The organism is Bifidobacterium amazonense (assembly GCF_018555435.2).
GTDB lineage: Bacteria > Actinomycetota > Actinomycetes > Actinomycetales > Bifidobacteriaceae > Bifidobacterium > Bifidobacterium amazonense.
Map to the genome: position 1 here is coordinate 1 of NZ_JAFEJT020000003.1, position 57671 is coordinate 57671.

Genomic DNA, 57671 nt, shown 5'->3' on the forward strand with positions numbered 1-57671 from the left:
CGCGTCGACGCCGGCACGTCACGCAACGCGGGCTCCGACAAGCAGACCTACTACAAGCTCACCCTGTCCGGCGGCGACCCCGACTCCGTGCGCGACATGGCCGAAACGCTGTTCTCCGGCGGCGCGGTCGACGGCGACGTGGCGCTCGCCGAGGCGGCCTGCTCCACGCAGGCGTTCCTGCACCTGTGCGAGCTCGGCGTGCCGTTCCCGCGCAACCGCTACGGCGAATACATCGGCTACAAGACCGACCACGACCCGCGCCGCCGCGCCACGTCCGTCGGCCCGTACACGTCCAAGTCGATGGTCGAGCATCTGCAGAAGGCCGTCGAGGCGAAGGGCATCGAAACGTTCGAATTCTGCCGCGTCGTCGACGTGCTCGTCCACGACGGCCAGGTGATCGGACTGCTCGTGCTCAACCGCCGCGCCGAGCCGGGCACCGACCAGCCGCGCTTCACCGTGTTCCGCACGCCGAACATCGTCTACGCGACCGGCGGCCCGGCGGGCATGTACGCGAACAGCGTGTACCCGAACGGCCAGTGGGGCGCTTCGGGCGCGCCGCTGCGCGCCGGCGCGAAGGGCAAGAACCTGACCGAATGGCAGTTCGGCCTCGCCTCGCTCACCCCGCGCTGGAACGTGTCCGGCACGTACATGCAGGTGCTGCCGCGCTTCGTGTCCACGAACCCGGACGGCTCGGACGAGCGCGAGTTCCTGTCCGAAGCGATCCCGGACTACGGCCGTCAGCTTTCGCTCGTGTTCCTCAAGGGCTACCAGTGGCCGTTCGACATCCGCAAGGCGCGCGACGGCTCGTCGCTCATCGACCTGCTCGTCTACCGCGAGACCGTGCTGCGCGGCCGTTACGTGTACCTCGACTTCCGCACCAACCCGATGCGCGCCGAGCTTGACGCCGACGCGCTCGACCCGGAGGCGCGCGACTACCTCGACAAGGCCGGCGCGCTGTTCGGCACGCCGATCGAACGCCTGCGCCACATGAACGAGCCCGCCTACCAGTTCTATCTCGACAAGAACCCGGGCGTCGACCTCGAGAAGGAGATGCTGCGCGTCGACGTGTGCGCCCAGCACAACAACGGCGGCCTCACGATCGACCGTTGGTGGCGGTCCAACATCGAAGGCCTGTTCCCGTGCGGCGAGGTCGACGGCGGCCACGGCGTGTACCGTCCGGGCGGCTCGGCGCTCAACGAGGGCCAGGTCGCGGCGTTGCGCGCGGCGACGTGGATCTCCGCGCATCGCGCGTCCCTGCCGCTGACCGACGACGCCGAGTTCGCCGAGTTCGCCGCCCCTGTGGTCGGTCATGCGTTCGACCTGCTGGCCGGCGCGTGTGATCGTGCGGCGGAGTCCGGTGCGGAGAACGTCGGCGACTATCTCGACGACGTGCGCCAGCTGATGAGCGCCAAGGCCGGTCCCGTGCGCAACGTCGACGACGTGCGCGCCGCGCGCGACACGGTCGGCGGCTGGCTCGACGAATACGATCGCACGGTGAGCGCCTCGGCCAAGTCGCGGCGCAGCATCGACCGCGTGTTCCTCGTGCGCGACATCCTCACCAGCGCGTACACGTACCTCGGCGCGATGGCCGAATACGCCGAGCACGCGAACAACACGTCGCGCGGATCCGTGCTGTGGACCGACCCGAACGGCAAGCTGCCGGTCAAGGGCTTCGGCCAGGACGCGGACACGCCGATCGACCTCGACGACCGGTTCAAGTTCACGCTCGACGGCGGCAGGCTGGACGGCGAGACGCAGGAGACGACGTTCGTGTCGGCCGCGGCCGGTGCGGCTGACGGTGCTGGCGCTGCTGGTGCCGACGATGCCGGACGTGCGGGCGAGGGCGGTTCGATCGCGTGCGCATGGCGTCTGGTGCGGCCGATCCCGGAGGACGACGACTTCTTCGAGAACGTGTGGCGCGACTACCGCGAGACCGGCAACGTCGACTGACCCGTTACCTATACCTATTGCAAAGGAGCCTATTATGACTAATCCGATTCTGTCGATGAACCAGGCGACCATCAAGTACGCCGACCTGCGCCAGACGCTCGACACGCTTACAGCCGCCGGCTACCAGAGCGTCGGCCTGTGGCGTGAACCCGTCGAGGCCGTGGGCGTCGAGGAGGCCGTGAAGATGGTCGCCGATTCCGGCCTGCGCGTGTCCACCATGTGCCGCGGCGGCTTCTTCACCATGCCGGAAGGCGACTCGCGCCGCGCCTCCATCGACGACAACCGTCGTCTGATCGAGGAGACCGCCGCGTTCGGCTGCAAGGTGCTCGTGCTCGTCGTCGGAGGCCTGCCGGAAGGATCCAAGGATCTCATCGGCGCCCGCGCCCGCATCTCGGACGCACTCGCCGAACTCGAGTCGGACGCGCTCGCCGCGGGCGTGACGCTCGCGATCGAACCGCTGCACCCGATGTACTGCACCGACCGCGCGTGCGTCTCGACGCTCGGCCAGGCGCTCGACATCGCCGCCCCGTTCGATCCGAAGGCCGTGGGCGTGACCGTGGATACGTTCCACATCTTCTGGGATCCGCAGGTGCTCGACTCGATCGCGCGCGCCGGCCATGAGGGCCGCATCGCCACCTATCAGGTGTGCGACTATCGCACCCCGTTCGAGAAGGACGTGCTGCTGAGCCGCCACTACATGGGCGAGGGCGTGATCGACTTCAAGTCCCTGACCGAGGCCGTGGCCGCCACTGGCTGGCGCGGCGACATCGAATGCGAGATCTTCAACCAGGCCGTCTGGGACACCCCGTTCGACCAGGTCGCCGCCCGCGTCTCCGACGCCTTCGACAAGGAGGTCGCGCCTTACTGGCCCCAGGCGTGACGATTCCCGCTCGGGCAAGCTGCACCGTACGAAGCCGTCGCATCACACCCCGTAATGCGACGGCTTCGTCGTATGCGACTGAATATCTGTCTTACAATGGGACTATTGCGAGATGAATGGTCCAAGGAGGCTGGGATGGGTGCGTCTGACGATGGGATGGCTGTTGCCGGTGTTGCGGGTACGGCGGATGCCGGTGCAATCGCGCCCGCCGCGGCGTCGATTCCCGAACAGCTGGACCGCTTCTTCGAGGAGCTGCGCCGCATCGATGTGGCGTTCGCCGACTACGGCCGCCGGCTGGGGCTGTCCGACAGCGTGATGTGCGTGCTCGACTATCTCAACGATCATGACGGCGCCTCGCAGAAGGCGATCTGCGAATACACGATGCTGCCGCGGCAGACGGTCAACAATGTCGTTTCCTCGTTTGTCGAGCAAGGCTATGTGCGGCTCGGCGAGGCGGGCGCCGGGGGAGCGGGCGACCGGCGCGTCAAGGCGGTCTGGCTCACCGAGGCCGGGAGGCGCTATTGCAACGGGATCATCGCGCCCGAACGTGCGGTCGAATACCGCGCGATGAGCGAGCTCGACCCATCCGCCCGCGACGCGTTGGTCCGCGGTATGGAGATCTTCGGCGAGGCCTTCCGCCGCCAACTCCGCGAAGTCCGCGTCTGACGGCATCCCCTTCCAAAAGTGGGGATAGTGCGACGCAAAACAGTCGGCCATGCCCGTCAATCATGCCTCAAGACATGTCAACCATCCGCTCGGATTTGGGCAGCCATGGCCCAGCATCCCATCATCGTTCGTCGACTTGTAGCTCGCGGAACTCGCCGTAATTGACATTTGTCCCATAATGGGACAATATGGGGTGGTGTGCTCGCGACGAGGACGCTTGCGGGCTCACGACAACGGAAACGAATAAGACCCAGGGCGGGCCGGCGCACCGGATGCGACCGTCCCCGCCGGGCAACGACATAGGGAACATATAAGGGAGTTGGATATCCATGCGGCTGGTCGCACGCTTCATGAGACCGTACTGGGGGCTGTTCGCGCTGACGTTGGTGCTGCTGTTCTTCGACGTGATCGGCGCGCTCGTCATCCCCACGTTCGTGGCCGAGCTGCTCAACGAAAGCGCGTCCGGCGCCACCCTCGACGCGATGATCTCGACCGGCGTGAAGATGGGCCTCGCCGCGCTCATCTCCGGCACGGCGGCCGTGGCCGGCGGCTGGTGCTGCTCGCAGCTGACCAGCAAGGTCGGCAAGGACATGCGCATGGCCCTGTACCGGAAGTCGCTCGACCTGTCGATCTACGACTTCCGCAACTTCGGCACCGCGTCCATCACCACACGCACCATCAACGACATCGTCAACATCCAGCTGGCCATGACCAACGTCATGGGCATGCTGCTGCCCGTGCCGATCATCTTCGTCATGGCGCTCACGCTGTCGTTCCGCCTCGACGTGGGCATGTCGCTCGGCCTGCTCGCCGTGATCGCATTCGTGTGCGTCGTCGCGTTCTTCATCATGCGCTCCGCGTCCCCGCTGTTCCGCCGTCTGCAGAAGCTGCTCGACCGCATCGGCGCCGTGCTGCTCGAAAACCTCACCGGAGTGCGCGTCATCCGCGCGTTCGGCAAGGAGCGGCATGAACGCAACCGCATGGACGAGACGTTCACCGACTACGCGGTCACGTCCATCAAGGCGAACCGCCTGTTCGCCAACCTCGACGGCCTCTCGTACTTCGGCATCAACGTGTTCGTCGTCATCGTCTACTTCATGGCCGGCCCGCGCATCGACGCCGGCGGCTTCCAGATCGGCGACATCACGGCCATCGTCGAATACTCGGTCATGGCGCTCTTCTACCTGATGATGGGCCAGATGGTCATCATCACCCTGCCGCGCGCCCTCGAATGCTGCGAACGCGTGCGTCTCGTACTCGACCACAGTCCGCAGATCGTCGACCCGGAGCCGGCCAAGACCATCGACATGGCCGGCCGCAAGCCGCTCGACGACGGCGAGGTGCTCGCGTTCCGCGACGTGACGTTCCGTTTCGCCGACGCGCAGGAGGACGCGCTGAGCCACGTCAGCTTCACCTGCCGGCGCGGCCAGACCACGGCGATCATCGGCGGCACCGGTTCGGGCAAGTCGACGATCGCGATGCTCGCGCTGCGCTTCCACGACGCGACGTGGGGCAAGGTCACGCTCGACGGCGTGGACGTGCGCGACATGCGCCAGCACGACCTGCGCACGCGCGTCTCGTACGTGCAGCAGCAGGCATGGCTGTTCTCCGGCACGATCGCCGACAACCTGCGTTACGGCGACCGCGACGCGAGCCGCGAACGGCTCGATCATGCGATCGACGTCGCGCAGGCGCGCGAATTCGTCGACTCGCTGCCCGACGGCCTTGACTCGCGCGTCGCACAGGGCGGCACGAACTTCTCCGGCGGCCAGAAGCAGCGACTGTCGATCGCCCGCGCGCTCGTCGGCGACAGCCAACTGGTCATCTTCGACGACAGTTTCTCCGCGCTCGACTTCCGCACGGACGCGGCATTGCGGCACGCGCTCGCCGAGGAGACCGACGACCGTGCGGTGCTCATCATCGCGCAGCGCGTGAGCACGATCCAGCATGCGGATCAGATCGTCGTGCTCTCGGACGGCGAGGTCGCGGGCATCGGCCGGCACGACGAGCTGATGCGAACGTGCGCGGTCTACCGCGAGATCGTCGAATCGCAGACGAAGGAGGCATCCGAGACGCAGGATGCGGCCGGTCCGGCGACGGCCGACGACGTGGCCGAACTCGCGCGGCGCATCGCACGGCCGGATGCAGCGGACGGTACGACCGCGACGGATGACACTGCGTGCACGACGGACAATACGAACGATACGACGCCGGGAAAGGAGGCGTGACATGAGCAACGACAACTACGAACCGATCGACGGCATGGACGAGGCCGTCATCACCGCGTCCTCAAGCGACGACATCGAACTGGAGGCCCCGAAGAACGCCTCCGCCACGGCCAAACGACTGTTCGCGCAGCTTAAGGAGCAGCGTGTGCGCCTGGCGGTAGTGGCCGCGTCGATCCTGCTGTTCACGTTCTTCCACATCGCGGCGCCGATGTACAGCGCGGTCGTGGTCGACGCGATCTGGACGGCCGTGCAGGAGGCGTGGAAGGCCGGCACGCCGTACGCGATCGAATGGAGCGCGGGCGGCATCGGCTGGCCGATCCTGATCCTGGCGGTCCTGTACCTCGGCGAGGCCGCGTTCTACTACCTGCAGTCGTACCTGATGGCGTCGGTGGCCGAAAACCTCAACCTGAGCCTGCGCAAGCAGATCAGCGCGAAGATCCAACGGCTGCCGCTGCGCTTCTTCGACCGCAACAAGCCGGGCGAAGTGCTCAGCAAGGTCACCAACGACCTCGACCGCATCAGCGAGGTCATGCAGACCGGCCTGCTGCGCCTGATCACCGCGATCACGACGATCACCGGCTCGCTGGTGATCATGATCTGCTATTCGTGGCTGCTCACGCTCGTGTTCCTGTGCTTCATGGCGTTCAGCCTGTGGGTCACCAAGCTCGTGGCGAAGAAGAACCTCGAGGTCGCCTCCCTCAGGCAGGAGACCGTCGGCGAGCTGACGGGCCTTGCGGAGGAATACTACAAGGGCCGCAACATCATCAAGGCGTACAACCGCGAGGCCGACAGCATCGCCGCGATGGAGGACGCCGCCGAACGCACCCGCCGCGCCGCGCAGACCGCCGACTTCATCACCATGTCCGTCAACCCGCTCATCCGCATGATCTCGCGCTTCTCGCAGATGTTCGTGATGGTGCTCGCCGGATGGATGGTGATCGGCGGACGCATGAGCGTGGGCGTGGCGCAGGCGTTCTTCCAGTACGTGATCCAGGTGAGCGAGCCGATGACCGAGGCGAGCTACATGATCAACTCGCTGCAGTCGGCGCTCGCCTCCGCGGAGCGTACGTTCGAACTGCTCGACGAGGACGAGGAACGGCCCGACCCGACGCCGGACGTTGCGGCGCATGCCGTCGAGCCGGTGCGCGGCCGCGTAGTCTTCGACCACGTGCGCTTCGGATACGACCCGGACAAGCCGCTGATGAAGGACGTGAGCTTCGTCGCCGAACCCGGACGCAAGATCGCGATCGTCGGCACGACGGGCGCGGGCAAGACCACGCTGATCAACCTGCTCATGCGCTTCTACGAGATCGACGGCGGACGGATCACGCTCGACGGGGTGTCCACCGCGGATATGACGCGCGGCGAACTGCGCCGCGAATTCGGCATGGTATTGCAGGACACGTGGCTGTTCGGCGGCACCGTGGCCGAAAACCTCGCCTACGGTCGGCCGGACGCGACGCGCGACGAGATCGTGGAGGCCGCGAAGGCCGCGCGTGCGGACTATTTCATCCGCACGCTGCCGCACGGCTACGACACGATGCTCGACAACGAGGCCGGCAACCTGTCCGTCGGGCAGCGCCAGCTGCTCACCATCGCGCGCGTGTTCCTCGCCGACCCGCCGATCCTGATTCTGGACGAGGCGACCAGTTCGGTCGACACACGCACCGAGGCGGAGATCGGCAAGGCGATGGCCCGGCTCATGGCCGGTCGCACGAGCTTCGTGATCGCGCACCGTCTGTCCACCATCCGCGACGCCGACCTGATCCTGTACATGGAGCACGGCGACATCGTCGAAATGGGCGACCACCACAGCCTCCTCGACGCCGGAGGCCGCTACGCCGCCCTCTACAACTCCCAGTTCGCGTAACTGCCGGCGGAGCCTCGGCCGTCCTGCAATTATGGACGGGCTTCGCCCGCGTTGTGTTGGCTCGCCTGTCGGCTCGCACATCGCCTACAAGCAGCTCTGCTGTTTGCTTCACGGCGATGTCCTCACTGAGGGGGCTCCCGACGAAGTCGGGTGGGGAGCTCGCGGTCGCAGGCCGCCAACAACACGGCATCGCGTGCAGCGCGATTCCGAAGATGTCCATATAGCGTAGGGCGGGATATGGGGGAGTGGCTTGCGGCGTATGCTCGCTGAGGTTGCGCCGTCGGGCGGCGCTCGGATGCGAAGGAGGATGTGCGCATGATCGCTGGGTTTTCGGTGCTGACGCTGTTCCTGATCCTGCTGGCCGGCATCGGCGCGGGATTCGTCGGATACGCGGTGGGCGCGTCGTCGCTCGTCTCGTATCCGGCGCTGCTCGCGCTCGGCATTCCGCCCGTGCTCGCCAACGCGAGCAACACGGTCGGCGTGGTCGGCACCGGCATTGGCGGATTGATGGGTGCGCGCAAGGAACTGGCCGGACAGACGCTGCGCTCCGCTGTCTATATCGCGATCGGCGCGGTCGGCGGCATCTTCGGCGCGCTCCTGCTGCTCGGACTCGACCCGAGCGTGTTCGAATTCCTCGCGCCCGCGCTCATCCTGTTCAGCGCGCTGATGATCGCATTCAACCCGCGCGGCCGCATGCAGGCCAAGCAGGCCGCGCGCGACGCGCAGGCCCAGCTCGCCGCAATGCAGGATGCCGGGCAGGATGCCGGGCAGGATGCGGCCGAGGCAGGTGCGCCGAGCCTGACGACCGGTACCGTTGCCGCGACCACGAAGACGGGCTCATCCGGTACATCATCCGCAGCAAAGGCGACCAATCCGGAGGACCAACCCGTGCAGCCCATGCGACAGGACTCGTGGGGGGTGTGGCTCGGCGTGGTCGCCGTGGCCGTATACAGCGGCTACTTCGGCGCGGGTGCAGGCACGGTGGCGCTCGCCGTGCTCGACGCGGCCAACATCGGCCCGTTCCATAAGATCAACGCGCTCAAGACGCTCATCGGCACGGGCGCGAACATCACCGCATCCGTCGTGTTCATCGTCAAGGGTGTGGTCAACTGGCCCGCCGCGATCATGCTGTGCATCGGATGCTTCATCGGCGGCTACATCGCCCCGCCGATCACCCGCAAGATCCCCGCCAACGTGATGCGCGCCGCCGCCGTCATCGCCGGCATCGTGCTCACGCTCGACCTCGCCGTCAAAACCTATCTGTGACGTCGGCGTTAGGGGATTGCGCCAGCCAACGGTCTTCTGCATTTAGTTCCCTGCATTTCCCATGACCGGGTTCATTGCCAAGGATGTCTGTCCCTGCCGAGGAATCGCGCTGCGTGCGATGCCAAAACCGTGAGAACATGCCATCAGCGCAGCGGAATGGTCGAAGCGTCGGCGGGGTGTTGCGATGATCCGCGTCAATACAATCGGCGTCAATGTAGGAACCACTTCAAAATGTATGGTTTATACCCACAATGATCACGCGGAAGGGACGTGGGAGATGGCTGAGATTTGGTGTTGTGGGCATAAACGGGATCCTTGCGAACGCCGTTGACGACATGGGGACTGAAAATACCGGATAATGTGCCGGATCGTGGGCATAAACGGGATACGACGTTCATCGGATTGTGGGTGATTTCGGACATCGTGGGCATAGACCAGCCACGTAGAGGGTCTGCGAGGCCTCTTCATGGTAGGTCCATGCCCACAATCCCATGACGTGGGGCTTTTATGCCCACGATCGGCTGTTCGGTTATGCGCCGGTCAGCACTTGGCAGCCGTCAACCATGCCTAAGACATGCCTAAGAGGGGCACTGACCATCCACTTGGACCAGGCAAGAGGCTGTCATCAGAGGCTGTCATCAGCCTCGGCGTCTTGCAATTGCGGATGAGCTTCGCCCGCGTTGTATTAGCTCGCCTGCCGGCTTGTACCTCGCCGACAAATAGCACTGCTGTAGCGTCCCATAAGCAACGCGTATAGCCACGCCGTGGTATGCGCGTGAGACGGCCGGTATAGTCATAGCCAGTTGCGCGGAAACAGTCGGGAAACGGTTCCTGAAGCCATCCGGAAGCCATCCGGGAGGGGCACCCATCCGAACGACATTCCGCGCGGCCGCCGGCGAACGCCGGAAGACAGCCGGCGAAACCCGTCGGCAGACGAACGACACGCAGACATCCCAAGGAGGTGCGCCATGACGAGGTTCAACACTCAGCTGGTCCACGGACTGCCGGTGAACGACAACAACACCGGTGCCGTGAACCCGCCCATCTACAACTCATCCACGTATGCTTTCGAATCGGTCGAGGCGATGCCCCGCTGGGACTATTCACGCAGCGGCAACCCGACCCGCGAGTTCCTCGAGCGGCAGATCGCCCAGCTCGAGCACGGCACGCGCGGCTTCGCGTTCGCGTCCGGCCTCGCCGCGATCCACGCGGTCCTGAGCATCTTCAAGCCGGGCGACCGCATCGTCGTCGGCAAGAACATCTACGGCGGCACGTACTCGCTGTTCAACGAATACTTCGCCGAGCGCGGCATCACGTTCGAACCGGTGGACACCGCCGACTACGAGGCGCTCGACGACGCGGTCTCCGGCCGTGCCCGCGTCACGTTCGACGGCCGCGAACTCAAGGCGACCAGCCCGGCCAAGGCCGTGTATTTCGAGGTCCTCACCAATCCGCTCCTGCAGGTCAACAACGTGAACCGCATCGCCGCCGTCGCGCACCGTCACGGCGCGATCGCGATCGTCGACAACACGTTCGTCACGCCGTACCTGCAGCAGCCGCTCGACCTGGGCGCCGACGTGGTCGTCCATTCGGCCACCAAGTATCTGGCCGGCCATTCCGAGGTGACCGCGGGACTGGTCGTCGTGCTCGACGACGAGATCGGCCGCAAGATCTACTTCGCACAGAACCGTTTCGGCGGCGTGCTGCAGCCGGCCGAATGCAACGACGTGCGCCGCGGCATCCAGACGCTCGCGCTGCGCATGGACCGCCAGCAGGCCAACGCGCAGGCCATCGCCGAATACCTGCTCGCGCATCCGCTGGTCAAGACCGTGCACTATCCGGGCGTGCAGCGCGACCACAACAAGGTGCTCGCCGAGAACGGACTGCGCGGCTTCGGCGGCGTGCTCTCGTTCGAGGTCGTGCCGGGCGTCGACCCGGGCGTGGTGCTCAACAACCTGCACATCTTCCGCCTGGCGGTAAGCCTTGGCGCTGTCGAAAGCCTCGCCGAATTCCCGGCGCGCATGACCCATTTCGAACTGCCCCGGGAGGAGCGGCTCAAGGTCGGCATCACCGACGAGCTGATCCGTCTGGCGGTCGGCATCGAGGATGCGACCGATCTGATCGAGGATCTCGGCCAAGCGCTCGACAAGGCGTACGAAGCGTACGTGCGCGACCACGCGGGCGCCGAATCGTTCAGCCAGCTCGCCTCCGGCGTGTTCGCCTAGGGTGCGGACGGTCGCGTCCGGCATGGTTGGGGGACCGTGCCGGACGCGACCGCATCACTCATCGGAATCACTCATCAAAATGAATCTCATGCGGGCTCGTGCCGCCCTGAATGATCGTCCACGCGTCGTCGAGCGCCTCGAAGACCATGTTGTGCACGGCGATGTCGGTGAAGAAGCCGACGTGCGGCGAGATGATCACGTTCGGCATGTCCTGCAGATGCTGGTAGCGCAGGTCGGGGATGCGGCCGTCGTAGGTCTTGTTGTACAGCGTCGCCTCGCCTTCGACCACGTCCAGCGCGGCCCCGCGGATCACGCCCGCGTCCAGCGCGTCGATGAGCGCGTCCGTGTCGACCACCGGCCCGCGCGAGGCGTTCACCAGATACGCGGTCGGCTTCATGCGGCGCAGCGTGTCCGCATTGATCAGGTGCCGCGTATGCTCGTCGAGCCACGTGTGCATGGTGACCACGTCGGCGCGGGCGAACAGCTCGTCCTTGGAGACGAACGTGAGGATGTCGTCGAATTCGTGGTTTTCGTGGATGTCGTTGCCGATCACCGTGGCGCCGAGCGCGTGGAAGATGCGCGCGACCTGCGAGCCGATGCGGCCCACGCCGATGATGCCGATCGTCAGTTCGGACAGTTCCGGCGACATGAGTCCGGAGACGATGTAGTCGTTGTGCGCGGCGCGGTCGGCGAACAGGTTGAGCTGGCGCACGAGCGTCATGACGTGCGTGAGCACGAGTTCGGCGACGGCCGGCGGCGAGTACGACGGCACGTTCGTGACCTTCATGCCGAGCGCGTGCGCGCGGCGGATGTCCACCGTGTCGAGTCCGGCCGAGCGCAGGCCGATGTGGCCCACGCCGTATTCGGCCAGCCTGTCGTACAGGCTGCCGTCCGCGCTGATGGGCACGCGCTGGCGGTAGCAGACGGCCTTGTGGCCCTTCGCGGTTTCGACCGTGGAGTCCAGCAGGTCGAAGTTGTAGCAGTCCACGTCGATGCCGCGTTCGCGCGACCATGCGTCGGCGGCCACGCGCTCCTCGTCCAGCGGATAGTAGAACGCTATCGATGCCATGTTCGGTTCCTTTCTGTTCACAGGTCTGTTCACAGGTCTGTTCACGGGTCCGTATGCGAATCCGGCCGGGTGCGTCAGCCGCGCGCCCACTCGCCGATCCTGCGCGCCGCCTCGCGCAGTTGGTCTTCGCCGGCCGCGTAGCTGAAGCGGATGTAGCGGCTGGGGGAGTCCTCGAACGCGTCGCCCGGCACGCACGCCACGAGCGCCTCGTGGGCCATGGCGGTCGCGTACTGCGTGCTGGAGCCGTGGTAGGAATCCGGCACGCGCACATACAGGTAGAACGCGCCGGACGGTGCCACGTAGTCGAAGCCGGCCTGCGCGAGCAGTCCGGAGAACAGGTCGCGCCGTGCATGGTAGGCGGCCCGCATGCGGTCGATGTCCGCGTCGCCGTTGCGGTACGCCTCCTCGGCCGCGTCCATGACGAACATGGAGGCCGATCCGACGGCCAGCTGATGCGATTTCGCGAGTTCGGCGACGGCCGGTTCCGGCGCGGCGATGTAGCCGAGACGCCAGCCGGTCATCGCGTACGTCTTCGACGTGCTGTCGATGACGATCGTGCGGTCGGGCAGATACCTTGCGATGGACTCGTGCGGCTCACCGTACGTGAGCTGCGCGTAGACCTCGTCGCTGACGACGATCGTGCGGTGACGTTCGACGACCTGCGCGATCCGACGCACCAGTTCGGCCGGGTACGCCGCACCGGTCGGATTGCACGGGTCGTTGATCAGCAGCACGGTCCTGCGGTCCGCGTACCGGGCCAGCTGTTCGTCGAGCCGTTCGGGCGAGAGCATGAACCCGGTGTCCGACGTGTCGATCGCGACGAACCGCGCGCCGTTGGCCACGGCGAGGTTGCGGTACAGGCCGAAGTACGGGGAGGGGACGAGCAGCACGCTGTCGCGGTCGAGCAGCGCGCGCATCGTGCTGCCGAGCGCCTCGTACGCGCCTTCGGTGACGATCACCTGGCCGGGCTCGTACGTAAGCCCCATGCGCCGGTCCAGGAAGCCGGCGATCGCCTCGCGCAGCCCGGGCGTGCCGGGGCTTGGCGCGTAGTGCGTGCGATGGTCGCGCAGCGAGCGTTCCGCGGCCTCGCGCACATGATCGGGCGTGGCGAAGTCCGGTTCGCCCAACGTCAGTTTGAGGATCCCCGGAATCCCGGAGATGCTTGCATTGAACGCGCGGATCGGAGACTCCTTCGCCTGCCGCAGGTCCGCGTTGAACGCGTCCGCCCAGTCCCGGCCCGGCAGGGATTGCGGCGTTTCGTCCGTGGTCTCCGTAGGGTCCTGTGCTTCCGTGATGTCCGTCATGCCGTGCCGCTCCTGTCGTTCGCTGTGCCGTGTTTGCCGTTGTCCGTTCGTGTGTCCGTTCGATTATGCGCCGTTTCGCGCGTTCCGTGGTCCGCTGTTCCACGGACGGTCCAGATTCAGCCGTTCGGCGATGCCTCGCAGCTCGTCCAGCGTCGACTCGCTCACCGTGATGCCGTTCGCGTCCGTCTCCCGCAAGGCGTCGCGCTCCTTGTCGCCCGGCACGCGCACGGGCTGGCCGTCGTAGGACGGCAGGGCGCGGATGCGGCGCTGCATGTCGTCGATACGTTCGTTGATCGGCGCGACGTCGCCGAAGATGGCCGGGTCGACCGCGATGAGGATGTGGGAGATGTCGTCGCTGTGCAGGTCGGCCGACGGCGGCGCGCCGGCGATCGCGGACGTGAGGATCTCGACCAGCAGGCCCAGTCCGTAGCCCTTGTACCCGGCGTTGGTCTCGCCGGCACCGCCGATGGGCGTGAGCGAGACGCTGCCGTGGTCGGCCCGCCAGTCGTGCACCGCCTCCCGGGCGTCGACGATCGCGGTGCCGTCCGGACGCAGGGCCAGCGTGCCCTCGATCGGACGGCCGGCGCGGGCGAGCACCTCGATCTTGCCGAGCGAGGCGGCCGTGGTGGCGCCGTCGAGCAGGAACTCGTCGTGTTCCGTGCGGATGCCGACCGACAGCGGGTTGCTGCCGAGGAACGCCCGCGCGCTGTGGGTGGGGGCCATGAGCGGATTGCTGTTGGTGGCCGCGACGCCCCACATCCCGCGGTCCATGGCGAGCCGGCTGTAGTAGCCGGCCGCGCCGAAATGGTTGGAATGACGCACGTTGACGATGCCGATGCCGTTCGCCTCGGCCTTGGCGACGGCGATGTCCATCGCGTTCGACGCGACGATCTGGCCCATGCCGTGCCTCCCGTCGTAGAGCGCGGACACCGGCGTCTCGAAGACGGTCTCGCCCTGCTCGCCGACGACGATCTTGCCGGCGCGGATGCGCTCGTCGTACATGCGCATCCGCTGGATGCCGTGCGACGATATGCCGTGCCGGTCGGCGTCCACCAGCGAGTCGGCGATGCGCGCCGCGTCGCGGGCCTCGAATCCGTACGCCTCGAACACGCGCGTGCAGAATGCCTGCGCCTCGTCCGCTTCGATCTGTGGCATGGCCGTCTCCTTCGTTGCTTGCGAATCCTGGTGGAATGGAATCCCCGTGGAATGGGGTGCGCGTACGGCGGATGCGTGCGCGCAACGTGTGTATGACGTGCGTATGACGACGGCGAGCGGCCGGTTCGCGGGGGAACCGGCCGCTCGGGCCGTGGTCGGGTCGGGTGCCGGTCGTCGCCGGCCGGCAGCGCCGTCTCAGTACTGGTGGACCGGGGTCTTCTCGCCGGCGTAGATCGGGATCGGCAGCTTGTTCTCGAGCGGGGCGAACGGGCAGGTGCAGTACGTGGTGAACGCGCACGGCAGGTTCCACGCGCGGTTGAAGTCCACGTAGGAGACCTGCTGCGGGTCGTGGATGTTGAACGTGAGCGCGCGGGCGCCGCCGTACGTCTCCTTGCCGGAGGTCGCGTCCTTGAACAGCAGGAACGCGATGTCGTCGGTGTCGGTGCGGTTGTCGAGATAGACGTCGTTGCCGTTCTCGTCCTTGCCGATCAGGCCGGACGTGTCGTTGTGGCCCTGGAAGACGGTGAGCGGGAACTCGAGGCCGGCGATGGTCACGTACAGCGTGCCGATCGCGGTCTCGTCGTGCGAGATGTCGCCGAGCACCGCGCTCACGACGCTCGACTTCCACTCCTTGTTCGGCACGTAGCGGGCCGGGAACACCCACTTCTGGTCCGGCTCGTAGTGCGGCACGCCCTCGAAGTTCTCGATGGCGGGGGAGTGCGGGTCGCGCACGCGCACCGCGTACGTGCGGGTGTCGCTGATGCGCTTGATCAGCTGCGCGCGGATCTCGCCGTAGTCGAAGTCCTCCACGTTCACGTCGGCGACCTGCTCGACGGTGATCGTCTTCGGCTCGGTGACGACCTCGCCGTGGTTGACGACCTCCTTGCCCGGTTCGGGCGTGTAGATCACACTGTTGCCCTCCTGGCGGAAGCTGCCCGGGAAGCCCTCGATCGTCTTCTCCTTGCCGTCTTCCAGCCAGTCGATGCTGCGCAGCGACAGCCAGCCGTGGTCGGCGGACAGACGCGCCTCGCGGCCCTTGTGCCATTCCTCCCACTCATCGGCGAATTCCTTGGCGGACTGCGCGGTGATCTGCTGGTAGGTGGTGATGCGTTCGACGTTCCACATGGTTGGGGGTTCCTTTCGGTTGGGGGGGATGAAGTGGATTGGATGGGAAGTTTTCAGTTCAGGTACGCCGCAGCGTCCAGCGCGGACAGCGGCAGGATCGGCTCCACCGGCGCGTCCGGCGCGGTGAGCTTCTTCTGCATGAGCAGCTTGTCGTACCACGTGCCGAACTTGTATCCGCTGCCGACCTCGCGGCCGATCACGCTGAAGCCGAGCTTGTGATGGAAGCGCGGGCTGGTGCGCGGCAGATGCGGGTCCGGACGGTAGTCCTGCGAGCCGTCGCCCGTCCCGGCCTGCGGGGCCAGTCCGTCGGCGCCCCATACGAGCCGTCCGGCCGCCGCGTCCGGCGACGTGATGTCGGCCAGGTCGTCGTCGGCGGTGACGGTGATGATCGCGTACAGGTTCACGTAATGCTGCGCGGTCAGGATCGACTCGAGCCGCGCGTACAGCGCGCTGCCGATGCCGCGGCCGCGGACCTGCGGGTCGAGGTAGATCGAGCTTTTCACCGACCACGCGTACGCGCCGCGCGGCGAGACCGGTTCGGCGAACAGGTAGCCGAGGATGCGCTCGCCGTCCTCGGAGCCGTCCGGCGCGGGTTCGACCGCGACGAGCCATGGCAGGTCGGGCAGGATCTCGCCGATGCGACGGCGAAATTCCGCCGCGTCCGGTACCTCGTACTCGAAGTTGATGGACGTGTGCTCCACGTAGTAGCGGTAGAAGCCGGCGATCTGCGCCGCGTCGGCCGCGGTCGCGAGCCGGATGCGCCAGCCGGCGGCCGGATCGGCCGTCGCGACGGTGTCGTCGATGTCGTTGGAATGCTGGGAAACGTTGGTCATGATGGTCTTTCCGTACTGAAACTGACTGTACCGAACCGACTCGTGCCGTCTACTCGTGCGTCGTGCTCGCGATGATGAGCTTGCCGGTCGTCTCGACGATGTAGATGAATACGAGATAGACCAGGATCACCGCGACGGACGCGTCGAACATGTACCGCTGGAAGCCGTAGCGGATCGCGAAGTCGCCCAGTCCGCCGCCGCCGACCACGCCGATCACGGCCGTGAGCGCGAGCAGGTGGATCACGGTGATCGACGTGACCTTCGCGATCTGCGGGATCGACTCGCGCAGGTAGACGGCCCACACGATCTGCGGCTTGGACAGGCCCATCGAGACGGACGCCTCGACCACGCCCGGGTCGACGTTCATGAACGCGGATTCGATCTGCCGGGTGAAGAACGGCGTGATGCCGACGATCAGCGGCACCACCGCGCCGCGCAGGCCGATCGCCGTGCCCACCAGGAAGCGGGTGAGCGGGATCATCGTGGTGGCCAGGATGATGAACGGGATCGAACGGAAGAAGTTCGTCAGCTTGTCGACGATCTGGAACACCACCGCGTTGGGCGACAGCCCGCCGGGCTTCGAGGTCGTCAGCAGCAGGGCCAGCGCGAGGCTGAGCACGAACGAGACGACGCTGACGATCAGGATCATCCAGATCGTCTGCAGCGTGGCGTCGTAGAACTCGTCCATGCGCACGGACACGTTCGGGAACAGGTCGGTCAGCAGGCTCATCGCAGCACCTCCACAAGGATTCCGTCCTGACGGAAATAATCGAGCACGGCGTCGCGCTGTCGCTTGTCGCCGCGGATCGTGATGACGATGCCGCCGATCGCGGATTCGCGCAGTCGCGACACGTCGGCGAACAGGATGTTGATGTCGACGCCGAACCGGCGCGAGGCGAGCGAGACGAGCGGTTCGGACACGCTGCGGGCCACGTACTTGCATACGGCGAGGATCTCGTCGTCGTGCAGCGTGAAGCCGGAGTCGCGTCCCTGCAGGATGTCGTCGACCTTGCTCAGGTTCGAGGCGGCCGTGACCAGCTGCTTGGTGATGTCCGCCTGCGGGTTCATGAAGATGCCCTCCACGGACTGCTGTTCGACGACCTCGCCGTTCGACATGACCGCCACGCGCGTGCATGTGTCCTGGATGACGGTGAGCTGGTGCGCGATGATCACAACGGTGATGCCGAGCGTCTCGTTGAGCTTCTTGAGCAGCGCGAGGATCGAACGGGTGGTCAGCGGGTCGAGCGCGCTCGTGCCCTCGTCGGACAGGAGGATGCGCGGCCTGTTGGCCAGCGCGCGGGCGATTGCGACGCGCTGCTGCTGGCCGCCGGACAGTTCGGACGGATACTGGTCGGCCTTGTCGGACAGTTCGACCAGCTCGAGCAGCTCCCTGACACGCGCCTTGCGTTCGTCGCGCGACAGCTTGGAGTTGATGAGCGCGAGCTCGACGTTGCCGGCGACCGTGCGCGAATGCATGAGATTGAATGACTGGAAGATCATGCCGATGTGCGTGCGCAGTTCGCGCAGCGCGCCGGAGGACAGCGACGCGATGTCGTTGCCGTCGACGACGACGCTGCCGCTCGTCGGCCGTTCGATGCCGTTGATGCAGCGCACCAGCGTGGACTTGCCCGCGCCGCTCAGGCCGATGATGCCGAACATCTCGCCCTCGTTGATCTCGAGGTCGATGTGCCTGAGCGCCTCGTGGCCCTCGCCGTTGTCGTCCACATAGGTCTTGCAGACGTCGGCGAACCGAATGATCGGCGAGGTGTCCGTCATGGCCGTGTCCTTTCCGTGGAATCAAGTTCGTATGTTGACTCGCTGAAAGCTATCACGGCTGCGGGGCGCGACGGGCGGCGGAAAGATAGATTGAGGTTATAGCGGGTTCCCAAGGTCTTGCAATCGGCGAAATCCGGCCGCATATAGGCTTTTCTTATACGCTGGCCGCGCCAGAGGCGATAACGGGAGGCGTGTGTCGCGCCCGTACGTTGTCCATAATCGTGTCCATCGGGCGGCCGGCGGGATCGTCGCGCCCATTCGCAGCCGATCGCGCAGGCCATACGGAGCGTACGGATCAGAGATCGTTATCGTTACGGATCGCGCGGATCGCATACCGGAACATCGCATATCGCGACATAAACAAACGCGACATAACAAGAGGGAAGGCACGCACATGTCAGCATCCAACGCATCCGGCAAGAAGGCCGGGAACAAGAACGTCCGATCGCTGATCGGGCTCGTCGTCGTCGCCATCATCGTCGTCGCCGCGCTATTGGCCGGCCGATTCGCGTTCGGCAAGCAGGACGAGACCGCCAAGACCGTCGTCAAGGTCGGCATCGTCACCGAGGCCGACAACCAGGTCTGGGACAAGGTCAACGAGATCCTCGACAAGGAAGGCAAGAACATCAAGGTCGAAACCGTCACGTTCCAGGGCGGCTCCGGCCTGGCCAACCAGGCCGTCGACGACGGCGAGATCGACCTGAACGCCTTCCAGAACAAGAACTTCTTCGCCACGCAGGTCAAGACGAACGGGTACAAGCTGTCCGCCATAGGCGACCTGTACATCTCCCGCCTCAACCTGTACTCCGACAAGTACACGAGCCCCGACCAGATCCCGGACGGTGCCAAGATCGCCATCCCGAACAACCCGGCGAACGGCGGCCACGCGCTCGAGGTGCTCCAGCAGGCCGGCCTGCTCACCGTCACCAAGCCGAGCGACTCGCAGTACCCGACCAAGAACGACATCACGGACAACCCGAAGAACCTGGTCATCGACGAGGTGGACGTCAACCAGATCCCGAACCTGCTCAAGGACTACGACGCCGGCGTGATCAACGTGTACGCGGTGCTCGACCACGACATGGACCCGACCAAGGACGCGATCTTCAACCCGGACCTCGACTACAAGGGCAAGGACTCCCAGTGGGTGAACGTGCTCGTGGCCCGCACCGCCGACAAGGACAAGCAGGAATACAAGGACGTGCTCGCCGCCTACCAGACCAAGGAGGTCGCCGAGGTGCTCAACTCCCAGTTCAAGAACGGCTACGTGCCCGCGTTCGAATACTGATCGCTCCTCGCCCGGAGTAAGAGCCCGTCATAAGAAAAGGTTGTATCGTTCAACCCGTGTCGAGGCGTACGATTCTCTAGACTGAACCACAGTTTGTCGTTTTGCCGTCGGCGAAACCCATCCGGGCGTCCCCGCCCGGGAGTCCCGCCGATCCGAAGAAAGGGAGCAATCCATGTCGTCCCAAGCCGCGAGCCAACGCTTCGCCACCCAGGCCATCCATGCCGGCTACAGCCGCCGGAACAATGCGGACGCGGTGAGCGTGCCGATCTACGCCTCCGCCGCGTTCGATCTGGAGGACGCCGCCCGTGGCCGCGCGCTCGCCGCCGGAGACCTCCCCGGCTTCGAATACTCGCGTGTCGCCAACCCGACCGTCGACGCCCTCGAACGGCGTCTGGCCGCCCTCGAAGGCGGCGTCGGCGCGGTTGCGCTGTCCAGCGGCATGGCGGCCGTCTCGTACGCGCTCATGTGCGTGGGCGAGGGCGGCGGCCGCATCATCGCCCCGACGAACCTGTACGGCGCATCCGTCGACGCGCTCGGCGACTTCCTGCCGCAGTTCAACATCCACGCCGACTTCGCGCACAATATCAACGATCTGGCCGAAGTCGAGTCGCTCATCGGACCGGACACGCGCGCGATCTACGCGGAGACCGTCGCCAACCCGTCCACCGAGATCACCGACATCGAACCGCTCGCCGAACTCGCGCACCGCCACGGCATCGCGCTCATCGTCGACAACACGGTCCCCACGCCGTACCTGCTGCGCCCGATCGAATTCGGCGCGGACATCGTCGTGCATTCGACCACCAAGGGCATCACCGGACACGGCAACGCGATCGGCGGCGTGATCGTCGACGCGGGCCGTTTCGACTGGACGAACGGCCGCTTCCCGCAGTTCACGCGCGAGGAGCAGGTCATCGCCGACGGCGACGGCACGCTGCGCAGCTTCGCCGGCAAGTTCGGCAGTGAGGCGTTCATCAAGCGCATCCGCGTCAAGTACCTGCGCACGTTCGGCGCGGTGCAGAGCCCGTTCAACGCGTACCTGCAGCTGATCGGACTCGAGACGCTGCCCGAGCGCGTCAGCCGCCAGGTCGCCTCCGCCACGGCCATCGCCGAGCACCTGACCCGCACGCCGCACGTCGTCAAGGTCAACTATTCCGGACTCGGCAACACGCCGCAGTTCGAGCTGGCCGCCAAGTACTTCCCGAACGGCGTCGGCCAGATCCTCTCGTTCAGCGTGGACGGCGACGTGAACAACGTGCGCCGCATCCTCGACGGGACGAAGATCTTCTCCTACGTGCCGAACATCGGCGACGCGCGCTCGCTGATCGTCGACCCGGCGAACATCACGCACCGCGAGGTGCCGACCGCATGGCGCGTGGCCGCGGGCGTCAACGACAACCTGCTGCGTCTGTCGATCGGCCTCGAGGATGTGCACGATCTGATCGACGATCTCGACCAGGCCATCGCCGGCGCGTACTGATCGGTTTGTCTCGGCATGGCCGAGACCGCTGCCGATTCGCCGCCATTCACCGTTCAAACGGCCGTAACTCAACAGGATCGTGGTTCTACTGTTGAGTTACGGCCGTTTGGCGGGGTTGGGAAGACCGTAACTCAACAAGACTCAGTTGCGCCCCCCCTGTTCGTGCGGAGAGAGCAATGAGATGACAGCCGGCCCGGATTTGGTGGCTGTCGCGTATGTGGATGCGCCGCGGAAGATTCATGGCGGTTTCCGTTTTGTTCAAGCCAAAAACTGACACGTGTAAGGTTCTGTCGGGGGTGCGGTCTTATAGTGGTGGCCAGAGAATAGGACAATTTCGATCAACAGCGATCAGGAAGAAACGAAGTATGGGTTTTCGTCGTAACCATAACGACCGGCACGCGCGTTGGACCAAGGCCACTGCGCTCATCACCGCCATCCTTCTGGGACCCCTCTACGCCGGCGTCGCCGTCGCCGACGACTCCGCCACAACGCTGACCCACCCCCCTCAGCGCTGATCAGGTAACTTCCGACACCTCCTCGGAATCCTCAGAACAGACTACTGACCAGTCTTCCGACCAAACTACCGACCAGTCTGCCGACGAAACAGACGAAGCTCCGGCAGTGCGGGCCGCCGAAGCCGGCTGCGATGCCGTGACCGATTACGACACGTTGAAGTCGTGCGTGGAGGCCGGAGAATATGCCGTGGGCATCGCCGGCATGATCGATGTCGGCACGCACGACGCCATCAACGTAACGGCGCAGAATGGAACGACGCTTTACGTGGCCGATGGTGCGGTCGGTGCAGGCATCACCGGCGGCAACTCGGGGAATCCCGTGTTTGCCATCGCTTCGCCGGGCACCCTGCATATCGATTGGCAGGACGGAGCTGGCGACTTCACATACACGGGCAACCGTCGTTTCGCCAATGTGAAGTCCGGCGCGAATCTGGACATTTACGGCGGTACGTTCCAGAACATCACCGCCGACAAAGGCGCTGTGGCGCTTAATGACGGCGGCACGATCGCCGTCCACAACGGTACGTTCCAGAATATCAAGACCACGGCTGACTATGGCGGCGTCTTTCATACGGCCGGCGGAAAGCTGACCATTGAGAATGGCACGTTTAAGAGCAATGCGGCCGAACGCGGCTCGGTGATCGCCAGCGAGCAAAGCGATACCGCGGCAACCATCACCATCAACGGCGGTACGTTTGACGGCAATTCCACAACTATGGCCGGCGGTGTGTTCATGCAGAACAGCACCAATGCCACTGTCACCATTACCAACGGTACTTTCACTAACAACAAATCCGGGTCCAATGGCGGCGTGATTCACAACAAAGGCAAGCTGACTGTTTCCGGCGGTATATTTGGCGGTGCCGTTGACGGCAAGGATGCCGGCAATACCGCCGTCAGAGGCGGCGTGATTTCGCAGGATACGAGCGTTGCCGTTACGGTAATCTCCGGCGGAACATTCTCGAAAAACACTTCGACCGGTGAAGATTCAGCCAGTGACGGCGGTGGCATGTTCTTCCAATCTTCTGGTGCTTTGACCATCAACGACGGATCGTTCACTGAAAACCATGCGGCACGAGGCGGTCTGGTGCGCAGCAATGGCGGTGACATCACTGTGCACAATGGCAAGTTCACTGATAATTCCTCGTCCATGGCCGCAGGCGTGTTCATGCAGAACAGCGATACGGCCACTATGACCGTCACCGGCGGAGAGTTCAAGAACAATACAGCCGGTTCCAAAGGTGGCGTGATCCACAACAACGGTACGCTCAAAATTTCCAGTGGCAACTTTATTGCCAATACGGCAAATGACACGGGTGGCGCGATTTCACAGGATAAAGGCACGACCCTTATCACGGGTGGCACGTTCTCTGAGAATAAGGTTTACGGCGCCGGCGGAGGCGCGATAGCGCAAGCCGGGGGCACCAGTCTGACCATCGTTCCTGACAATGGCAACACGATCATTTTTACCAAAAACGGCAAGACTTTCCCTGCTGATGTACTGGACAAGTGCTATACGGACAAGGGTGAAATGGACGGTTGCCATGGAGGTGCTGGCGGCGGTGGAGCCATCTATTCCACCAGCACTAAAAACGACACCAATGGCATTGATGGTGCAGGCAAAGGCAAATGGTCTGCAAACAATCGCATCAGTTCGGTGTCCATCCAAGGCAACGTGGTGTTTGATGGCAACTACTCCAATAGCTGGGGCTACATGCTGGGCGGCGGTGCTATCTACATGGACGGTAGTCTGTGGATCCAAAACGACGCGGACGGCAACAAGCCGATCTTCAAAAACAATTACGCAGGCGTGAAACAGCGTGAAACCAACGTGAACGGTTCTGTGAAGACCGCGTTGCGTGGCGGTGCCGGCGGTGCCGTTTTTCTGCAGGAAGGTGTCGTATACAACAACGAAACCGAGGAGGACCGCAAATACACGTCCAAGGCGTATATCATGGGCGGCGAATTCACCGATAATACGTCCGGTTACCTTGGCGGCGCTATCTACACCGAATCCGGCAGTGTCACCTATGTGGCTAAGGCTGTAGCGACCGGCAACACGGCTGGCCATTTCGGCGGTGGACTGTGGCTGTGCCCGTCCGGTACCGGTACGGCGTCCAAGGGTGGCAATATCGCACTGTTCGACAATAAGGTGGATAAGGATATCGACCCGAGCAAAGCCGACGGAACAGTCTCTAAAGAAGTGGTCGACGATAAGGATTCCCATAAGAAAACTTGGAAAGTCGGAGAGACCATTCCGAACACCAACAACCAGAAGGAATATCCCAACAAAGGCGGAGACGGCACTGAAGCGGGTGACGATTTCGCTATGATGAATCCCGCGTGGAAGAGCATCAATCAGACCACTTTCCAGTTGATGGATACATGGTTCACTGATCGCACCCAATCCGCGGTGTCGTGGTACACAGATGGCACGCCGGTGCGTGAAGCAAGTGGTTTCCAAGATTATTATCAGGATCCCACAATCGTCGTTGGGCCGTATGTCAATAGCTGGAACCCCTGGCATCATCTCGATGGAGGTGGCACTAATCTCGCTGTCACCAAGACCGGTGGACGGTATACAGGTTCTGCCGATACGAAAATCACGAATTACACTGATCATGTCCATGAGATCAAGCTGGTCCAAAATACCTCTGGGGCTTCCGGAGGTACCCTCGCCACGGGTATTGCTCTCAAGGCCACCAAGGCCGACGGTATGACCGACGCCGAGTGGACGGCCGCCAAGAAGGATGCATTGAACAGCGCGGCCGTAATACTCACCGGCAACGCAGCACGTCTGTCAGGTGGTGCGTTCGCCACGAACGGCGACGTGAAGTTCTCCACGCCGTACACCGTTTCGTGGGGCAAGGTCGATAAGGACAACAAGTCCAAGGAACTGTCCGGGTCCCAATGGGATGTGACGACCGAAACGAAGGAAGTTGCTGCAGCCGACGTTCGGTCGACCGCTACTACCGAAGAAGCGGCAATGATCGCGGCTGTCAAGAAGTCCGGTGTCGCTGGCCCGTACAACGTCGACTATTATCCGACGCTGTGCTCTGCTACGACTGACGAGGACGGCAAGGTCACGTTCGACTCCGGGTACAAGGCCGGTCGTTGCTGGGCTCCGACATTCAAGGATTATTCCGCGACTAAGACCAATGGTATTGTGACCGTCTCGTTCACGTCTGTCACACTATCCGCGGTTGTTATCGACGACACCGGCACCGGTACCACGTACGTCGGTTTCGATAACAATCCTGTCGGTGGCGGCTTCGATCTGAACAATCTCGCGCCGGGCACGTACACCGTCAAGGAGCGCGTGTCGCCGACCGGCTATGCGTTGAATACGAACGAATACAAGTTCCAGATCATCAGTGGTCCGGCGAAATGGATACCGCTCGTCAGCGACGGCGTCACGCAGGATACGGATAAGGGCTTCACCGATACGGATATCAACATTCCCGACGAAGTGCTGCCTGGTGTTTCGTGGAGTAAGATCGACGCCAACACTGGTGCGAAACTGGCGTACTCCGAATGGACCGTGACCAAATACGTGCAGGGAGGCGACGGCGAGGACATACTGGACACCAAGTCCCGCTGGATCGTACAGGATTGCGTCAAGGTCACGGACAAGGACATCGACTGCGCGAATCAGAAGAATAAGGGCGAATACCTTGCCGACCACTCCAACGACGTCGGCAAATTCAACATCAGCGGACTCGACCCCGGCAAATACCTGTTGCAGGAAACCGTTATCCCTGAAGGGGGATACTGGAATCCCGAAGAAGGAGACCGGTACGAATTCACGATTCCTGAGGCGAATGCGGACAAGACACAGACCGTGGTGCCGCTGACGAAAATTGGTACGAAGACCACCGTCACGGACATCACGAACACGTTGCCGCAGATCGCATGGAAGAAGACCGCGAAGGACAGCGGTGCGATCCTCGATCAGGAGGCGACCGAATGGACGATCACCGGGCCGGTCGCCGTGCTTGTGGACGCCGATAACGGTGCTGCGACGGACGCACCGGTCGATCTGGAATCGGTCACCGCGACGGTTGTCGACTGCTTGTCCAAGCAGAGTTCGACGAATCCGTGCGATAGCCAGGCCACTGGTCTGCAGACAGCTGACGAAACCGACGGAGATGCGACGAAACAGTATTACAACGATCTCGATAACGCGATGGGTCAATTGCGGGTCTCCGGACTGCAGCGGCCGACCGACAAGCAGGCCGAGCAGGGCATCCGCTACCAGTATGTGCTCAAGGAAACCAAGGCTCCCAGTGGATATCTGAAATCCCCGAAGGAGTACGTGTTCAATATCGGTGCGCGTAAGTCGGAATCGTCGCTGGACCTTGATGAAGCTTGCGTGAAGAGCGTAGGCGGCACGAACTGCATCCCGAACGCAAAGGCGACGGATGTGCTGCCGCTGACCGGCGGATGGGACGATCGTGACTGGATGTGGGTCGGCGGAGGATTCGTGGCCGCGGCGGCGTTGGTGCTGGCGCTGTCGAACGAGTATCGCCGGCGCAAGGCGGTGATCGCATGACCGCTTATGGCCCGATTGGAGTCCCCTAGTGTGCGGCGAAGCCTGCCAATTACAAGCACAAGGATTTTGCGGGAATCGGATTGATGAATCCGTGCCTCGCCCAAGCAACACATCAACAGAAGAAGAAAGAAACAGAAAGAGGTTTCTCATGAGATTGAGGAAACTATTCGCCGGCCTAGCCGCCGCAGCCACCCTGTTGGGCGGTCTGACGCTGGGGGTCGGATCAGCATTTGCCGACGAAGCCACGGGCAATGAAGGTACGACCGTCGACGGCGCGACCACTAACGAAAAGCTGCCGGTTCTTGGCACGACCCTGACCATCAAAGCCGATAAAGCGGAACAATTCCAGGGACATACATTCGCTTTGTATGATCTTGCTTGGTACGTGCCTGTTTCCGGTTCGGAAACAATTGAATTGCAGACGTCCAGCCGTCCATATGATTCTTCGTATACGTCCAACAAGTATGATGAAATCCGCCGCGCTATGGCTGTGGCGACGAAGGATAATGCTTCGGCAGATGATCAGTACGCCACCGAATGGAATGATGATGGTACTCCGAAGACCTATCGTGACGATGATCCGTTTGCTTGGGCCGCTCAACCTGATCTGACCGAGGCCGACACTGATACGAATGGTCGTATTGACCAGAGTCCTACGTCTCCTTGGTTTGGCATCACTCGTAAGCTGGCGGAGGCTTTGGATATCACTAAGCTGAGCACGCCGATGAAGACCGTCACCATACCGTCGAACTATACGCCGGAAGATGAGAACGATCCGTCCTACGTTATCAGTGGATTGCCGGCAGGTATCTATCTGATCGTTGACACCACTTCGTCGGCGGATAATGCAACATGGTCGAACTCGCTGCGCATGGTTGTCGGCACGGCATTGAAGATCAAGGTTAAGGAAACAGTCAAGGAGCTGTCCACTGGTGAAATCCAGATGAAGAATCAGACTTTGCCTATTCATAAGCAAGTCGTGAAGCCTTCAGGAGATGGATATGTGTCCCAGACGAAGCCTGATTATTCAATCGGTGACACCATCACCTATGAATTGACTTCCACGCTGCCGTCATATACCGGATATGACAAGCCGGGACGTGTTTATCAGATCGTCGATACGATGAGTCAGGGTCTGACGTTCGACAAAGTCGTGTCGGTTAAAGTCGGTACCGGAAAGATGACTCCCACCACGTTGCAGCAAGTCGGTACTGATACAACCGATGAGCACAAAGGTGATTACACCGTTACGTATGAAGGCGTGACGTACGATGCACAGCAGCCTAACCACCAGGTGTCGGATGTCAATGGCAAAGCTGGCACCAAGATCGTGATTGACTTGTCCAATTACGTGAATGAGACGAACAATGCCACTGAGCTGATGGATGGTGGTGCAACGGTGACGGTCATCATCACCGCCACGCTGAACAAACAGGCCGTCATCAGTGCTCCCGGCAATGCTCTCGGCAATCCAAACAAAGTCGATCTGGTCTATTCGAACAATCCTGAAGACGTCAGCGATAAGACCACTACTCCTGGCGGTGAAGTGAACGTGTACACGTTCAAGTTCCAAATCAAGAAGATCGACAAGGAAACCAAGAAGCCGCTTGCTGGCGCTGAATTCATCGTACAGGGGCCTGATCGGCTGTATCTGCAGAAGCGGACCGTTGGCAAGGACGGATTCGAATGGGCTCATGTCGATAAGGAACAGGCGACACATTTCGTTTCCGATGCCAATGGCATGATCGAAGGTCTTGACGGTCTTGATGCCGGAACGTATACCGTGATCGAGGTCGCACCGCCGAGTGGCTATCAGAGCACGCTCATGCCGTCGTTCAGTTTCACCATCAACCCGGAATATGAGCGTGATGGTTCCACCATGCCGGACTCGGCCAGCGAATGGGGTGACCATATGATGACCCAGGTCAGCTTCAGCTCGCCGTCCGGAGACCTCTGGAATCTGGTGTCGCAGGGAGACAATCAGACCGCTCCTGAGTTCCAGTACACGGTCGTTAACGTGAAGAACGTGACGGAGCTGCCGCTTACCGGTGGCGCCGGCATCATCCTGTTCGGCGTGATCGGACTGGTGCTTGCGGGCGGCGCGGCGTTGGTGTTCGTGTGGTCGCGCAGGACCAAGATGGCGCTGACCATGGCGTGACGTCGGTGATGCGCAAGACGTCTGATTCGGAATCGTTGGATTTCTGAGGGATGGCGTCTTGCGATGGGGGAGAGGACAAGTCCTGTGAACGGGGCTTGCCCTCTCCCTCCTTTACTACCCGGCCTACGCCGGGAGCCCTTCGCCGGAGGATGCCGGGGAAGGGTTACGTTTCGGATTTTTATGGGTATGAGATGAGCAGAACGGTGTTCACCTCGGATGAGGTGCGGTATTTGGCGTCGTTGCCGGTGGTGGCGAACGCCACGGAGACGCGGATCACGTATACGCGCGCGTTCAAACGGGACTGCCTTGCGCGGTATCTGCGCGGGGAGCGGCCGGTCGACCTGTTCCGCGAGGCCGGTCTCACTCCGGAACTCATCGGACGCAAACGCATCGACCGCTGCGTGGCCCGGTGGAAAGCCGAACGTGACGGCATCCTCGCCGACGTCGACGATGTAACCGTCATCGGCACAGTCGCGACGTCACCGGTCGTGTCGTCGTCCGCGACGTCATCGCAATCGTCGGAGACCGCAGCATGTCCGGCAACGGCGGTGTCCACGAAAACCGCAACGTCCGCCGCAGCGTCCGCAACAACATCCGCCGGAACTGCGTCATCCGTGACATCCGTGGCATCGAACGCACCGGACGCATCGTCGGCACACGGCAACCCGACGTCGACGGTCGCGGATCCGCTCGACGACGACGTGCGCAACCGTCTCATCGTGCAGCAGGTCAACTACATCGACTCGCTCGAACGTGAGATCGCCGAACTGCGCCGCCAACTGCGCGCCGTCACGGTCCAGTCCGGACTTGAAAAATAGACGAATCCTTCGGATCCGTACAAGGTCGTGCGCAACCGGCTGCGATGTCCCGACTGCGCGCGTAAGCTCGAACGCGTATCGCATGACGCATTCGCGAAAGAGGGGTTTCATGGAATCTACGGGAGCATCGCAATCGCACAAGACCGCGCTGATCGACGTGGGCGGCGGATTCCGCGCGATCTTCGGCGCGGGCGTCATGGACCGCTGCCAGGAGGACGGCATCGACTTCGACCACTGCTACGGCGTTTCGGCCGGCAGCGCGAACATGGTCTCGTTCATCGCGCGCCAGCACGGCCGCAATCACAAGTTCTACACGGAGTACGCGTTCCGCAAGGAGTACGCAAGCTTCGACTCGTTCGTCAAAAACCACAATTTCGCGAACCTCGACTACGTGTACGGCACGCTGAGCAACCACGACGGCGAATACCCGGTCGATTTCGAGGCGTTCGAGGCGAACCCGACCGGGTTCACGGTCGTCGCGTGCAATGCGCTGGACGGTTCGACCAAGTACTTCGACAAGTCGGACGTGCACTACGACGATTTCGACATCATGAAGGCGTCGAGCGCGGTGCCGGTCGCGTGCGAGCCATACGTGATCGACGGGGTGCCGTATTTCGACGGCGGCATCGCCGACCCGGTGCCCGTGCAGAAGGCGCTCGACGACGGCTACGACCGCGTGGTCGTGGTACTCACCCGACTCAAGGACGTGCTGCGCGAACAGAAGAAGGACATCGCGCCGGCGCGCATCCTGCGCCGCACGTATCCGGCGGCGGCCGAACGGCTGCTCAACCGCTACCAGACGTACAACGACGAGGTGGCGCTGGCCAAGGAGTACGAGCGGGACGGGCGCGTGCTCATCCTTGCGCCGGAGAGTCTGTACGGTCTGTCCACGTTGTCCAAGTCGTTCGAGGGACTCGAGCGCATGTACCGAGCCGGGTATGCGGCGGCCGAGGCGATTCCCGCCTTTTTGGCGAGCTGACGGCAGTCGTTTCCCGGAATAGTTGTGCTGGGGGTGTCTTAGCGCAAGGATTCCGGGAGGAAGGGCCTGATTCCCCGGAATCCTTGCACCGGCGATGCGTCTCAGCATCTCGCGGCGGCAACTACCGGTCGCCGCAGACCCGAAACGCGCCGCGCTCCGCCGTAACGGGAATCGATCTGACCTCCACCTGTTCGACATGAGCCCAGCGCGGGCCGACCTTGAGCCATGAGATCAGTTGCGCGACCTTGGCGCGGCCTCCCTGCGCCTCGACCTCGACCGAACCGTCGAACCGGTTGCGCACCCAACCGGCAAGGCCGAGCCTGCGCGCCTGTTCGACCGTGGAATACCGGAATCCCACGCCCTGCACCATGCCGGTGACGAGGGCGTGAACGCGAACGCTGTCATCATCATGGCCGGAGCCGCTCGTCATCATCCCTCTTCTCTCTCATCGAACCATCATTCGAGCGCCCATACGGACGCTCAACGAACCACGATCCGCAACCATCCGCAACACTACTTCCGCCGATTCGCCAACGGCTCGCCGTGCGCATACCGGCGTACGTTGTCAAGCGCGATCGCGACGATGCGGTCCTCGGTGACGGCCAGATGATTGCCGCCCGCCACGTGCGGCGTGATCAGGCAGTGCGGCTCGTCCCACAGCGGGCTCGAGGCCGGCAGCGGCTCCGGTTCGGTCACATCGAGGCCCGCGCCGTGCAGCTGGTCCTCGGCGAGCGCGCGGGCGAGGGCGCGCGGGTCGATGGCGTTGCCGCGGCCCGCGTTGAGCAGGATCGCCGTGGACTTCATCATGGTCAATCGTCGACCGTCGATCAGATGCGTCGTGTCGGGCGCGGCGGGCACGGCGAGCGCGATCACGTCCGCGTCGGGCAGGAGCGTATCGAGTTCGTCGAAACCGTGCATTTCGTCGATGCCGTCGGCCGGACGGCTCGCGTCGCGTCGCACGCCAATCGTATGCGCGCCGACCGCCTTGCACAACGTCGCGAAATGCGAGCCGATGTCGCCGGTGCCGATGACGAGCACGTTCGCGCCGACCGGCGTGAGCGCACGGCCGAGATCATGCCAGCGATGCTCGCCCTGTTGGCGAGCGTACATCGGCAGGTTGCGCATCAGCGCCCACATCATCGCGAACAGATGCTCGGAAACGGTCTGACCGTACGCGCCGGTCGCATTGGTGACCTGCACGCCGTCGGCAAGCACGCCGGGCGCGACGTACCGGTCGACGCCGGCGCTCCACGTCTGCAGCCATTCGAGATGCGGATACTGCGCGCAGTCGGCGGGCGGAATGTTGCCGATCACGGCCGTGGCGGCCTCGCGCAGGTCGGCCGGCACGTCGGCCTGCCAGCTCATGGTGCCGCGCTGCATCGGATTGCCGACGAACTCCTGACGCACGTCGGTGCCGGCCGTGGCCATAGAAAATGCCTGCCGCTCCTCGTCGGTCAGCGGCAGGCAGTTGATGATGACTTTCTTGCTCATACGGCCTATTGTAGGCCGGGACTTGTGCGGATTATCGCGCGGCGGGCTAGCGTGCGGATGCCGGGCCGGTCGGCGCGGCCGAGTCGGCGGGCTTGGTCTCGTTGGCGGTGAGCATCGCCTCGGTGATCTGACGATACAGCGTCTCGTAACCGCCGGGCGTGGCGCTCGGCAGCACGACGGTCTTCGCGTTCTTCGACTCGGACAGGGACCGCATCACATCGAGGTACTGGTTGAACAGCACGACGTTGTTCACGTCGTTGATGTTCATGCCCACGGCCTGCAGGCTCTTGATCTGGTCGACGATGCCGTTGGCGATCTCGCGGCGGTAGTTCGCCTGGCCTTCGCCCTGCAGGCGGGTCTTCTCGGCCTCGGCGGCGGCCTGCGTCTCGATCTGGATGCGCTGGGCCTCGGCGCGCTGGCGGGTGGCCTCCTTCTCGCGCTGGGCGGCGTTGATGGAGTCCATCGCGTTCTTGACCTGCGGGCTCGGGTCGATCGCGGTGATCAGGGTCTTGACGACGGTGAAGCCGAAGCGCGCCATCTCGTTGCCGACGGTCTTCTGCACGTCGAACGCGACGTCGTCCTTGCGGGCGAACGCGTCGTCGAGGGAGAGGGCCGGGATGGCGGAACGCAGCGCGTCCTCCATGTAGGAGCGCAGCTGTCCGGCCGGGTCGCGCAGCTCGTAGTATGCGGTGGCCACGTTCTCGGCGTTCACGCGGAACTGCGTGGAGGCGACGACGGTCACGAACACGTTGTCGAGCGTCTTGGTTTCCAGCTGTACGTTGAGCTGGGAGACGCGCATGTTGGTTTTGGTGGCGATGTGATCGACGAGCGGGATCCGCAGGTGGATGCCGGCGAACTGCACCTTGTGGAATTTGCCGAATCGTTCGATGATGTACGCCTGCTGCTGCGGCACGACGAAGATCGCCGCGCACAGGATGATGATGACGACGATGAGCACGATGCCGGCGATGATGAGACCGGGCATGGCCTTTCCCCTTCCAATAACGTCGGAGCCGCCTTCGGCTCCGACTCGTGCTTCCCATCGTATCAGTCGAAGCGCGTCTGAGGCAGATGCCCCGCCCGTCTGTCCACATCCGTTTACGCGCTCTTCAGATTGGGGGGGGGGGGCGTCTGTGTTGCGTCTGCGATCCGTGGTGTGTGATTGGCCTGTTTTCGAGTGCATCTTGCAGTTGTCTGTACCTGTATGTGGCAGCGGGGCAGATGCCATCATGGAAAACGGCGGAATTCCAAGGGTCGGTTCCTCGAACAAGCTCCGTCTACATCACACAAGTACCGACAACTGCAAGATACGCTCGAAAACAAGCCGATATTGCACGGTGGCCTCCGGCTTTACCATACTTCCGGAGGTGTTTGTACGGCCGGGCTGCGTTCTACCGCTCCAGCAGCTCGCGTGACAGGGCGGCGATGCGGTCGCTCGGATCCGAATTGGCGAGTTCGACACGGCCGGCCGCATCCTCGGGGGCCAGCTTGCCGAGTGATTCGAGCACCACGCCCAAATGCCGTACCGTGCCCTCGTTGCCGTCGATGATCGCCGCGCGCTCCGGCAGCAGTTCGCGGAAATAATCGCGGTAGAACACGAAATGCGTGCAGCCGAGCACCACCGAATCGATGCGGTCCAGATCGTACTGGTCGAAATAGCCGTGCAGCGTGCGCATCACCAGATCATGGTCGCCGAGCCGGCCCGACTCGACGATCTCCACCAGATCCGGGCACGGCTCCTTGTAGATCTCGTTGTCCGAATCGAAACGGTCCATCAGCTTCGCGAACTTGCGCTCGCGCAACGTGAGCGGCGTGGCCGCGACGATCACGCGCTGCGGAATATGATGCGGGTCGGACGGCACGTCGCCGCGGTCGCACGCGATCTTGAGCGCCGGCTCCATGCCGATGATCGGAATCTCATACGCCTCGCGCAGGTCGTTCACCGCGGCCGACGTGGCCGTGTTGCATGCGATCACCACCGCCTTGACGCCCTGTTTCACGAACCGTTCCACGATCGCGAAACTCAGTGCGCGCACCTGTTCCGGCGTCTTCGTGCCGTACGGCGCGTTCGCCGAATCGCCGAAATACAGCACATGCTCGTTCGGCATGTCCCGCGCGATCTGCCGCGCCACGGAGATGCCGCCCAATCCGGAATCAAACACGCCGATCGGTGCCGTCGAAGCCATAGCCGCCGTTCCTTTCCATTCCCTGAAATCTCAGCCGTTCCCTAGCGTACTCCGGCGCGGCGCGCGGTAGAGTGAACGGCATGAGCATTCCGCAAATCGTGTACAAGGCCCACGCCACGGGCAATGATTTCGTCGTCTACACCGACCCGACCGGCGACTACGAACCCACGCCGGACGAGGTGCGTTTCCTGTGCGACCGCCACTTCGGCATCGGCGGCGACGGCCTGATCCGTCTCGCCCACCCGCGCGACGTGTCCGATCTGAGCGCCGCGCAGGTCGCCGCATGCGAGGCCGGGGGAGCGGACTGGTTCATGGACTACCGCAACGCCGACGGCTCGCTGGCGGAGATGTGCGGCAATGGTACGCGTGCGATCACGCTGTTCGCGCAGCGCGAAGGCCTCGCCGAACCGGCCGGCGGCGATCCGTTCCGCCTCGGCACGCGCGCCGGCGTGAAGATCCTGACCTCGCTCGGCGACGTGCAGCCGTTCGGCCGCGACGTGTTCCGCGTCGAGATGGGCGCGTGGAGGATCGGCGACATCGACGCGTTCAACGTGACGATCCCCGGCACGAACGGTTCCGCGCGCGGCACGTTCGTCGACATGGGCAACCCGCACGTCGTGGCCGTGATCGGCGACGCGTTCGCCACGCTGCCGCAGGTCGAGGATCTGGACCTGGTGACCAAGCCGGTCGTCGAGCCGGAACTCGAGTCCGATCAGAACGTCGAATTCGTGCGCATCGACGAGATGGACGAGGCCGCCGACCGTGGCGAGGCGACGATGCGCGTCAACGAGCGCGGCTGCGGCGAGACACTCTCGTGCGGCACCGGACTGTGCGCGACCGGCGTGACGTTGCGCGCGAAGACCGGCATCAGCCACTGGGACATCACCGTGCGCGGCGGCACGTTGCGCGTCGACGTGAGCGACGCGGACGTGAAGCTCACCGGTGCGGCGACGATCGTCGGTCGCGTGGAACTGCTGTAACGGCCGCGGGCCGGTCAGGTCGGACGGTCAGGCGAAGATCGCGGCGCCGTCCTTGACCATGATGAGCGCGACGATCGCGACGATCCAGACCGCGTCGGCCATCAGATCGTAGTTGAGCCGGTAGTACGTGAGCAGGCCGCGCGACCTGCCGGGCAGACCCTGCACGGTGACGGTCGCGTGGCTGAGCGCCATGAACTGCACGGTCGTGGAGAACATGAGCGCCAGGCACCACGGGCACAGCGCGTTGATCACGAACAGCGACTGCGAGGTCAGCCAATACGAGTAGAGGATCGCGGCGAGCCCGCCCAGCCACGTGCACGCGGCGAACCAGCGCGGCACGCGCACGCGCGCCAGCCCGATCACGGCGACCGTGACGAACACGCTTTCGGCGGCGATGCCGAAGAACGCGTTCGGATAGCTCAGTCCGGCGAACTTGACGATTTCCGACTGCCACGACTGGGCGACCGTCGAGCAGGAGAGCACGCTGTTGATGTCGCAGTCGAGGATCTGGTTCGGGTTGCGCGCCAGCTGCAGCGTCTCCGCGCTGAGCACGAACGAGACGACGAGCGCGACCGCGGAGGCGGCCAGCATGACCAGATACGTCCACGTCGCCCCGTGACGCCATCCGCGGGGCTCGTCGACGGCGGATTCGACAACGGGTTCGGCGACGTCCGGCTCGCTGCTGTGTGTGCTCATGGTTGCTCCCTTCGGTCGGCGGGCGCGGTATAGCCCGCGCGACGCTTCTGTGGCGGCCGGCGTACGGCGGCGTGCCGTGCGGCGATCCGCGAACTGCAACGCCCATTGTATGACAAGGTTGGCAGTGCGCGTGGGGTGGAATTGCGTGCGTGCCGGGTGCGGATGGGTGCGCCGTGTTCGCTGGACGGACCGTGCATGTCGCGTACGTCTTGCGTACGTCGCAGGACGAACGGCCTGAAACCGGTATGTCTCCGGTATCTCCGGTATCTCCGGTATCTCCGGTATCTCCGGTATGTCTCAGCCCATACGCCGATTACGATGGTTGGTATGACTCGCGTTGACATTCCCTCCGCTCCGCCGCGTTCCGGCTGGGATCTGCACTGCCATACGGTGTTCTCCGACGGCACGGAGACGCCGGCCACGCTCGTCGTGCAGGCCAAGGACCGAAGCCTTGCGGGAGTAGGCATTTCGGATCACGACACCACCTCCGGCTGGCCGAGCGCACAGGAGGCCGCGCATGCCGTCGGAATGCCCCTGCTGCGTGGCACCGAAATCACTGCGGAAGACGAGCGCATCTCCGTGCACATGCTCGCGTTCCAATACGATCCGCGCAACCGGCACATCTGCGAGCTGTTCGCCAACACGCGCGCCTCGCGGCTCAAGCGCGTGCGCCGCATGGTCGAACTGTTGTCGCAGGATTATCCGATCACTTGGGATAGCGTGCTCGAACAGGCCAAGGAAGGCGGCAAGACCACGATCGGCCGGCCGCACATCGCCGACGCGCTCGTGGCCGCAGGCGTGTATGAGACGCGTTCCGAGGCGTTCGCCGACGTGGTGAGCACGTCCAGCAAATACTATATTCCCACGCCCTCGCCCAGCACCCATGAAGTCGTCAGGGCGGTGGGGGAGGCCGGCGGCGTGACCGTGATCGCGCATCCGGGCGATCTGAGCCGTAATCCGCGGCTCCTGTCCGACGAGCAGATCCTGCGGTTGGTCGACGAGGGCCTTGACGGGCTGGAAGTGTGGCATCGGGGCAATCCGTCCGAACAGCGGGAACGGTTGCTGGAGCTCGCCCGTCGATGCAACTTGCTGGTGACCGGAGGCTCCGACTGGCATGGCAGGGGCAAGCCGAACGCGCTCGGCGAAAACCTCACCGACGAGGCCACGGTGGCCGAAATCGTCCGCCGAGGCGCGATTCCGTTGTGGAAGTGACCCGCACAGGCACGGCAGGCATGGGAAAGGGGCCGGTCCTCTGGTGACGAGGCCGGCCCCTGCTGTTGCCATGAGGAGGATCAGAGCGCGCCGAAGCCGACGGCGTGCTTGGTTTCCGAGCCGACGATCGCATAGCCGAGCGCGTCGGCCGGCACGATGATGCGACGGCCCTTGTCGTCGGTCAGTTCGATCGGCTGATGCTCGGCGACGGCCTTGCCGATCACCGCGTTCACCTCGTCGGCGTCCTGCTCGGTGCTGAACGTGACGGTGCGCGCCACATTGCGGATGCCCAGTTCGATATCCATGAGTGCTCCTTGTCTTGTGCGTCGCCGGCGTGCTGCCGGCGTTCGCTGGATTGGTCCGAATACGTCCATTCTGCCAGCCGCCCGACGCAACGGGCGCCCGGCACGCAAACGTTACGCTTTCGGCGTGGTCTCCCCGGTGTCGTCGTCATCATAGTCGGTGCCGTTCGCCGCGTCGGCGGTCGGGCCGCCGTCGGACGGGACCGTCGTGATCTGCGCGGAGCCGGTCGGCGCGTACGAAACCGGCATGGTGACGCCGCTCGCCGGATTCACATCGCCGCCGGGAGCGGCCGGATGCATGCCGGTGCGCGTCGCCAGGCCCATCTGCGCGTCGCGCATGGCCCGCTCCTCCTGCTCGAGCAGCGGGATCAGGATGGTCTGCGCGGCCGGATCGGCCTGCATCGTGTAATCGGTTGAATCCACGGCCGACGGATACTCCGTATAGTTCGTCTGTGCCGGATACTGCGCCTCCGGAACCTCGGTCTGCTGCATCTGCCCGTTCTGCGCCGCGTATGCCGCGGGATACTGCGACGACGCCGTGTCGTCGGACGGCGGAACCTGCGCGGATGCGGACTGTCCCGCGTACGACTGCTGCCCGTACTGCGGCTGCGCCGCGTCCGGAGTCGTATGCGACCCGCCCGCCTCGTCGGACAGTTCGTCGGCGATGCTGGCCATCATCGCCTGCACTTCGGCGCGCGAGACGACGACCGTCGGAGACGTCGATGGTCGGCCGTCGGCGGACGGCATCGACGTCGGCGTGCGATCCGCGGTCTCGTCGGCGGCGGCGACCACGTCGGACGATCCGGTGCGGTCCATGTCGCCGGTCGAATCGGGATCCGTGCCCTCGCCGGCGTACGGCATGCCGGCCGGCGCGAACGTGCGCGACGGGACCGTCGTCTGCGCGGTATCGTCGGCGACCGGCGACGTTCCGGCGGCAGGCTGTCCGGCCTGCCGTGCGTCCTGCGCGGCCGCGCGGCGACGCTCGCCCTCGTGCAGCAGCGTGCCGACGGTGATCGTCGACGGCTTCGACTGCGCGTCTCCGCCCGACGGACGCGAGGACGCGGCCGAAGCGGCCTTCGTACGCTGCGTGACGATGCCCAGCTGGTGCGCCAGCCGGTCGACCTGCGCCTTGAACTGCATGATCTTCACGTTGTCGGCGCGGTTGATCGCCTGGATGAAATCGCCCACCTGCTCCATCTGCAGCCACAGGTTCGCGCGCAGCATGATCAGGTCGTCCAGACGCGCGCCCATCATGCGGCCGTATGCGGCAAGCACGGCGTTGCGGTGCTCCTCGTCCAGCTTGGCGAAGATCCACGCCAGATCGCGTGCCGGATCGTTCACCTGCATGTTCTGCCAGTTCGTGACCGCGGTGATCGTCGAGCCCGAATACAGCACGTCGCCGTCGTCGAACCCGCCGTGCACGAAGCACGTGTTGAACGACCACAGGCCCTCCGTGCCGAGGATGCGCGCCCAACTGTCGGTGATCTCCGGCGGAATGTGCCCGGCGGCCTTCAGCCGCGTGATCCACGCGGTCAGCTGCCCGCGGATCTGCGAGGTCACGAAGATCGGATAGCCGGCCGACTGCACGCTCGACGGCGCCAGACGGTGGATCGCGCCGATCGCCGTGCCGATCGCCGCGCAGTCGTCGAACGTGAGCAGGTCAAGATTACGGGCCTGGCCGTCGCGGTGCACCAGCACCATCACGGCCGTCTCCCCGGTCGGGCCGTCCTTCTTCGCGCCCGCCTCGAACGCGAGCACCCGGTCAAGCGCAAACCCCAGGCCGCCCGGCTCGCGGGCCTCGGCCAGCGTGCGCGCGGCGCGCACACGGCCCGCCAGACGCTTGCGTCCCGCGTCGGTGTCGGAGGCGAACACGTCGTACAGGCGTCCCGCCGCGTCCTGCACCACGGCATGATCGATGCCGCTCTCCTCGTCGGTGGCGCTGGTCTGGTCGTCGCCTCGCACTCCCGCGACGGCGATGTTGGGCATGGCGGCGGAGGTCAGGGCCGCCAGCATGAGCTTGCTTCGTTCAGTCACAGTTCAACCCTAATACATGCGCCGCTCAAACCGTGTCGGAAAGCGGCCCGACATGTCATCCTTCGACCCGCCGGCAAACCGTCGGACCGGTCCCCGGACATTCCCCGCCACCCGCACGACGTCCGGCCGCGCATCGGCTCTTCCGCCGCGGCTGGCACAATGGGCGCATGACGACATCGGCGGAAGGCATCCTTGAGGGACTCGACGAGGCGCAGCGGCGTGCGGCGACCACGCTGCACGGGCCCGTGCGCATCATCGCGGGCGCGGGCGCCGGCAAGACGCGCACCGTCACGCGCCGCATCGCCTACGCGTGCGCGCGCGGCGAATGGGATCCGGCCGGCGTGCTCGCCGTCACCTTCTCCGTCAAGGCCGCCGCCGAAATGCGCACGCGCATCGCCGGACTCGGCGTCGGCGGGTCGGTGACTGCCGCGACCTTCCACTCCGCCGCGCTCCGGCAGGTCAGGAACGCGTGGGAGGACATCTGCGACGCGCCCATGCCGCGCATCGCCGGCGAACCCGGCGAACTGCAGCGCATCGTCGCGCAGGCCATGCAGCGCAGCCGTGACGGCGTCGAGACGGACGTTGCCGCCGTACGCGACGTGCAGGCCGAAATCAACTGGTGCAAGATCTCGCTCGTCGCGCCCGACGACTACCCGCGCGTGACCGCGGCCACGCACCGCCAGCCGCCGGCCGGACTCGACCCGCGGCAGTTCGCCGACGCATACGCCTGCTACGAGCAGGAGAAGACCGCGCACGGACTCATCGACTTCGACGACATCCTGCTCATCGACTGCCACATCCTCGACGACTTCGACGAGATCGCGGCCGACATCCGCCGCAACCTGCGCTGGATCACCGTCGACGAATACCAGGACGTCTCGCCGCTGCAGCACCGGCTGCTCACGCTGTGGCTGGGGGAGCGCAACCGCGACATCTGCGTGGTCGGCGACCCCGCGCAGACCATCTACTCGTTCGCCGGGGCCAGCAGCTACGACCTGCTCGCCTTCCCCGACCAGTTCGGCCCGCTCGCCGCCGACGTGAGCCTGAACACCGACTACCGTTCCACGCCGCAGATCGTGCGATACGCGAACCAGGTGCTCGCCAAGTCGCCCGACCGCACGGATTATCTCAGGCTCGTCTCCGCGCGCGAGACGGGGGCGCGCATCGAACGCACGCGGTACATGAGCGACGAGGACGAGGCGAAGGGCGTGGCCTCGCGCATCATGCGGCTCGTCGCGCGCGGCGTCTCGCCGTCGGACTGCGCGATCCTGACGCGCATCAACGCGCAGCAGAACGTGTGCTGCGCGGCGTTGCGCCAGGCCGGGCTGCGTTACCGCGTGCGTCGCGACTCCGGTTGGGAGGGGGCCGCGCTCGTCGACGACCACGCTGTGGAACGGCAGATGCTGATCGACGCGGCCGGCGGCGATGACGCGGGGGCCGCGCGTGAGGTCGCCGCAAAGGTGGGCGCGAAGACGGGGGCGGTGACGATTTCGACGATCCACGCATCCAAGGGTCTGGAATTCAAGCACGTGTTCCTGATCGGATGCTCGGAGGGGCTGATCCCGTTCGGCTCGCCGAACGCCGGCGACGAGCTGGAGGAGGAACGCCGGCTCATGTACGTGGCCGTCACGCGCGCCGAGGACACGCTCCACCTGTCCTACGCCGTCACCAAAAACGGCGACGCCGACTCCCGAGGCCGGGTGCCCAGCCGGTTCGTGGTGTAGCGGATTGTATGGAATCGCCATAACGGAATCGCGCGAAGCGCGATTCCGAGAGTGTGGCGGTGTAGAGACGAGAAGAGGGTTAGTTGTCGGAGGGGGAGGAGCCGTCCGGTGTTCCGTCGGAGCCGTCGTCGCCGGCGTCCTCTTCGAGGAGCTTGGTGAGCTCGGCGTCCCAGTCGATGCCTCCGGTGGGGGAGGCGCCGGACGCGGAGGACGACGCTTCGGAGGGGGCTGCGCCGGCGGGATGCGCGGAGGCGTCGTCGGAGTCGGCGGCGGTCCCCTCGCCGGCGGCGGCCGGGGTGCCTGCGCCGGAACCGGCACTGGTATCGCCGGAAGTGCCGGAAGTGCCGGACGCGGCGGTCATCGGGCCGGACTTCGCTGCGTCGTCGTCGGGCAGGGCCGGCAGCAGATCGGGGTGCGACCATTTCGCGTCGCGCGCCTCCGGGCCTTCCGCGGCGCCGAGTCGCTCCCACACGGCCGCGGCCTCGCGCATCCGCTTCGGACGTAGTTCCAGTCCAAGCAGCGACTCGAACGTGCGCTCCGCCGGACCGCCGATCGCACGCTCGCGGCGCATCATCTCACGCAGCTGTTCGATATGCGGAATATGGGCCATGCCGGCACGCCACGTCACGCAATCGACCCAGCCTTCGACCAACGCCAGCATCGTCTCCAACGAGGCGAGCGCCTCCTTCTGCTCCGGAGTATCCGCAATACCGACCTTCGTCAGGTTCACCGCGCCGGAGATCGCCTCCGGATCCATCGCCGTCGCCTCGCGCAGCTGCTCCTCCATCGCATCCAGATCGATGTCCACGCCGCGCGCGTACTTGCCGATCAACGCCTCGAAGCGAGGCATCAGCCACGGCACCGACGCGAACAGGCGCGCGTGCGCCATCTCGCGCAATGCGAGGAAAGACATCACCTCGTCGGTCGGAATGTCCAGCGACTTCGCGTACTCCTCGACGTTCTGCGCGATCAGGCCGCCCGCCGGATTCGACAGCAGCGCGATGCCCTGATCGAAGCTGCCGTGCACCTCGTGCGACAGCTTGCCGGCCGCCTGGCCGAGCTGCATCGCGAACGACGTGTTGCCCAGCAGCTTGATCAGCTGCGCCGGATCCTTCATGCCGTCCGGGATCGGAATCGGCACCGGACCGGCGAACATGCCCGAGATCTCGCCGTTGAACGCGTCGCCGAGCCGCTCCGAGATCACCGAGGCGAGCGCGTTGTTCATCGACTCGGCCACGGGGGCCGCGAACTTCGCCCACGCGTCGATCGTGCCCTCGACCCAGCCGGCGCGCGTGAGCACCTGCGGCTCGCCGGACGCCGGATCCATCTCGCACGCCGTGTCCAGCCACAGGTTCGCCTCGCTCATCGCGCGGCGCGCGGCCTCGCCGATCACCGCGCTCACCGTCGACTGCGAGCCCTCGCCGTTGGCCTGCTGCAGGGCGATCGACTTCGCCAGCTTGACGTTGATCGGCCCCGCCGCGACCGTCTGCTGCATGTCGCTCACAGAATTGAGCCCGCCCGCGGTGAACGCCTGCATCAGCGACTGCACTTCGGACGGCTTGGGCAGCTTGCTCGGATCCTGGCTCATCAGCTGCTCGCGGATCGGCTCCGGCAAGTTCTCGAGCTGCTTGTAGGCCATCTCGCCCTGGATCGGGCCGAAGCATTCGATCAGCCACTGGTGGATTGCGTTGTCGTCCATAGTCCGTTCCCTGCCTCATGTGTTAACGTTCGGTTGGTTCCATAGTATGGGAGGTATGCCGATAATGCACCAGAAACGCCAGTCTCACGCCGAAGGCATAGAGGACGGCGAGGCTACGCCGACCGGTCCGGACGATGCGGCGGCCCCGGCCGCGCCGACGCGGGACGCGTCCCCGCGCAATCCGCTGCGCCGTGCGGCCGGCGCGATGCGCGCGTGGATGGAACCGTACCGCGGCCTGAACCCCAAGTATTTCACCGGTACGGTCGCGGTGCTGCTGTCCGTTCTGGTCATGTGCCTGCCGAGCGCGTACGCGGTCGAAGGGCCCGGGCCGACCGCCGACGTGCTCGGCGAGACCGGCGGCAAGCCGATCATCGCCGTCACCGGAGCCGACACGCACACGGACAAGGGCAAGCTGCTGCTCGTCACCGTCAACGCGTCCGGTGTGCCCGGCTATCCCGTCACCAACGCGCAGACGCTGGTCGCGTGGATCGACCCGCATCAGACCGTCATGCCGCAGGAGGCCGTCGTGCCGGTCGGCCAGACCGCCGAGGAGTATAAGAAGAAAAGCAGCAAGGAGATGAGTTCCTCGCAGGACACGGCGACCGCCGCGGCGCTCGCGTACGCGAAGAAGCTCGGCGTGGACACGGACGGCGTGACGGTGACCATGCACGTCGACGACATCGGCGGCCCGTCGGCCGGCATGATGTACGCGCTCGGCCTGATCGACAAGCTCACTGCCGACGACGAGACCGGCGGCAAGACGATCGCCGGCACCGGCACGATGTCGAAGAACGGCAAGGTTGGCGCGATCGGCGGCATACGGCTGAAGATGATCGGCGCGAAACGCGACGGCGCGACCTGGTTCCTCGCCCCCGAATCGAACTGCGGCGAGGTCGTCGGCCATGTGCCGGCCGGCCTGCGAGACGTGAAGGTCTCGACGCTCGACGAGGCCTACCGGGCGCTCGTGGCGATCGGCAAGGGCGAGGGCGATTCGCTGGCGCACTGCACGGCCGACTAGCGTCCGAATGGCGCCGGCCGCGACGCGACGCGCCGTGGTCCGTTAACGTCTCTGTTCGCCGCTTCTTGGTATTGTGTGATGCGTGAATCAAACGGCATCTGCTAACGCTGAAGAATTCGGGTTCCACAAGGGCGACATCGTCCAGGAGTGGCTGTGGGATGACGACGTGGACGATTCCGTCCGCGCCGAAATCGAAGGGTTGACCGGCGAGGAACTGGTCGACGAGGACTATGATTCCGCCGTCGACGGCGTGATCATCTGGTGGCGCGACGGCGACGACGAGGACGAGCTGTCCGACGTGATCGTGGACGCCTACGCCGTTCTCGGCGACGATGGCCCGCTGTGGGTGCTCACCCCGAAGCCGGGCCGTCCGGGCGCGGCGAGCTCCAGCACCGTGCAGTCCGCCGCGAAGACCGCCGGCATGAACGCCGCCACGCCGCTGACCGTCAGCAAGGACTGGAACGGCATCCAGCTGCGCGCCTTCGGCAAGGGCCGCTGAGCCGCCGAAGCGGCGATCGCATCCGCATCACGGAAAGACGTTGAAGGCCGCCGGAACGATCCGGCGGCCTTCGTCATAGGTGCAGGTGGGCGATGAGGGACTCGAACCCCCGACGTCCACCGTGTAAAGGTGGCGCTCTAACCAACTGAGCTAATCGCCCGCAACGGAGTGCACACTACACGCCCGCTTCGACGCAGGCCGATACTGGCCGGCACGTTTTCGGCGGTATCATGCCGAGGACGGCGGGAACAGGCCGGCGCGTCGCGTCGCGATACCGGTCTGCGTCGCAAGCGCAACGTACAGTAAAGCCGTATGCAACTATCCGTAGGAGGTCGATATCGATGGCGCAGGAACCTGATGCCGGACGAGGCGGGGCGTTGATCGCGCGCGCGGGGAAGCGGAAGCTCGGCTACGATACCGGTCAGGTCGACGCGTTCCTGGAGCGTGCGCATGCCCTGTACGACAGCGACGAATCGTCGCTGACGCAGCGCGACATCCAGAACGTCTCCTTCGACTTGGCGAAGGGCGGCTACGACATCGCGCAGGTCGATGCGGCGCTGTCGCGTCTCGAACGTGCGGTCGTGGACCGGCAGACGGCCACGCAGATCGCCGATCAGGGACGCGTCGCATGGCGCGCGCAGACCGAGGATCTCTACCGTCAGATCGCGAGCCACGCCTCCCGCGCGCCGCGCACGCGCTTCCAGGACGGACAGAAGAAGACCCCGTCCTACGACCGCAAGCAGGTCGACCGTCTCATCGACAGCATCGTCGACAAGGTCGCCGCCGAACTCGCCGTGGACGGCGCGGACAAGCGGGACGCCGACAAGTTCAGGAACGTCACCTCCGCGTCCGTCAGCGGCGCGATCTTCACGCAGCGCAAGGGCAAGTCCGGCTACGACGAGCGTCAGGTCGACTACTTCCTCAACGCGTGCGTGCAGCTGCTGAGCCGTCTCGAATCGTTCGCCCGGGTCGCCGATCTCGACCGCGACGACGCGGCCGCGCAGCCCGCGGCGCGGGCCGCCCAGGGCGTCACCCCGCTGATCCCGTCCCCGGACGCGCCTCGGCCGGCTGCCGACGTGGCCGACGATCGCGCCACGACGGAAACCGAATCGTTCGACGCGCTGCACAAGGCGGAACAGGCCATCTTCGCGCCGGCACCGGTCTCGCCGGTCGTGCCCGCGGCCGCCGCCTCCGCCGCACCCGTCGCCGCCGCGCCGGCTCCCGCCGAGCCCGTGGCCAAGGCGCCGGTCCTCGCGGAGCCGGAACGCCCCGCCGCTCCGGCCGCGACCGGTCCCGCGGCGCCCGCGGCCCCCGCCCCGGTCCCGACTCCGGCCGTATCCGAGGCTCCGGCCCCGGCTCCCGCGCCGGTCGCGCCGTCGTCCGCGCCGGCCGGCTCGTCGCTGGCCCAGCTGGCGCATATCGTCGAGGTGTCGCAGGAGAGGGCCGCACAGTCCGCCCCCACGGCGTTCCGTCCGAGCGTGCCATCGCTGGATGTGCCGAGCGTGCCCGAATTGCGCGTCTCGCTCACCCCGTCGGCTCCGTCCGAGCCGGCCCCGACGCCTGCTCCGGCAGCCGCCGAGCCGGTCGCTGCCGAGCCCGCTCCGGCAGCCGCACCTGAAACCCCGGCTCCCGCCCCGGCCGCGCCGCAGCAGCCGCCCGTCGTGCGGCCCGCGAACGTGCAGGCTCCGGCCGTGCAGCAGCCCAAGGCCGCACGAGGCCTGCACACGCTGTTCCCGCAGATCGAGGAGAACATCGACATGGAGATCCCCGACCTGTCCTTCCCGTCGCTGTACGGCGACGACCAGCCGAAGAAGAAGGCACAGTGAACCACCAGATCAAGACAGTCGTCATTCTCGGCTCGACCGGGTCCATCGGCACGCAAGGTCTTGACGTCATCGCACGCCATCCCGAACGCTTCGTCGTGACCGGTCTGGCCGCCGGCGGCGCACACATCGACCTGCTTGCGCGGCAGGCGGCGCAATTCCACGTGCCGCAGGTCGCCGTCTACGATACGGCGGTCGCCAAGCCGTTGCGCGAGGCGCTCGACGCGGCCGGCGCGCGCGACACCACCGTCCAGGCCGGGCCCGAGGCCGTGATCGGACTGGCCGGCAGCGGCGCCAGCGTGGTGCTCAACGGCATCACCGGCTCCATCGGGCTCGAACCGTCCATCGCCGCGCTCAAGGCCGGCTCCCAGCTGGCGCTCGCCAACAAGGAGTCCGTCGTGGCCGGCGGCCATCTGCTGTTCGGAGCGCAGACTCGCGACGAGCAGATCAACCCGGTCGACTCCGAGCATTCCGCCATCTGGCAGTCGTTGCGCGCCGGCACGCACGACGAGGTCAGCAAGCTCGTCGTCACCGCGTCCGGCGGTCCGTTCCGAGGCTGGAAACGCGCCGACATGGCCGGCATCACGCCCGAGCAGGCGCTCAACCATCCCACGTGGCACATGGGTCCGGTCGTCACCATCAACTCGTCCACGCTGATGAACAAGGGGCTCGAGGTCATCGAGGCGAGCCGTCTGTTCGACATCCCGCCGGAACGCATCGCCGTGACCGTCCACCCGCAGTCCATCGTGCATTCGATGGTCGAGTTCCGCGACGGCGCGACGATCTGCCAGGCCTCCCCGCCGGACATGCGTCTGCCGATCGCGCTCGGCCTGTCCGCGCCGGACCGTCTCGGCGACGTCGCGGCCGCCTGCGACTGGACCACGGCTGCCAGCTGGACGTTCGAGCCGCTCGACGACGAGGCGTTCCCGGCCGTCTCGCTCGCCCGGCACTGCCTCGCCGCCTCCGAGAAGCATACGGCCGTGCTCAACGCGGCCAACGAACAGGCCGTGCATGCCTTCCTCGAGCATCGTCTGCCGTACCTCGGCATCGTCGACACCGTCAAGGAGGTGCTCGACGAGATGGACGCCGAACTGCGCGGCGCGCCGCTGTTCGCATCCGTGGAGGAAATGAGCCAAGTCGAGCTGGAGGCGCGTCGGCGTGCCGACGATCTGATAAACAGGCAATAGTCGATAAACGTGAATACGGGCCGTGCGGATGCCGCCGGCCCGTAACTATGAGACGCGTAAGGGACCGAACCACACCATGAATCCGTCGAATGCCGAAACCCTCGAACCGCCTGTCGCCAAGCCGTTCCGCAAGACCGGCGACCCGGTCGAACTGACCAGCGAGTCGCCGCTGCATCCGCGCCGCAAGTCGCGCCGCATCATGGTCGGCCCCGTGCCGGTCGGCGGGGGAGCGCCCATCAGCGTGCAGTCGATGACCAACACGCTCACCGCGAACGTGCCGGCCACGCTCCAGCAGATCGCCGAGCTGACCGCCGCCGGCTGCGACATCGTGCGCGTCGCCGTGCCCAGCCAGGACGACGCCGACGCGCTGCCGGAACTGGTGCGCAAGTCGCCGATCCCGATCATCGCCGACATCCACTTCCAGTCCAAGTACGTGTTCCAGGCCATCGACGCGGGCTGCGCGGCCGTGCGCGTCAACCCGGGCAACATCCGCAAGTTCGACCAGGTCGGCCCCGACATCTGCAAGGCGGCCACCGACGCGGGCATATCCCTGCGCATCGGCGTGAACGCCGGCTCGCTCGACAAGGAGCTGTACGCCAAGTACGGCGGCCCCACCCCGGAGGCGCTCGTGGCGTCCGCGCTCAAGGAGGCGCACATGTTCGAGGACGTCGGCTTCCACGACTTCAAGATCTCCGTCAAGCACCACGACGTGATCACGATGGTCGAGACCTACCGTCTGCTCGCATCTAAGGGCGACTGGCCGCTGCACCTCGGCGTCACCGAGGCCGGACCGGCATGGCAGGGCACCATCAAGTCGTGCCTTGCGTTCGGCGCGCTCCTGGCCGAGGGCATCGGCGACACGATCCGCGTGTCCCTGTCCGCGCCGCCGGTCGAAGAGGTGAAGGTCGGCTGCAAGCTGCTCGAATACATGGGCCTGCGCCCGCGCAAGTTCGACATCATCTCCTGCCCGAGCTGCGGACGTGCGCAGGTGGACGTGATCCAGCTCGCCTCCGCCGTGACCGAGGGGCTCAAGGACGTGACCGCGCCGATCCGCGTGGCAGTCATGGGCTGCATCGTCAACGGGCCGGGCGAGGCGCGCGAGGCCGATCTCGGCGTCGCCTCCGGCAACGGCAAGGGGCAGATCTTCATCAAGGGCAAGGTCATCAAGACCGTGCCCGAGGACCAGATCGTCGACACGCTGCTCACGATCGCCAACGACATCGCCGCGCAGATGGAGGCCGACGGGCAGGTGCCGGCCGGCTCCACCGGTCCGGTCGTCGTGCCGATCCAGCATCCGAACCGCGCCGCATGACGCAACGGGAGCGGCGGACGACGGCGGACGAGCGGCCCGCGTCATGGAGTCGCGGCCGCCGGTTCATGCTGCGCGTGCCGATCTTCGTGATCCTGCTCGGCATCCTCGTCTACGTGTCCAACGCAACGACCGTATCGTGGAACAACGAGCCGACCGGACAGACGATCGCCTCGCTTGACGCAGGCACGGCCGTCACGTTCGACAATCCGAGGCACGTCGCGCTGCATCGGATCGGCGACTTCGACGTGACCGAACGCACCACGTACGTCACGGCCACGCGGCCCGCGACCGGCGAGAAGCAGCGCATCCGCGTGCTCATCCGCGAGCCGGAACGGACCACTGACACGTCGTCCGCAACGCCGTCCGGCAAGCTGCCCGGCGTCGTCTTCATGCACGGCGCGGGCCACGGCGGCACGCCCGACGACTCGTTCGGCGACGTGGCGACCAGCATGGCGTCCGCCGGGTTCGTCACGGCCGTGATCGACAAGCCGATCTGGTCCACGAACGACGTGACGCGCGACTATCCGGCGTCCGCCGCCGCATACGACCAGGTCGTCGACCTGCTGCGCGGACTGGACGACGTGGACGGCGACAAGGTCGGCATCTACGCGACCAGCGAATCGACGTGGATCTCCTCCTACCTGCTGCGGATCGATCCCGACATCGCATTCCAGATACTGCTCAGCCCGATGGTGTACACGCCGCGGCAGTCGCTCGGCTTCCTCGCCGCGCAGGACTTCGCGCTCGTCGGCGCCAACGACGGCTACCAGTCGATCGTGCGCCGCGTGTTCAGCGCCGACGCGACCGTGATCGGCCTGACCAACTTCGACCTCGCCGACATACCGAACACGGCCGCCTACTCGATTCCCACGTTCGTCGCCTACGGGTCGAAGGACGTGATGACCGCGCAGGTCGAAGGTACCGAAACGATCTTCGACCTCGCGCGCAAGGCCGGCAACACGAACGTGACCGTGCGCGCCTATCCGATCGCCAACCACGTCATGCGGCTCGGCAGCGACGAGGAGGCGGGCACGCCGTTCGCCGACGACTACGCGAACGACCTGACCGACTGGGCCGTGGGCACCGTGGCCGGGCTCACGCAGACCAGCGAACGCGTCGCCGGCGACTCGCTCTACCAGTCGATCGCCGTGCCCGTCGACCTGACCGCACGCCGCGGCGCGACGATCTACGGGCTCGCGTTGCACGACTCGATGCTGGTCATGCTGCTCGTCGACCTGATCATGACGATCGCGGCCGCCATCGTCACGCTGCGCGCGCGGCTGGGCCGCCGGCCCCGACGCAACGCGCTCGGCTTCGCGCACGGATTCGGCAACGCGCTGCTGACCCTGACCCTGACCACGCTGGCGACGCTGCTGCTGTTCGCCGCAGGCCTCGGACAGGTCATCATGGGAGTGGTGCGGCTCGCCTGGGGCAGCGCGCCCGACGACGACCCGGGCATCATGCAATGGAGCTGGCCGGTCATCCAGATCGTGTGCACGCTTGTCGTATGGGCGTGGAGCGGCGTGTTCGCGCGGCTCATCGAAGTGGCCACGCTGCGCGGCATCCTGCAATGGCCGCCGCGCGCGGGCTCTATCCGCGACGTGGTCTCCGGGCGCGAGCCGGTGCTCGCCTCCACCAGGCTCGGGCGCGTGCTGTTCTGGATCACGGCCGCGACCATGCTGCACATCCTGCTGTTCTTCGCGTTCTGGGGGCTGTTCGTCTACTGACGGGCGCGTCCGCTGACGGGCGCAGTCGAACGTGTCCGCACCGATCGAAAGGAGCCGGCCGCACATGCCGCTGTACCGCGACGAAGCCGTCGTCCTGCGCACCGCCAAACTCGGCGAGGCCGACCGCATCATCACCATGCTCACGCGCTCCCACGGCAAGATCCGCGCCGTCGCCAAAGGCGCGCGCAAGGTCAGGTCGCGCTTCGGCGCACGGCTCGAACCGTTCATGCGCGTCGACGTGCTCGTCGCCTCCGGGCGCTCGCTCGACGTCGTCTCCCAGGCCGAATCGGTTGCCGCGTACGCCGCGCCCATCGTCGCCGACTACGACGCGTACGTGGCCGCCAACGTCATCGTCGAAACCATCGACCGGCTCGTGCCGGCCGAACACGAGCGCGTGCCGGCGCAATACCGGCTGCTCATCGGCGCGCTCAACGCGCTCGCCAAACACGCGCACGCGCCCGAGGCGATCGGCGACTCGTACGTGATGCGCGCACTCGCGCTCGCCGGATGGACGCCGCGGCTCGTCTCGTGCGTCGTGTGCGGGGAGCCGGTCGGAACTCCCGCGTGGATGTCGGTGGCGTCCGGCGGCGTGATGTGCGACCGCGACCACACGCCCGACGCGCATCGGACCGAGCCGGCGGTGCTGCGGCAGTTCGCGGCGCTGGTGCGCGGCGACTGGGACGTGCTGGACGGGGGATCGGGCGGCGCGATGCCCGGGACTGTCGGTACGGATGCGAACGTGGGCGCCGGCGTGAATGCCGGCCCGCTGCTGCCGGCGACGCGACGGCTCGTGGAGGAGTGGAGCGAGTACTACATGGAGCGGCCGATTCGTTCGCTGCGCTTGCTAGATTAGCGTCTATGGCTTTTGAGAACGTCGACTACACGTCGCTTGACATTCCGGCGGCGCCCTTTTCCGACCCGTCCATCATCCCCGATTTCCCGAAGAACAAGGTGCCCCGCCATGTGGGCGTGATCATGGACGGCAACGGCCGTTGGGCCAAGCAGCGCGGCATGATCCGCACCAACGGGCATCAGGCCGCCGAGCCGGTAGTGTTCGACACCATCGCCGGCGCGATCGAGGCGGGCGTGCGGTATCTGAGCCTGTATACGTTCTCGACCGAAAACTGGAAGCGTTCGCCGCAGGAGGTGCGCTTCCTGATGGGCTTCTCGCGTGAGATCATCCACCGTCGCGTGGCTCAAATGGACGAGTGGGGCGTGCGCGTGCGCTGGTCCGGCCGCCGGCCGAAGCTGTGGAAGTCGGTGATCGACGAGCTGGAGATCGCGCAGGAGCGCACCAAGAACAACAAGGTCATCGATGTGGTGTTCTGCATCAACTACGGCGGGCGCGCCGAGATCGCGGACGCGTGCGCGGCGATCGCGCGCGAGGTGCGCGACGGGCGCATCTCCGGCGACCGCGTCACCGAGAAGATGATCGCCGACCACCTGTACCTGCCCGACGTGCCCGACTGCGATCTGGTGATCCGCACCTCGGGCGAGCAGCGCACGTCGAACTTCCTGCCATGGCAGGCCGCCTACGCCGAGCTCGACTTCGTGCCCGAACTGTTCCCCGACTGCGGCCGTGAGGTGCTGTGGCGCTCCATCGACCACTACATCCACCGCGACCGGCGCTTCGGCGGGGTGACCAAGTAGGCGAATCCTGACGCTATGGGTGTGTCGGCGGATGTGCGGGATGCATGTTGTTCGACACACTCCAGGCCGTTCGGCCTCGCTCCAGCGTGTGCTCGCAGAGCTTAGCACACGCTTCCGCTGCTTACGGTCGAACAACATGCATCCCGCACCTCCGCCTTGTCGATTCCAGCGATGACGAAAAAACTCCCGCCGGGCGATACCCGACGGGAGCGGATGAAAGAAGAGCGGCGCTTACTCCAGTCCGATGGACTTGAGGTGGTGGATCTTCAGGGAGTCCACCTTGAGCGAGCCGCCCTCGGCCACGAGCTTGACGGCGCGCGGGCCTTCGGAGGCGTAGGAGTAGGCGCTGAGCACCTGGTGGCCGTGGTTCACATACACCTCGACCGAGCCGCGGTCCACGAACACGCGCAGCTCCAGCTTGCCGGTCAGCTCATCCGCGTCGAGCGGCGCGGCGCGATAACCGCGGTCGCCGTAGGCGTTCGCGGCACGGTCGACCACCACGCGGCCGATCTGCTCGTCGAAGCCGATCGCCGTGTACGCACCGTCGCCGGTCGCATGCACGCGCAGGCCCGCACGTTCCGCGGTCGACGCGTCCAGATCGATCGTCATCTCGATCTCCACGGCCTCGGCGTCGTCCAGCAGCACCTTCTCGCCGTACTGGGCCAGTTCGATCGCGCCGAAGTCGATCGTGTCCTCGCGCAGCTGCTCGACCTCGGCCACCGGCGCGGTGTGGATGTCGCCGCAACGTGAGCCGAGCGTGATCTCGCGGGGGAGCGTGAGCTGGCCGCACCAGCCGTCGGCCTGCAGCGGGACCGGCTCGATGAACGGGCTCATCCAGCCGTACATGATCTGACGGCCGGAGCCCGCGACCTCGTCGGTGTCGCCGGGAACCGTGTTGAACGACTGCGGCGCGTAGAAGTTGTGGCCGCAGTCCCACAGGTGGAAGTCGGATTCCGGCACGAACGCCTCGCCCGGCGTCCACGAGCCGATCATGTAGCCGGCGGCCGATGTGCTGTGGATCTCGAAGCCGTGCTTCTTCGCGCCCATCGCGGAGAAGCCGATGACCCACTTCTCGTTGCCTTCGGCGTCACGGATCGGGAAGAAGTCCGGGCATTCGAGCATGAACACGTTCGGATCCGGGTGCTCGAACAGCACGGTCCTGAACGTCCACTCGACCATGTCGTCGGACTCGTACAGCCACATCTGGCCGCGCTTGTCGGCCGAGGAGACGCCGAACGTCATCCACCACTTGCCGGCGGTCTTCCACACCTTCGGATCGCGGAAGTGATGGTCGACCTTGTCGGTCGGGCAGTCGATGAGCATGCCGCGCTTGGTCTCGTGCGTCAGATTGTCGTCGTCCGGCTCGGCGAGCATCTGCACCTGCCAGTCGCCGCCGGTGTTGTCCTTGCCGTTCCACCAGCGGTGGCCCGTGTAGTAGAAGCGAAGCTTGCCGTCGTCGCCGATGACCGCGGAACCGGAGAACACGCCGTCCTTCTCCTGCTCGAGGCTCGGGGCGAACGCGACCGGTTCGCGACGCCACGTGACCATGTCGTCGGAGGAGACATGGCCCCAGTGCATCGGTCCCCACTGGGCGCTGTACGGGTGCAGCTGGTAGAAGACGTGCCAGCGGCCCTTGTAGTAGCTCAGACCGTTCGGGTCGTTGATCCAGCCGGCCTGCGAGGCGATGTGGAACTTCGGGTACCAGCGGTCGTTGCGGGTTTCGGCAAGCTTGGCAAGGCTGGCGTCCGCCTTGGCGAGCTCGGCGTCGTGGTCGCGGATCGGGGTGAGGGTGGGTTCGAATGCGCTCATCGTTGAGTGTCCTTTCCTGTGGTGGCGGCTGGCGGATCCTGGTCCGTGGACAGCCGTTGCTTTGGATTGTAGGTGGTTTGCGAGTGGTTGTGGGGGAGCGGCGAGTCCCGCCCGGCCGGAGCGCGGGTTATGGTGCGCACTCCGGCCGAAAAGGGGGAAGACGCGGGATTCGCCGCTGGTTGACGCCCGGGCAAAAAGGGGCAAACCCGGACGCCAAGTCTTGATCGTGCCTGATCGGGCCGTTACCTCCGGCCTGGTTGTTCAGGCCTTGGTTGCGGCCGCGGACATCTCGCGCAGCTGGCGATCGGTATAGAACGGGTCGCCGCCGACGTCCTGGTCGTCCTTCTTGATCACGAAGAAGCCGTAGATCAGCGCCGCGAGCACGATGGCGGAGATCAGCCAGAAGGTGACGCGCGAGCCCATGTCGTTGTTCGGCAGCAGGCCCTTCATGTAGTCGTGGAACGCGCCCAGCGGGGTGGAGAAGACGATCTGGCCGACCTGCGATGCGATCTGGAAGCCGACCATGTACAGCGTCGCGGACAGCTTGGTGTCGAAGTGCAGCGTGAAGTAGCGGAACGCCGGCAGGCAGAACAGTGGCACCTCGATGGAGTGGAACAGCTTGACGATCGAGACGGTGACCGGATCGTGGAACACGCCGCACAGGCCGATGCGCAGGAACATCACGGTCGCGCCGAGCAGCAGCGAGTTGCGCACGCCGATCTTCTTCATGATGATCGGCACGACGCCCATCATCGCGGATTCGAGGAAGACCTGGAAGCCGTTGAGCGTGCCGTAGGTGGCGTTGCCGATGGCCGCGGTGGGGAACAGGCCGGCGTAGTAGACCGGGAACATCTGCTGGTCGAAGACGACGTAGAAGGTGTTGGTGAACAGCATGAAGACGATGAGCACCCACAGGGTCGGCATGCCGAGCACGCCCACCATCTCCTTGAACGTCGGGCCGGACTTCTCGGCCTGCGGGTCGGCGGCCTTCCTGAGCTCGTCCTTCTGCTCCGCCGGGACCCAGAAGGCGTAGATGCCGAGCATGACCAGGCCGCACGCGGAGCCGACCCAGAAGTTGATCATCGGGTTGACGTTGAACATGAAGCCGGCGCACAGCGCGACGATCGCGTAGCCGAAGGAGCCCCAGGCGCGGGACTGGCCGTATTCGAAGTTGAACTTGCGGCTGTATCGTTCGGTGACGGCCTCGAGCAGCGAGCAGGCGGCCATGAAGCCGGCCGACAGGACGATGGAGCCGATGAGCGCGCCGACCCAGCGGATGGAGCCGCCGGCGGCGAGCATCGGATGGTAGACGAACTGGACGAACGGGCCGACGAGCGCGGCGATGACCGAGATGACGATCACCAGGTTGCGCTTGATGCCCAGCTGGTCCTGGATGGCGCCGTACGCGAACATGATGACCATGGTCGCGGCGGAGTTGATGGAGTAGATGGTGCCGATCTCGGTGCCGCTCAGGCCGAGGGACTCGAGCCAGATGCGGAAGAACGACCACCACACGCCCCACGAGCAGAAGAACATGAAGATGCCGAACGAGCTTTGCAGATAGGAGGGATTCCTCCATGCCGCGGTTTTGGCTGCCATAACCTGTAACCTTTTCTCCCCTCGACGGCCCCGCTGCCGCGCGTCGTCGTCGATTGCCTGTCTTGTTGATTGACTTGCTTGCGCGGTTGCCGTCGCGGGCTTCCGTGCCGCTCGTTCAACCGCGTTGTGCTTACGATGATACGACGTCAAACGATTTACGTCAATCGTTTGACGTTCGGCGTGTCGCCAATCAAACGGAATCGCGCTTCGCGCGATACTGGGTTGTGAGCGGCGCATTCGCGCCGCAGAGCTCCCCCAGTCAGCCTGCGGCTGACAGCCCCCTCGGTGAGGGGGCCAAGGCTCCGCCAGCTTTATAGCGTTTGTAGTTATGCGACTGGCGGGGTAGACAGAAGCTGACGTATCTGGTGAAACCGGTAGTGGACTGCCCGGTCCGCTCGGAAGCTGGCGGTAGCCTCGGTCCCTCACTGAGGGAGCTGTCGAGCGAAGCTCGACTGAGGGAGCTCCGCGGCCGTAGGCCGCCAACAACACAGTATCGCGCGCAGTGCGATTCCGATGGGGTGCCGAGGCTCTGCCGGCTTAGGCGCGGACGGATTCCTTTTCGATGAGGGTGCAGTGGATCTTGGCGGGGATCGGCGTGTCCAGCGGCGGCAGGGGAGCGGTGGTCTGCGGTGGCGTGAAGTCCGCGAGATCGCGCTGCTCGATGAGCGAGACGAGCTTCATCGTCGCCCAGTAGCCCATTTCGTAATGCGGCAGCTCGACCGTGGTCAGACGCGGGGAGAACGTCTCGGCGAACACGCGGTGGTTGTCCACGCCGACCACCGAGATGTCCCGGCCGACGACCAGCCCGCGCCGGGCCGCGCACTCGTACACGTACCATGCGCGCGCGTCGTTGAAGCAGAAGAAGCCGTCCGGGTGCTCCCGGTCGAACAGGTCGCTCACCGCACGCAGTGCCGGCCCGTTGTTGAGCACGTTGACCACAAGCGCATCGTCGTACGCGCGTCCCGCATCCTCGAGCGCGCGACGGTAGCCCTCCAGGCGGCCGTTCTGCGCGAGCATGGTCTCCGCGCAGCCGACGTACGCGATGCGCTCGCAGCCGGCCCGGACCAGCCGCGACGTGGCGTCGTGGGCGATGCGGAACTCGTCCGGCTCCACGCTGGGATAGGCGCCGTCCCGGTCGGTGGCGTCCACGAGCACCAGCGGATAGTCCTTGAGCACGTCCGGCACGTCGGCGTACCGGTTGGACATCTTCGCGTACATGAAGCCGTCCACGCCGTAGCGCTTGAGCGCGGCGATCTCGCTGTCCTCGTTCGCCCGCCCCTCCGTGTTGACGGTGAGCAGCATGTAGCCGAGCGCGCTGGCCGCGTCCTGCGCGCCGAGGATGATGCCGCCCGCGTACGGGGTGGTCGCGATCTGCTCGCTGACGAAGCCGAGGATGCGCGTCTTGCCGGTGCGCAGCGAGCGTGCCAGCGGATTCGACTTGTAGCCGAGCCGGGCCGCCGTCTCACGTATCGTCGCGGCGATTTCCGACTTGACGCGGCCCTCGTCGCGGTTGTTGAGCACGAGGGACACGGTGGATACCGAAACGCCGGTTTGTTTCGCGATTTCCTTCATCGTCGTCATAGGTCAAACGATACACCAGCGATGTTCGGTTTGGCGGGTGCGGCACGGGTGCCGCGCCGATCGTGGCGCGACTGCGTCGCACGTGTGTCATGTGTGCGGTGCCGTGCGTGGGGTGTCGTGTGCTGGATTGCAAACGCTGTCGTGAGCGGTATGAAAATGTGACTCGATTCACAAAAATCATGGATGAAATTGATGGCAATACGGCGTTTGTGTCGCGACACGCTGCTATCACGCGCGCGAGTAGGGCTCCCGATACCATGGATAGGCCCCTTCCTCCTGAGGTAGCGCGGGGTATATGGTGAATGGGAGAGGAAGGTGTTTGAGGTGACTGCCAACAAACCAGTTCAATACACGGACAGCATCGACGTGTTCGCCGATGCGGCTCAGCAGCGGCTTGAGCATACCATGTCCTGGCGCTCGGCGGTGAATGCCGTGCTTATGTTCGCCGACGCTCTTATGTTCGCCGTCGCGATGACCGCCATGCAGGCGCTTCAGAGTGGCGGACAGCTCCATGATCTCCATGCCGTGCGCATGCACTGGACCATGCCCATGGCCGTCGGCGTGCTGTGCTCGGCCGTCATGTGGGTGGTCAGTCTCGGCATCGCCGGCATATACCATCGTCACGTCATGGGCGACGGCTACCAGGTCAACGTCATGATCCTCAAGGCCGGACTGATCTGCTGGTTCGTGCAATGCGCGTTCAGCTTCGCCACCGGCCTCGAACTGACTCTGACCGGATTGACCCTTGCGCTTGTGCTCGGCGTCGTGCTCACCATGATCGAACGCATGGCGCTGCGTCCCGTCATCGCGCGTCTGCGGTTGCGAGGCAGGTTCGCCTACGACACCGCCGTGGTCGGTTCCCCGGAAGGCATCCGGAAGACGCTGCGTTTCCTCGGGCAGCGCCAGCAGCTCAACTACAACCCCATCGTCGTGTGCCCGATCCGCTGGAATGAGAGAGCCGACGGCATCGAAGCCGATCTGTCATGCGACCCCGCGGACTTCGCC

Annotated in this window: 43 protein-coding genes and 1 tRNA gene (1 of these 44 running past the window's edge); 25 read left to right on the top strand and 19 right to left on the bottom strand. The window is 65.2% G+C overall.

All coding sequences use genetic code 11. The features are described 5' to 3' along the window. The 7 genes from JS533_RS01145 to JS533_RS01175 all read left to right on the top strand — a co-directional run. Positions 1-1950, top strand: a 1950-nt coding sequence (locus JS533_RS01145; RefSeq protein ID WP_241512738.1) for an FAD-binding protein, incomplete at its 5' end; no start/stop codon positions are given. Between the two features lie 34 nt (positions 1951-1984). Continuing rightward, positions 1985-2830, top strand: a complete 846-nt coding sequence (locus JS533_RS01150; RefSeq protein ID WP_241512739.1) for a sugar phosphate isomerase/epimerase family protein — start codon at positions 1985-1987, stop codon at positions 2828-2830. A gap of 72 nt (positions 2831-2902) precedes the next feature. Further along, complete coding sequence (locus JS533_RS01155) at positions 2903-3496, top strand: MarR family winged helix-turn-helix transcriptional regulator (RefSeq protein ID WP_241512740.1); 594 nt, start codon at positions 2903-2905, stop codon at positions 3494-3496. A gap of 329 nt (positions 3497-3825) precedes the next feature. After that, positions 3826-5724, top strand: a complete 1899-nt coding sequence (locus JS533_RS01160; RefSeq protein WP_241512741.1) for an ABC transporter ATP-binding protein — start codon at positions 3826-3828, stop codon at positions 5722-5724. 1 nt (position 5725) lies between these two features. Then, positions 5726-7594: an ABC transporter ATP-binding protein gene (locus tag JS533_RS01165; RefSeq protein ID WP_241512742.1), complete on the top strand. Its 1869-nt coding sequence runs from the start codon at positions 5726-5728 to the stop codon at positions 7592-7594. A 315-nt stretch (positions 7595-7909) separates the two neighbouring features. Then, on the top strand, positions 7910-8860 hold the full coding sequence (locus JS533_RS01170; RefSeq protein ID WP_241512743.1) for a sulfite exporter TauE/SafE family protein: 951 nt from the start codon (positions 7910-7912) through the stop codon (positions 8858-8860). Positions 8861-9828: 968 nt separating this feature from the next. Further along, positions 9829-11085, top strand: coding sequence for a trans-sulfuration enzyme family protein (locus JS533_RS01175; protein WP_241512744.1), 1257 nt, complete (start codon positions 9829-9831; stop codon positions 11083-11085). A gap of 67 nt (positions 11086-11152) precedes the next feature. Here the strand turns inward: JS533_RS01175 and JS533_RS01180 are convergent, their stop codons facing one another. From JS533_RS01180 to JS533_RS01210, 7 genes are all read right to left on the bottom strand, one after another. Then, positions 11153-12154, bottom strand: coding sequence for an NAD(P)-dependent oxidoreductase (locus JS533_RS01180; RefSeq protein WP_241512745.1), 1002 nt, complete (start codon positions 12152-12154; stop codon positions 11153-11155). 74 nt (positions 12155-12228) lie between these two features. Further along, positions 12229-13458, bottom strand: a complete 1230-nt coding sequence (locus tag JS533_RS01185) for a pyridoxal phosphate-dependent aminotransferase (RefSeq protein ID WP_241512746.1) — start codon at positions 13456-13458, stop codon at positions 12229-12231. Positions 13459-13521: 63 nt separating this feature from the next. Next, on the bottom strand, positions 13522-14613 hold the full coding sequence (locus JS533_RS01190) for an Ldh family oxidoreductase (RefSeq protein WP_241512747.1): 1092 nt from the start codon (positions 14611-14613) through the stop codon (positions 13522-13524). 195 nt (positions 14614-14808) lie between these two features. Further along, positions 14809-15738 (bottom strand): DUF1684 domain-containing protein, encoded by a 930-nt coding sequence (locus tag JS533_RS01195; protein ID WP_241512748.1) that lies wholly within the window; start codon positions 15736-15738, stop codon positions 14809-14811. Positions 15739-15791: 53 nt separating this feature from the next. Further along, on the bottom strand, positions 15792-16571 hold the full coding sequence (locus JS533_RS01200; protein ID WP_241512749.1) for a GNAT family N-acetyltransferase: 780 nt from the start codon (positions 16569-16571) through the stop codon (positions 15792-15794). A 49-nt stretch (positions 16572-16620) separates the two neighbouring features. Then, a complete protein-coding gene (locus tag JS533_RS01205) occupies positions 16621-17301 on the bottom strand; it encodes a methionine ABC transporter permease (protein WP_241512750.1) in 681 nt (226 codons plus the stop codon). Beyond that, positions 17298-18347, bottom strand: a complete 1050-nt coding sequence (locus JS533_RS01210) for a methionine ABC transporter ATP-binding protein (protein WP_241512751.1) — start codon at positions 18345-18347, stop codon at positions 17298-17300. Before JS533_RS01210 ends, JS533_RS01205 begins: the two co-directional genes overlap by 4 nt. 394 nt (positions 18348-18741) lie before the next feature. Between JS533_RS01210 and JS533_RS01215 the strand changes: the two genes are divergently transcribed. The 6 genes from JS533_RS01215 (at position 18742) to JS533_RS01240 (ending at position 30137) form a co-directional block, all read left to right on the top strand. Next, complete coding sequence (locus tag JS533_RS01215; protein WP_241512752.1) at positions 18742-19635, top strand: MetQ/NlpA family ABC transporter substrate-binding protein; 894 nt, start codon at positions 18742-18744, stop codon at positions 19633-19635. Positions 19636-19807: 172 nt separating this feature from the next. Next, positions 19808-21115 (top strand): O-acetylhomoserine aminocarboxypropyltransferase/cysteine synthase family protein, encoded by a 1308-nt coding sequence (locus tag JS533_RS01220; protein ID WP_241512753.1) that lies wholly within the window; start codon positions 19808-19810, stop codon positions 21113-21115. Positions 21116-21736: 621 nt separating this feature from the next. Beyond that, a complete protein-coding gene (locus JS533_RS13755) occupies positions 21737-26182 on the top strand; it encodes a SpaA isopeptide-forming pilin-related protein (protein WP_241512754.1) in 4446 nt (1481 codons plus the stop codon). A 148-nt stretch (positions 26183-26330) separates the two neighbouring features. After that, positions 26331-28340, top strand: a complete 2010-nt coding sequence (locus JS533_RS01230; protein WP_241512755.1) for an isopeptide-forming domain-containing fimbrial protein — start codon at positions 26331-26333, stop codon at positions 28338-28340. Positions 28341-28531: 191 nt separating this feature from the next. Beyond that, positions 28532-29158, top strand: a complete 627-nt coding sequence (locus tag JS533_RS01235) for a hypothetical protein (protein ID WP_241512756.1) — start codon at positions 28532-28534, stop codon at positions 29156-29158. A 109-nt stretch (positions 29159-29267) separates the two neighbouring features. Continuing rightward, complete coding sequence (locus JS533_RS01240) at positions 29268-30137, top strand: patatin-like phospholipase family protein (RefSeq protein WP_241512757.1); 870 nt, start codon at positions 29268-29270, stop codon at positions 30135-30137. A 121-nt stretch (positions 30138-30258) separates the two neighbouring features. Here JS533_RS01240 and yccX read toward each other — a convergent pair whose 3' ends face one another. The 4 genes from yccX to murI form a co-directional block, all read right to left on the bottom strand. Continuing rightward, positions 30259-30567, bottom strand: coding sequence for an acylphosphatase (gene yccX, locus JS533_RS01245; RefSeq protein ID WP_241512796.1), 309 nt, complete (start codon positions 30565-30567; stop codon positions 30259-30261). A gap of 83 nt (positions 30568-30650) precedes the next feature. Beyond that, positions 30651-31628, bottom strand: a complete 978-nt coding sequence (locus JS533_RS01250; protein ID WP_241512758.1) for a D-2-hydroxyacid dehydrogenase — start codon at positions 31626-31628, stop codon at positions 30651-30653. A 46-nt stretch (positions 31629-31674) separates the two neighbouring features. After that, complete coding sequence (locus JS533_RS01255) at positions 31675-32613, bottom strand: SPFH domain-containing protein (RefSeq protein WP_241512759.1); 939 nt, start codon at positions 32611-32613, stop codon at positions 31675-31677. Positions 32614-33019: 406 nt separating this feature from the next. Then, positions 33020-33814 carry a glutamate racemase gene (murI, locus tag JS533_RS01260; protein ID WP_241512760.1) on the bottom strand — a complete coding sequence of 265 codons (795 nt, stop codon included), beginning with the start codon at positions 33812-33814 and terminating at the stop codon, positions 33020-33022. Between the two features lie 80 nt (positions 33815-33894). On the opposite strand from murI, the gene dapF reads away from it, so the two are divergent. Continuing rightward, positions 33895-34794, top strand: a complete 900-nt coding sequence (gene dapF / locus JS533_RS01265) for a diaminopimelate epimerase (protein WP_241512761.1) — start codon at positions 33895-33897, stop codon at positions 34792-34794. Positions 34795-34821: 27 nt separating this feature from the next. Here dapF and JS533_RS01270 read toward each other — a convergent pair whose 3' ends face one another. Further along, complete coding sequence (locus JS533_RS01270) at positions 34822-35490, bottom strand: vitamin K epoxide reductase family protein (RefSeq protein WP_241512762.1); 669 nt, start codon at positions 35488-35490, stop codon at positions 34822-34824. Between the two features lie 318 nt (positions 35491-35808). Between JS533_RS01270 and JS533_RS01275 the strand changes: the two genes are divergently transcribed. Next, the gene (locus JS533_RS01275) at positions 35809-36702 is read left to right on the top strand and encodes a PHP domain-containing protein (RefSeq protein WP_241512763.1); all 894 of its coding nucleotides are present in this window, start codon (positions 35809-35811) and stop codon (positions 36700-36702) included. Positions 36703-36782: 80 nt separating this feature from the next. Here the strand turns inward: JS533_RS01275 and JS533_RS01280 are convergent, their stop codons facing one another. Both JS533_RS01280 and JS533_RS01285 read right to left on the bottom strand, forming a co-directional pair. Next, positions 36783-37007: a DUF3107 domain-containing protein gene (locus JS533_RS01280; RefSeq protein ID WP_241512764.1), complete on the bottom strand. Its 225-nt coding sequence runs from the start codon at positions 37005-37007 to the stop codon at positions 36783-36785. A 111-nt stretch (positions 37008-37118) separates the two neighbouring features. After that, positions 37119-39017, bottom strand: a complete 1899-nt coding sequence (locus JS533_RS01285; protein ID WP_241512797.1) for a phosphotransferase — start codon at positions 39015-39017, stop codon at positions 37119-37121. Between the two features lie 188 nt (positions 39018-39205). Between JS533_RS01285 and JS533_RS01290 the strand changes: the two genes are divergently transcribed. After that, on the top strand, positions 39206-40762 hold the full coding sequence (locus tag JS533_RS01290; RefSeq protein WP_241512765.1) for an ATP-dependent helicase: 1557 nt from the start codon (positions 39206-39208) through the stop codon (positions 40760-40762). A 79-nt stretch (positions 40763-40841) separates the two neighbouring features. On the opposite strand, the gene JS533_RS01295 is transcribed toward JS533_RS01290, so the two are convergent. Beyond that, entirely contained in the window at positions 40842-42461 is a 1620-nt protein-coding gene (locus JS533_RS01295) for a zinc-dependent metalloprotease (RefSeq protein ID WP_241512766.1), read from the bottom strand. A 205-nt stretch (positions 42462-42666) separates the two neighbouring features. Here JS533_RS01295 and JS533_RS01300 point away from each other — a divergent pair, with 205 nt between their 5' ends. Together JS533_RS01300 and JS533_RS01305 are read left to right on the top strand one after the other, a co-directional pair. After that, on the top strand, positions 42667-43479 hold the full coding sequence (locus tag JS533_RS01300; RefSeq protein ID WP_420838605.1) for a S16 family serine protease: 813 nt from the start codon (positions 42667-42669) through the stop codon (positions 43477-43479). 82 nt (positions 43480-43561) lie between these two features. Beyond that, complete coding sequence (locus tag JS533_RS01305; protein WP_241512767.1) at positions 43562-43978, top strand: DUF3052 domain-containing protein; 417 nt, start codon at positions 43562-43564, stop codon at positions 43976-43978. Between the two features lie 86 nt (positions 43979-44064). Here the strand turns inward: JS533_RS01305 and JS533_RS01310 are convergent. Beyond that, a tRNA-Val gene (locus JS533_RS01310) sits at positions 44065-44138 on the bottom strand. A gap of 181 nt (positions 44139-44319) precedes the next feature. Here JS533_RS01310 and JS533_RS01315 point away from each other — a divergent pair. From JS533_RS01315 to JS533_RS01340, 6 genes are all read left to right on the top strand, one after another. After that, on the top strand, positions 44320-45804 hold the full coding sequence (locus JS533_RS01315; protein ID WP_241512768.1) for a DivIVA domain-containing protein: 1485 nt from the start codon (positions 44320-44322) through the stop codon (positions 45802-45804). Continuing rightward, a complete protein-coding gene (gene dxr / locus JS533_RS01320; protein WP_241512769.1) occupies positions 45801-46988 on the top strand; it encodes a 1-deoxy-D-xylulose-5-phosphate reductoisomerase in 1188 nt (395 codons plus the stop codon). The genes JS533_RS01315 and dxr overlap by 4 nt, the downstream gene beginning before the upstream one ends. A gap of 76 nt (positions 46989-47064) precedes the next feature. Beyond that, complete coding sequence (gene ispG / locus JS533_RS01325) at positions 47065-48300, top strand: flavodoxin-dependent (E)-4-hydroxy-3-methylbut-2-enyl-diphosphate synthase (RefSeq protein ID WP_241512770.1); 1236 nt, start codon at positions 47065-47067, stop codon at positions 48298-48300. Continuing rightward, a complete protein-coding gene (locus JS533_RS01330) occupies positions 48297-50027 on the top strand; it encodes an alpha/beta hydrolase family protein (protein WP_420838604.1) in 1731 nt (576 codons plus the stop codon). Before ispG ends, JS533_RS01330 begins: the two co-directional genes overlap by 4 nt. 64 nt (positions 50028-50091) lie before the next feature. After that, positions 50092-50880, top strand: coding sequence for a DNA repair protein RecO (gene recO / locus JS533_RS01335; RefSeq protein ID WP_241512771.1), 789 nt, complete (start codon positions 50092-50094; stop codon positions 50878-50880). 5 nt (positions 50881-50885) lie between these two features. After that, positions 50886-51677, top strand: coding sequence for an isoprenyl transferase (locus tag JS533_RS01340; protein WP_219057842.1), 792 nt, complete (start codon positions 50886-50888; stop codon positions 51675-51677). 231 nt (positions 51678-51908) lie between these two features. On the opposite strand, the gene JS533_RS01345 is transcribed toward JS533_RS01340, so the two are convergent. From JS533_RS01345 to JS533_RS01355, 3 genes are all read right to left on the bottom strand, one after another. Next, positions 51909-53486, bottom strand: coding sequence for a glycoside hydrolase family 32 protein (locus tag JS533_RS01345; protein WP_241512772.1), 1578 nt, complete (start codon positions 53484-53486; stop codon positions 51909-51911). 261 nt (positions 53487-53747) lie between these two features. Beyond that, on the bottom strand, positions 53748-55085 hold the full coding sequence (locus tag JS533_RS01350; RefSeq protein WP_241512773.1) for an MFS transporter: 1338 nt from the start codon (positions 55083-55085) through the stop codon (positions 53748-53750). Between the two features lie 537 nt (positions 55086-55622). Continuing rightward, positions 55623-56666, bottom strand: a complete 1044-nt coding sequence (locus JS533_RS01355; protein WP_241512774.1) for a LacI family DNA-binding transcriptional regulator — start codon at positions 56664-56666, stop codon at positions 55623-55625. Positions 56667-56990: 324 nt separating this feature from the next. On the opposite strand from JS533_RS01355, the gene JS533_RS01360 reads away from it, so the two are divergent. Continuing rightward, positions 56991-57671, top strand: partial view of a sugar transferase gene (locus tag JS533_RS01360; protein WP_241512775.1) — the 5' portion only. The gene runs 873 nt beyond the window's last position; only the first 681 of its 1554 coding nucleotides appear in the window; it begins with the start codon at positions 56991-56993; its stop codon lies beyond the right edge, outside the window.

Bases quoted from the DNA above. Each gene is read 5' to 3' on its own strand.
- JS533_RS01150 (WP_241512739.1), top strand. From the start codon at position 1,985: ATGACTAATCCGATTCTGTCGATGAACCAGGCGACCATCAAGTACGCC.
- JS533_RS01155 (WP_241512740.1), top strand. From the start codon at position 2,903: ATGCGACTGAATATCTGTCTTACAATGGGACTATTGCGAGATGAATGG.
- JS533_RS01160 (WP_241512741.1), top strand. From the start codon at position 3,826: ATGCGGCTGGTCGCACGCTTCATGAGACCGTACTGGGGGCTGTTCGCG.
- JS533_RS01165 (WP_241512742.1), top strand. From the start codon at position 5,726: ATGAGCAACGACAACTACGAACCGATCGACGGCATGGACGAGGCCGTC.
- JS533_RS01170 (WP_241512743.1), top strand. From the start codon at position 7,910: ATGATCGCTGGGTTTTCGGTGCTGACGCTGTTCCTGATCCTGCTGGCC.
- JS533_RS01175 (WP_241512744.1), top strand. From the start codon at position 9,829: ATGACGAGGTTCAACACTCAGCTGGTCCACGGACTGCCGGTGAACGAC.
- JS533_RS01180 (WP_241512745.1), bottom strand. From the start codon at position 12,154: ATGGCATCGATAGCGTTCTACTATCCGCTGGACGAGGAGCGCGTGGCC.
- JS533_RS01185 (WP_241512746.1), bottom strand. From the start codon at position 13,458: ATGACGGACATCACGGAAGCACAGGACCCTACGGAGACCACGGACGAA.
- JS533_RS01190 (WP_241512747.1), bottom strand. From the start codon at position 14,613: ATGCCACAGATCGAAGCGGACGAGGCGCAGGCATTCTGCACGCGCGTG.
- JS533_RS01195 (WP_241512748.1), bottom strand. From the start codon at position 15,738: ATGTGGAACGTCGAACGCATCACCACCTACCAGCAGATCACCGCGCAG.
- JS533_RS01200 (WP_241512749.1), bottom strand. From the start codon at position 16,571: ATGACCAACGTTTCCCAGCATTCCAACGACATCGACGACACCGTCGCG.
- JS533_RS01205 (WP_241512750.1), bottom strand. From the start codon at position 17,301: ATGAGCCTGCTGACCGACCTGTTCCCGAACGTGTCCGTGCGCATGGAC.
- JS533_RS01210 (WP_241512751.1), bottom strand. From the start codon at position 18,347: ATGACGGACACCTCGCCGATCATTCGGTTCGCCGACGTCTGCAAGACC.
- JS533_RS01215 (WP_241512752.1), top strand. From the start codon at position 18,742: ATGTCAGCATCCAACGCATCCGGCAAGAAGGCCGGGAACAAGAACGTC.
- JS533_RS01220 (WP_241512753.1), top strand. From the start codon at position 19,808: ATGTCGTCCCAAGCCGCGAGCCAACGCTTCGCCACCCAGGCCATCCAT.
- JS533_RS01230 (WP_241512755.1), top strand. From the start codon at position 26,331: ATGAGATTGAGGAAACTATTCGCCGGCCTAGCCGCCGCAGCCACCCTG.
- JS533_RS01235 (WP_241512756.1), top strand. From the start codon at position 28,532: ATGAGCAGAACGGTGTTCACCTCGGATGAGGTGCGGTATTTGGCGTCG.
- JS533_RS01240 (WP_241512757.1), top strand. From the start codon at position 29,268: ATGGAATCTACGGGAGCATCGCAATCGCACAAGACCGCGCTGATCGAC.
- yccX (WP_241512796.1), bottom strand. From the start codon at position 30,567: ATGACGAGCGGCTCCGGCCATGATGATGACAGCGTTCGCGTTCACGCC.
- JS533_RS01250 (WP_241512758.1), bottom strand. From the start codon at position 31,628: ATGAGCAAGAAAGTCATCATCAACTGCCTGCCGCTGACCGACGAGGAG.
- JS533_RS01255 (WP_241512759.1), bottom strand. From the start codon at position 32,613: ATGCCCGGTCTCATCATCGCCGGCATCGTGCTCATCGTCGTCATCATC.
- murI (WP_241512760.1), bottom strand. From the start codon at position 33,814: ATGGCTTCGACGGCACCGATCGGCGTGTTTGATTCCGGATTGGGCGGC.
- dapF (WP_241512761.1), top strand. From the start codon at position 33,895: ATGAGCATTCCGCAAATCGTGTACAAGGCCCACGCCACGGGCAATGAT.
- JS533_RS01270 (WP_241512762.1), bottom strand. From the start codon at position 35,490: ATGAGCACACACAGCAGCGAGCCGGACGTCGCCGAACCCGTTGTCGAA.
- JS533_RS01275 (WP_241512763.1), top strand. From the start codon at position 35,809: ATGGTTGGTATGACTCGCGTTGACATTCCCTCCGCTCCGCCGCGTTCC.
- JS533_RS01280 (WP_241512764.1), bottom strand. From the start codon at position 37,007: ATGGATATCGAACTGGGCATCCGCAATGTGGCGCGCACCGTCACGTTC.
- JS533_RS01285 (WP_241512797.1), bottom strand. From the start codon at position 39,017: ATGCTGGCGGCCCTGACCTCCGCCGCCATGCCCAACATCGCCGTCGCG.
- JS533_RS01290 (WP_241512765.1), top strand. From the start codon at position 39,206: ATGACGACATCGGCGGAAGGCATCCTTGAGGGACTCGACGAGGCGCAG.
- JS533_RS01295 (WP_241512766.1), bottom strand. From the start codon at position 42,461: ATGGACGACAACGCAATCCACCAGTGGCTGATCGAATGCTTCGGCCCG.
- JS533_RS01300 (WP_420838605.1), top strand. From the start codon at position 42,667: ATGCGCGCGTGGATGGAACCGTACCGCGGCCTGAACCCCAAGTATTTC.
- JS533_RS01315 (WP_241512768.1), top strand. From the start codon at position 44,320: ATGGCGCAGGAACCTGATGCCGGACGAGGCGGGGCGTTGATCGCGCGC.
- ispG (WP_241512770.1), top strand. From the start codon at position 47,065: ATGAATCCGTCGAATGCCGAAACCCTCGAACCGCCTGTCGCCAAGCCG.
- JS533_RS01330 (WP_420838604.1), top strand. From the start codon at position 48,297: ATGACGCAACGGGAGCGGCGGACGACGGCGGACGAGCGGCCCGCGTCA.
- recO (WP_241512771.1), top strand. From the start codon at position 50,092: ATGCCGCTGTACCGCGACGAAGCCGTCGTCCTGCGCACCGCCAAACTC.
- JS533_RS01340 (WP_219057842.1), top strand. From the start codon at position 50,886: ATGGCTTTTGAGAACGTCGACTACACGTCGCTTGACATTCCGGCGGCG.
- JS533_RS01345 (WP_241512772.1), bottom strand. From the start codon at position 53,486: ATGAGCGCATTCGAACCCACCCTCACCCCGATCCGCGACCACGACGCC.
- JS533_RS01350 (WP_241512773.1), bottom strand. From the start codon at position 55,085: ATGGCAGCCAAAACCGCGGCATGGAGGAATCCCTCCTATCTGCAAAGC.
- JS533_RS01355 (WP_241512774.1), bottom strand. From the start codon at position 56,666: ATGACGACGATGAAGGAAATCGCGAAACAAACCGGCGTTTCGGTATCC.